The 57671-nt window shown below is 54.2% G+C and carries 55 protein-coding genes, 3 tRNA genes and 1 other annotated feature (2 of these 59 only partly in view); of the genes, 20 read left to right on the top strand and 38 right to left on the bottom strand.

Annotated elements, in window-relative coordinates:
- The 4 genes from nhaR to dnaK all read right to left on the bottom strand — a co-directional run.
- Positions 1–701, bottom strand: partial view of a transcriptional activator NhaR gene (gene nhaR, locus I6L74_RS11625; RefSeq protein WP_059180165.1) — the 5' portion only. Its footprint begins 202 nt before the window's first position; only the first 701 of its 903 coding nucleotides appear in the window; it begins with the start codon at positions 699–701; its stop codon lies beyond the left edge, outside the window.
- A 58-nt stretch (positions 702–759) separates the two neighbouring features.
- Positions 760–1935 (bottom strand): Na+/H+ antiporter NhaA, encoded by a 1176-nt coding sequence (gene nhaA, locus I6L74_RS11620; protein WP_059180166.1) that lies wholly within the window; start codon positions 1933–1935, stop codon positions 760–762.
- Between the two features lie 171 nt (positions 1936–2106).
- Complete coding sequence (gene dnaJ, locus I6L74_RS11615; protein ID WP_059180167.1) at positions 2107–3255, bottom strand: molecular chaperone DnaJ; 1149 nt, start codon at positions 3253–3255, stop codon at positions 2107–2109.
- An 86-nt stretch (positions 3256–3341) separates the two neighbouring features.
- Positions 3342–5264, bottom strand: coding sequence for a molecular chaperone DnaK (dnaK, locus tag I6L74_RS11610; RefSeq protein WP_059180168.1), 1923 nt, complete (start codon positions 5262–5264; stop codon positions 3342–3344).
- Positions 5265–5560: 296 nt separating this feature from the next.
- On the opposite strand from dnaK, the gene satP reads away from it, so the two are divergent.
- The 5 genes from satP to I6L74_RS11585 all read left to right on the top strand — a co-directional run bounded on the left by satP (position 5561) and on the right by I6L74_RS11585 (position 10673).
- Positions 5561–6127 (top strand): acetate uptake transporter, encoded by a 567-nt coding sequence (gene satP / locus I6L74_RS11605; protein ID WP_012015986.1) that lies wholly within the window; start codon positions 5561–5563, stop codon positions 6125–6127.
- 116 nt (positions 6128–6243) lie between these two features.
- Positions 6244–7494: a chloride channel protein gene (locus I6L74_RS11600; protein WP_059180169.1), complete on the top strand. Its 1251-nt coding sequence runs from the start codon at positions 6244–6246 to the stop codon at positions 7492–7494.
- 183 nt (positions 7495–7677) lie between these two features.
- Positions 7678–8751 (top strand): FecCD family ABC transporter permease, encoded by a 1074-nt coding sequence (locus tag I6L74_RS11595; RefSeq protein WP_059180170.1) that lies wholly within the window; start codon positions 7678–7680, stop codon positions 8749–8751.
- Positions 8748–9524 carry an ABC transporter ATP-binding protein gene (locus tag I6L74_RS11590; RefSeq protein WP_394373371.1) on the top strand — a complete coding sequence of 259 codons (777 nt, stop codon included), beginning with the start codon at positions 8748–8750 and terminating at the stop codon, positions 9522–9524. Before I6L74_RS11595 ends, I6L74_RS11590 begins: the two co-directional genes overlap by 4 nt.
- Positions 9525–9548: 24 nt before the next feature.
- Positions 9549–10673, top strand: coding sequence for an ABC transporter substrate-binding protein (locus I6L74_RS11585; RefSeq protein WP_059180172.1), 1125 nt, complete (start codon positions 9549–9551; stop codon positions 10671–10673).
- Here I6L74_RS11585 and I6L74_RS11580 read toward each other — a convergent pair.
- From I6L74_RS11580 to tal, 3 genes are all read right to left on the bottom strand, one after another.
- Positions 10660–11961: an MFS transporter gene (locus tag I6L74_RS11580; RefSeq protein WP_059180173.1), complete on the bottom strand. Its 1302-nt coding sequence runs from the start codon at positions 11959–11961 to the stop codon at positions 10660–10662. The genes I6L74_RS11585 and I6L74_RS11580 overlap by 14 nt on opposite strands.
- 119 nt (positions 11962–12080) lie before the next feature.
- Positions 12081–12668: a molybdopterin adenylyltransferase gene (gene mog / locus I6L74_RS11575; RefSeq protein ID WP_059180174.1), complete on the bottom strand. Its 588-nt coding sequence runs from the start codon at positions 12666–12668 to the stop codon at positions 12081–12083.
- Between the two features lie 111 nt (positions 12669–12779).
- Positions 12780–13733, bottom strand: a complete 954-nt coding sequence (gene tal, locus I6L74_RS11570; protein WP_059180175.1) for a transaldolase — start codon at positions 13731–13733, stop codon at positions 12780–12782.
- Between the two features lie 375 nt (positions 13734–14108).
- Here tal and I6L74_RS11565 point away from each other — a divergent pair, with 375 nt between their 5' ends.
- Together I6L74_RS11565 and yaaA are read left to right on the top strand one after the other, a co-directional pair.
- Positions 14109–15539 carry an alanine/glycine:cation symporter family protein gene (locus I6L74_RS11565; protein ID WP_059180176.1) on the top strand — a complete coding sequence of 477 codons (1431 nt, stop codon included), beginning with the start codon at positions 14109–14111 and terminating at the stop codon, positions 15537–15539.
- Between the two features lie 66 nt (positions 15540–15605).
- Positions 15606–16379: a peroxide stress protein YaaA gene (yaaA, locus tag I6L74_RS11560; RefSeq protein ID WP_059180177.1), complete on the top strand. Its 774-nt coding sequence runs from the start codon at positions 15606–15608 to the stop codon at positions 16377–16379.
- A 125-nt stretch (positions 16380–16504) separates the two neighbouring features.
- On the opposite strand, the gene I6L74_RS11555 is transcribed toward yaaA, so the two are convergent.
- The 7 genes from I6L74_RS11555 to yjjY form a co-directional block, all read right to left on the bottom strand.
- Positions 16505–16801 (bottom strand): DUF2502 domain-containing protein, encoded by a 297-nt coding sequence (locus tag I6L74_RS11555; RefSeq protein WP_059180178.1) that lies wholly within the window; start codon positions 16799–16801, stop codon positions 16505–16507.
- Positions 16802–17014: 213 nt separating this feature from the next.
- A complete protein-coding gene (gene thrC / locus I6L74_RS11550) occupies positions 17015–18301 on the bottom strand; it encodes a threonine synthase (RefSeq protein ID WP_059180179.1) in 1287 nt (428 codons plus the stop codon).
- A gap of 3 nt (positions 18302–18304) precedes the next feature.
- Complete coding sequence (gene thrB, locus I6L74_RS11545) at positions 18305–19234, bottom strand: homoserine kinase (protein ID WP_059180180.1); 930 nt, start codon at positions 19232–19234, stop codon at positions 18305–18307.
- A gap of 1 nt (position 19235) precedes the next feature.
- A complete protein-coding gene (gene thrA, locus I6L74_RS11540; RefSeq protein ID WP_059180181.1) occupies positions 19236–21698 on the bottom strand; it encodes a bifunctional aspartate kinase/homoserine dehydrogenase I in 2463 nt (820 codons plus the stop codon).
- A 24-nt stretch (positions 21699–21722) separates the two neighbouring features.
- Positions 21723–21841, bottom strand: a sequence feature (Thr leader region).
- Positions 21780–21848, bottom strand: coding sequence for a thr operon leader peptide (thrL, locus tag I6L74_RS11535; RefSeq protein ID WP_107704209.1), 69 nt, complete (start codon positions 21846–21848; stop codon positions 21780–21782). It overlaps the preceding feature by 62 nt.
- A 210-nt stretch (positions 21849–22058) precedes the next feature.
- Positions 22059–22745: a tRNA/rRNA methyltransferase gene (locus tag I6L74_RS11530; protein ID WP_059180182.1), complete on the bottom strand. Its 687-nt coding sequence runs from the start codon at positions 22743–22745 to the stop codon at positions 22059–22061.
- A 399-nt stretch (positions 22746–23144) separates the two neighbouring features.
- Positions 23145–23285: a YjjY family protein gene (gene yjjY, locus I6L74_RS11525; RefSeq protein ID WP_042998021.1), complete on the bottom strand. Its 141-nt coding sequence runs from the start codon at positions 23283–23285 to the stop codon at positions 23145–23147.
- A 95-nt stretch (positions 23286–23380) separates the two neighbouring features.
- On the opposite strand from yjjY, the gene arcA reads away from it, so the two are divergent.
- Positions 23381–24097 carry a two-component system response regulator ArcA gene (gene arcA / locus I6L74_RS11520; RefSeq protein WP_006174002.1) on the top strand — a complete coding sequence of 239 codons (717 nt, stop codon included), beginning with the start codon at positions 23381–23383 and terminating at the stop codon, positions 24095–24097.
- Positions 24098–24143: 46 nt separating this feature from the next.
- On the opposite strand, the gene creD is transcribed toward arcA, so the two are convergent.
- The 4 genes from creD to creA are packed head-to-tail and all read right to left on the bottom strand — an operon-like array spanning position 24144 to position 28164.
- A complete protein-coding gene (creD, locus tag I6L74_RS11515; protein ID WP_059180183.1) occupies positions 24144–25508 on the bottom strand; it encodes a cell envelope integrity protein CreD in 1365 nt (454 codons plus the stop codon).
- A 57-nt stretch (positions 25509–25565) separates the two neighbouring features.
- Positions 25566–26990: a two-component system sensor histidine kinase CreC gene (gene creC / locus I6L74_RS11510; protein ID WP_059180184.1), complete on the bottom strand. Its 1425-nt coding sequence runs from the start codon at positions 26988–26990 to the stop codon at positions 25566–25568.
- A complete protein-coding gene (creB, locus tag I6L74_RS11505; RefSeq protein ID WP_059180185.1) occupies positions 26990–27679 on the bottom strand; it encodes a two-component system response regulator CreB in 690 nt (229 codons plus the stop codon). The genes creC and creB overlap by 1 nt, the downstream gene beginning before the upstream one ends.
- A 14-nt stretch (positions 27680–27693) precedes the next feature.
- Positions 27694–28164, bottom strand: coding sequence for a protein CreA (gene creA, locus I6L74_RS11500; protein ID WP_059180186.1), 471 nt, complete (start codon positions 28162–28164; stop codon positions 27694–27696).
- 211 nt (positions 28165–28375) lie between these two features.
- Here creA and robA point away from each other — a divergent pair, with 211 nt between their 5' ends.
- Positions 28376–29245 (top strand): MDR efflux pump AcrAB transcriptional activator RobA, encoded by an 870-nt coding sequence (robA, locus tag I6L74_RS11495; RefSeq protein ID WP_059180187.1) that lies wholly within the window; start codon positions 28376–28378, stop codon positions 29243–29245.
- Here robA and gpmB read toward each other — a convergent pair.
- Entirely contained in the window at positions 29242–29889 is a 648-nt protein-coding gene (gene gpmB, locus I6L74_RS11490; RefSeq protein ID WP_012015966.1) for a 2,3-diphosphoglycerate-dependent phosphoglycerate mutase GpmB, read from the bottom strand. The genes robA and gpmB overlap by 4 nt on opposite strands.
- A gap of 50 nt (positions 29890–29939) precedes the next feature.
- Between gpmB and yjjX the strand changes: the two genes are divergently transcribed.
- Positions 29940–30455, top strand: coding sequence for an inosine/xanthosine triphosphatase (yjjX, locus tag I6L74_RS11485; RefSeq protein WP_059180188.1), 516 nt, complete (start codon positions 29940–29942; stop codon positions 30453–30455).
- Here yjjX and trpR read toward each other — a convergent pair.
- Both trpR and sltY read right to left on the bottom strand, forming a co-directional pair.
- The gene (gene trpR, locus I6L74_RS11480; RefSeq protein WP_059180189.1) at positions 30446–30775 is read right to left on the bottom strand and encodes a trp operon repressor; all 330 of its coding nucleotides are present in this window, start codon (positions 30773–30775) and stop codon (positions 30446–30448) included. The genes yjjX and trpR overlap by 10 nt on opposite strands.
- A 62-nt stretch (positions 30776–30837) precedes the next feature.
- The gene (sltY, locus tag I6L74_RS11475; protein WP_059180190.1) at positions 30838–32775 is read right to left on the bottom strand and encodes a murein transglycosylase; all 1938 of its coding nucleotides are present in this window, start codon (positions 32773–32775) and stop codon (positions 30838–30840) included.
- A 227-nt stretch (positions 32776–33002) separates the two neighbouring features.
- On the opposite strand from sltY, the gene ettA reads away from it, so the two are divergent.
- Positions 33003–34670, top strand: a complete 1668-nt coding sequence (gene ettA, locus I6L74_RS11470) for an energy-dependent translational throttle protein EttA (RefSeq protein ID WP_012015962.1) — start codon at positions 33003–33005, stop codon at positions 34668–34670.
- A 93-nt stretch (positions 34671–34763) separates the two neighbouring features.
- On the opposite strand, the gene I6L74_RS11465 is transcribed toward ettA, so the two are convergent.
- Entirely contained in the window at positions 34764–35663 is a 900-nt protein-coding gene (locus tag I6L74_RS11465) for a LysR family transcriptional regulator (protein ID WP_059180191.1), read from the bottom strand.
- Between the two features lie 106 nt (positions 35664–35769).
- Here I6L74_RS11465 and I6L74_RS11460 point away from each other — a divergent pair, with 106 nt between their 5' ends.
- The gene (locus I6L74_RS11460) at positions 35770–36771 is read left to right on the top strand and encodes a zinc-binding alcohol dehydrogenase family protein (protein ID WP_059180192.1); all 1002 of its coding nucleotides are present in this window, start codon (positions 35770–35772) and stop codon (positions 36769–36771) included.
- 103 nt (positions 36772–36874) lie between these two features.
- Here the strand turns inward: I6L74_RS11460 and nadR are convergent, their stop codons facing one another.
- The 3 genes from nadR to serB form a co-directional block, all read right to left on the bottom strand.
- Positions 36875–38107, bottom strand: a complete 1233-nt coding sequence (gene nadR, locus I6L74_RS11455; RefSeq protein WP_059180193.1) for a multifunctional transcriptional regulator/nicotinamide-nucleotide adenylyltransferase/ribosylnicotinamide kinase NadR — start codon at positions 38105–38107, stop codon at positions 36875–36877.
- Positions 38108–38174: 67 nt separating this feature from the next.
- Positions 38175–39560 (bottom strand): DNA repair protein RadA, encoded by a 1386-nt coding sequence (gene radA, locus I6L74_RS11450; RefSeq protein WP_059180194.1) that lies wholly within the window; start codon positions 39558–39560, stop codon positions 38175–38177.
- A gap of 11 nt (positions 39561–39571) precedes the next feature.
- On the bottom strand, positions 39572–40540 hold the full coding sequence (serB, locus tag I6L74_RS11445) for a phosphoserine phosphatase (protein ID WP_059180195.1): 969 nt from the start codon (positions 40538–40540) through the stop codon (positions 39572–39574).
- A 117-nt stretch (positions 40541–40657) separates the two neighbouring features.
- Here serB and I6L74_RS11440 point away from each other — a divergent pair, with 117 nt between their 5' ends.
- Together I6L74_RS11440 and lplA are read left to right on the top strand one after the other, a co-directional pair.
- A complete protein-coding gene (locus I6L74_RS11440) occupies positions 40658–41302 on the top strand; it encodes a YtjB family periplasmic protein (protein WP_059180196.1) in 645 nt (214 codons plus the stop codon).
- A gap of 39 nt (positions 41303–41341) precedes the next feature.
- The gene (gene lplA / locus I6L74_RS11435; RefSeq protein ID WP_059180197.1) at positions 41342–42358 is read left to right on the top strand and encodes a lipoate--protein ligase; all 1017 of its coding nucleotides are present in this window, start codon (positions 41342–41344) and stop codon (positions 42356–42358) included.
- Positions 42359–42585: 227 nt separating this feature from the next.
- Here the strand turns inward: lplA and deoD are convergent, their stop codons facing one another.
- Genes deoD through deoC form a run of 4 tightly spaced genes read right to left on the bottom strand, consistent with a single transcriptional unit; the run spans position 42586 to position 46799 of the window.
- Complete coding sequence (gene deoD, locus I6L74_RS11430) at positions 42586–43308, bottom strand: purine-nucleoside phosphorylase (RefSeq protein ID WP_012015954.1); 723 nt, start codon at positions 43306–43308, stop codon at positions 42586–42588.
- A gap of 55 nt (positions 43309–43363) precedes the next feature.
- A complete protein-coding gene (deoB, locus tag I6L74_RS11425; RefSeq protein WP_059180198.1) occupies positions 43364–44587 on the bottom strand; it encodes a phosphopentomutase in 1224 nt (407 codons plus the stop codon).
- 52 nt (positions 44588–44639) lie between these two features.
- Positions 44640–45962, bottom strand: coding sequence for a thymidine phosphorylase (deoA, locus tag I6L74_RS11420; RefSeq protein WP_072241944.1), 1323 nt, complete (start codon positions 45960–45962; stop codon positions 44640–44642).
- A gap of 57 nt (positions 45963–46019) precedes the next feature.
- Positions 46020–46799, bottom strand: a complete 780-nt coding sequence (deoC, locus tag I6L74_RS11415; RefSeq protein WP_072241949.1) for a deoxyribose-phosphate aldolase — start codon at positions 46797–46799, stop codon at positions 46020–46022.
- Positions 46800–47061: 262 nt separating this feature from the next.
- Between deoC and I6L74_RS11410 the strand changes: the two genes are divergently transcribed.
- On the top strand, positions 47062–48609 hold the full coding sequence (locus I6L74_RS11410; RefSeq protein ID WP_059180200.1) for a YjjI family glycine radical enzyme: 1548 nt from the start codon (positions 47062–47064) through the stop codon (positions 48607–48609).
- Complete coding sequence (locus I6L74_RS11405; RefSeq protein ID WP_059180201.1) at positions 48584–49444, top strand: YjjW family glycine radical enzyme activase; 861 nt, start codon at positions 48584–48586, stop codon at positions 49442–49444. Before I6L74_RS11410 ends, I6L74_RS11405 begins: the two co-directional genes overlap by 26 nt.
- Here the strand turns inward: I6L74_RS11405 and I6L74_RS11400 are convergent.
- The 8 genes from I6L74_RS11400 to I6L74_RS11365 all read right to left on the bottom strand — a co-directional run bounded on the left by I6L74_RS11400 (position 49439) and on the right by I6L74_RS11365 (position 55801).
- Positions 49439–50221 carry a TatD family hydrolase gene (locus I6L74_RS11400; RefSeq protein ID WP_059180202.1) on the bottom strand — a complete coding sequence of 261 codons (783 nt, stop codon included), beginning with the start codon at positions 50219–50221 and terminating at the stop codon, positions 49439–49441. The two genes, I6L74_RS11405 and I6L74_RS11400, sit on opposite strands and share 6 nt — an antisense overlap.
- Positions 50218–51288, bottom strand: a complete 1071-nt coding sequence (locus I6L74_RS11395; RefSeq protein WP_059180203.1) for a patatin-like phospholipase family protein — start codon at positions 51286–51288, stop codon at positions 50218–50220. Before I6L74_RS11395 ends, I6L74_RS11400 begins: the two co-directional genes overlap by 4 nt.
- A gap of 148 nt (positions 51289–51436) precedes the next feature.
- The gene (locus I6L74_RS11390; RefSeq protein ID WP_002887716.1) at positions 51437–51598 is read right to left on the bottom strand and encodes a DUF1328 domain-containing protein; all 162 of its coding nucleotides are present in this window, start codon (positions 51596–51598) and stop codon (positions 51437–51439) included.
- Between the two features lie 83 nt (positions 51599–51681).
- On the bottom strand, positions 51682–52299 hold the full coding sequence (gene osmY, locus I6L74_RS11385; protein WP_059180204.1) for a molecular chaperone OsmY: 618 nt from the start codon (positions 52297–52299) through the stop codon (positions 51682–51684).
- Positions 52300–52602: 303 nt separating this feature from the next.
- Complete coding sequence (prfC, locus tag I6L74_RS11380; protein WP_059180205.1) at positions 52603–54192, bottom strand: peptide chain release factor 3; 1590 nt, start codon at positions 54190–54192, stop codon at positions 52603–52605.
- Between the two features lie 91 nt (positions 54193–54283).
- Positions 54284–54961: a pyrimidine 5'-nucleotidase gene (gene yjjG / locus I6L74_RS11375; protein WP_059180206.1), complete on the bottom strand. Its 678-nt coding sequence runs from the start codon at positions 54959–54961 to the stop codon at positions 54284–54286.
- Between the two features lie 14 nt (positions 54962–54975).
- Entirely contained in the window at positions 54976–55419 is a 444-nt protein-coding gene (gene rimI / locus I6L74_RS11370; RefSeq protein WP_059180207.1) for a ribosomal protein S18-alanine N-acetyltransferase, read from the bottom strand.
- A complete protein-coding gene (locus tag I6L74_RS11365) occupies positions 55388–55801 on the bottom strand; it encodes a DNA polymerase III subunit psi (RefSeq protein ID WP_059180208.1) in 414 nt (137 codons plus the stop codon). Before I6L74_RS11365 ends, rimI begins: the two co-directional genes overlap by 32 nt.
- 102 nt (positions 55802–55903) lie before the next feature.
- On the opposite strand from I6L74_RS11365, the gene rsmC reads away from it, so the two are divergent.
- From rsmC to I6L74_RS11345, 4 genes are all read left to right on the top strand, one after another.
- Complete coding sequence (gene rsmC / locus I6L74_RS11360) at positions 55904–56932, top strand: 16S rRNA (guanine(1207)-N(2))-methyltransferase RsmC (protein WP_059180209.1); 1029 nt, start codon at positions 55904–55906, stop codon at positions 56930–56932.
- Positions 56933–57087: 155 nt separating this feature from the next.
- A tRNA-Leu gene (locus I6L74_RS11355) sits at positions 57088–57174 on the top strand.
- A 28-nt stretch (positions 57175–57202) separates the two neighbouring features.
- A tRNA-Leu gene (locus I6L74_RS11350) sits at positions 57203–57289 on the top strand.
- Positions 57290–57319: 30 nt separating this feature from the next.
- A tRNA-Leu gene (locus tag I6L74_RS11345) sits at positions 57320–57406 on the top strand.
- Between the two features lie 40 nt (positions 57407–57446).
- On the opposite strand, the gene I6L74_RS11340 is transcribed toward I6L74_RS11345, so the two are convergent.
- Positions 57447–57671: the 3' portion of a DUF1435 domain-containing protein gene (locus tag I6L74_RS11340; RefSeq protein WP_059180243.1), read on the bottom strand. It continues 45 nt past the right edge of the window; the window shows 225 of its 270 coding nt (coding positions 46–270); its start codon lies off the right edge, out of view — the gene reads right to left on this strand; it ends in the stop codon at positions 57447–57449.

The raw sequence follows: 57671 nt of genomic DNA, 5'->3' as shown, positions 1-57671 counted from the left end.
GCTTCGCCAAAGGCTTTCATCAGCGCGGCATCATCAAACTCCCCAAGGATCTCCACTTTCAACCCCTGCGAGTTAAACCAGTTGAGCAGCTTACGCCCCAGCATCGATCGCCGTCCCGGTACTAACAGCCGTCGCTCCTCGAGACAGGCTGGAAACGGTTTTTCCGGCGGCGGGTTAATGCACCAGAAGCTCACCCCGCATTCACCTATCTTCACCGAGAACAACCCCTCCTGCTGCGTAGAATCAATCGGACAATCGGAAATGATGATATCCAGCTTATGCTGGCTCAACTGCTCCAGCAGCATCTCGTGTGTGGATTCAAAGCAGCGCAGATGGATCTGTTCATCTTCTACCACCGCCGCGTCCAGCACACCGCTTACCAGGCGTTTTGAGAGCGCATCCGCGACGCCGACATCAAAGAGTAAATTCGACTCTTTGCGATAGTTGACGATATCGAGCATTTCCTGGCTCAGCGTGAACATCTTATCGGCATAGCGAAACACCAGTTCGCCAAGCTCGGTTGGCTCAATTCCGCGCCCTTTACGTTTAAACAGCTTCCCTTGCAGACGTTCTTCAAGTGCCTTTATCTGACCGGTAATGGTCTGCGGCGTCAGATATAACGCCTCTGCCGCCCCCACAACGGAACCCTCTTTGTAGACATTCCAGAAGTAGTAAAGATGGTTGTAATTGATATGAGACATCGTATCTTCGCTCCCTGATAGTGTCTTAGGGAAGGGACCCGTGCCCTTCCCCTGCCTGTTAAACCGGCTGGACCTGCCCCGACAATTTCACTTTCAATAATGCGTAGCCGACAAACGCCGCCAGCAACGATCCGGTCAGAATACCGAGCTTAGCCCACACGATGAGCTGCGGATCCATTGATGCAAACGCCAGCGTCGAGATGAAAATGGACATCGTGAAGCCAATTCCGCACAGCACGCCCACCGCCATAATCTGTCGGAAAGTCGTCCCCTCCGGTAATGACGCGAGTTTCAGCTTTAGTGCCAGCCAGCAGAACAGGCTGATGCCCAGCGGCTTACCAATAAACAGACCGGCAATAATGCCCATCGGCAGCATGGAGGTCAGCCCTGAAAGCGTCACGCCCTGCAGGGACACGCCCGCATTAGCAAAGGCGAAAAGCGGCAGAATCATAAACGCCACCCATGGATGCAGGACATGTTCCAGCTGACTGGCCGGCGAGTGACCGTTCTGTTCCTTGAGCGGTATAAAGAAGCCGATAATCACGCCAGCCAGCGTGGCATGGACACCCGATTTCAATACCGCGGTCCACAGCACCACGCCAACCAAAATGTAGATCCCCGTTCTGCGCACGTTAAAGATGTTCAGCAGCGCCAGCGCAGCGATAGCCCCTGCGGCAACGCTCAGCGACAGAATCGACAGATCGCTGGTGTAGAACAGCGCAATGATCACGATAGCGCCAAGGTCATCGATAATCGCCAGGGCCATCAGGAAAATCTTCAACGCCACCGGAACGCGGCTGCCCAATAGCGCCAGTACGCCAAGCGCAAACGCAATATCCGTTGCTGCGGGAATAGCCCATCCCTGGCGCGCAATAGGATCCTGATAGTTAAATGCCAGATAGAGCAACGCAGGCACGACCATACCGCCAATCGCTGCAATGACTGGAAACGCCGCGCGTTGGCGGCTGGCGAGCGATCCCTGAACCAGCTCGCGCTTCACTTCCAGACCCACAAGCAGGAAAAAGACCGCCATCAGCGCGTCGTTAATCCACAGCAGCATGTTCTTGTTGATTTCCAGAACACCCACGCGGATTTCAACGGGCGTTTCCAGAAATGCGTGATACAGACCCTGAGTCGCATCCAGGTTAGCGAATACCATCGCGGCCGCAGCGGCGATAATCAAAATAATGCCGCCGGACGCTTCATTACTGAAGAAACGGTGTAGTAATTTCACTTTGGTTCTCTCTTAAAGACGATACTTCGTTAAAACCATCATACCAAGGCCAACAGCTCGGGAAAAACAGATTAATATTGAGTATAAACTCAGTTTTACCGAGCAATATGCACAAAAACAAAAAGCCCGGAATCGCTTCCGGGCTTTGTGATTTACACACCAGCTAACGGTTTAGCGGGTCAAATCATCGAAGAACTTTTTCACGCCGTCGAAGAAGCTTTTGGAACGCGGACTGTTATTTGCACCCGTTGGGCCGCCGAAGCTTTCCTGTAACTCTTTTAACAGCTGTTTCTGTTTGTCGTTCAGACCGACTGGTGTTTCAACGACCACACGACACAGCAGGTCACCCTGCGCACCGCCGCGAACCGATTTAACGCCTCTTCCACGCATGCGGAACAGCTTGCCGGTTTGTGTCTCACCAGGGACTTTCAGATTCACACGACCGTCTAAAGTCGGGACTTCAATTTCGCCACCCAGTGCAGCCATCGCAAAGTTGATCGGCACTTCGCAGTACAGGTTATTCCCTTCACGCTCGAAAATCGCGTGCTGTTTTACCTGAACCTGAACGTACAGATCGCCTGCCTGCGCGCCGTGTTCACCCGCTTCACCTTCACCTGCCAGACGAATACGGTCACCGGTGTCAACGCCTGCCGGGATTTTCACAGACAGGGTTTTGGTTTTCTCGATGCGGCCATGACCGTGACACTTGTTGCACGGATCTTTAATCAACGTACCGCGACCATGACAGTGCGGACACGCTTGCTGCACCGCGAAGAAGCCCTGACGAATCTGGACCTGACCGGAACCATGACAGGTAGGACACGTCTGCGGTTTAGTGCCGACTTTCGCGCCGCTGCCGTGGCAGATATCACACTCTTCCAGCGTAGGAATGCGGATCTCTTTGGTCACACCACGTACTGCTTCTTCCAGCGTCAATTCCATGTTGTAGCGCAGATCTGCACCACGGGACGCGCGCTGGCGTCCACGGCCACCGCCGAAGATATCACCGAAAACATCGCCAAAGATATCGCCAAAATCAGCACCGCCGCCGCCAAAGCCGCCGCCACCGTAACCACCACCGCCCATGCCACCTTGTTCAAACGCGGCATGACCGTACTGATCGTACGCCGCACGCTTCTGCGCATCGGTCAGGATCTCGTAGGCTTCTTTGATCTCTTTAAATTTGGCTTCGGCCTCTTTATCACCCTGATTACGATCCGGGTGAAACTTCATGGCCAGGCGCTTGTACGCCTTCTTGATTTCACGCTCTTCCGCGGTTTTCGGAACGCCTAAAATCTCGTAAAAATCTTGCTTTGCCATTGGTTTTTTCAGCCCCTTAACATGCGAGCACGGGCGGAGAGGAAACCTCTACGCCCGTGCCGATTAATTACCCTGCATCAGGGCGATTACTTTTTGTCTTTAACTTCTTCGAACTCAGCGTCAACAACGTCGTCGTCTTTCGCATTGTTCTGAGAAGCATCAGCGCCTGCTGCACCCGCTTGCTGCTGTGCGTGCTGTTGCTGAGCAATTTCCATCAGCTTCTGGGACGCTTGCGCCAGTTCCTGCATTTTCGCTTCGATATCCGCTTTGTCTTCGCCTTTCAGGGAAGTTTCCAGCGCGCTCAATGCAGTCTCGATAGCGGTTTTATCGTCAGCTGGCAGTTGATCGCCTGCTTCTTCAACCTGCTTACGCGTACTGTGCAGCAAATGGTCACCCTGGTTACGGGTCTGAACCAGTTCTTCGAACTTACGGTCAGACTCGGCGTTAGCTTCCGCTTCACGCACCATTTTCTGGATCTCTTCTTCGTTCAGACCAGAAGACGCCTTGATGGTGATCTTCTGCTCTTTACCGCTGTTTTTGTCTTTCGCGGAAACGTGCAGGATACCATCAGCATCGATGTCAAAAGTCACTTCGATCTGAGGCATACCGCGCGGTGCCGGGCTGATACCGTCGAGGTTAAACTGGCCCAGATCTTTGTTATCCGCAGCACGTTTACGCTCACCCTGCAGCACATGGATGGTTACCGCAGACTGGTTGTCTTCAGCGGTAGAGAACACCTGGCTGTGCTTGGTCGGGATGGTGGTGTTTTTGCTGATCAGCGCCGTCATCACGCCGCCCATGGTTTCGATACCCAGAGACAGCGGGGTAACGTCCAGCAGCAGTACGTCTTTCACTTCACCGGTCAATACACCACCCTGAACAGCAGCACCGATTGCAACGGCTTCGTCCGGGTTAACGTCTTTACGCGGCTCTTTACCAAAGAATTCAGCCACTTTCTTCTGAACCATTGGCATACGTGTCTGACCACCAACAAGAATAACGTCCTGGATATCAGAGACAGACAGGCCCGCATCCTGCAGAGCAACTTTCAGTGGCTCGATAGAACGGTTCACCAGGTCTTCGACCAGGCTTTCCAGTTTCGCACGGGTCACTTTGATGTTCATGTGTTTTGGACCGCTCGCGTCTGCAGTGATGTACGGCAGGTTAACGTCGGTCTGCTGCGCAGAAGAGAGCTCAATTTTCGCTTTTTCTGCGGCTTCTTTCAGGCGCTGCATGGCCAGCGGATCGTTACGCAGGTCAATGCCCTGATCTTTCTTAAATTCGTCAACGAGGTAGTTGATCATACGGCTGTCGAAGTCTTCACCACCCAGGTGGGTATCACCGTTGGTTGCCAGAACTTCGAAGGTTTTTTCGCCGTCAACTTCGTCGATTTCGATAATAGAGATATCGAAAGTACCGCCACCGAGGTCATAAACCGCGATAGTACGGTTGCCAACTTCTTTGTCCAGGCCGTAAGCCAGAGCAGCAGCAGTTGGTTCGTTGATAATACGTTTTACTTCCAGACCCGCGATACGACCGGCATCTTTCGTTGCCTGACGCTGTGCATCGTTGAAGTATGCAGGTACGGTGATAACCGCTTCAGTTACCGGTTCGCCCAGGTAATCTTCAGCCGTTTTCTTCATTTTCTTCAGCACTTCAGCAGAGATCTGCGGTGGTGCCATTTTCTGGCCCTTCACGTCGATCCATGCATCACCGTTGTCTGCACCGATGATTTTGTACGGCATGATGGCTTCATCACGCTGCACTTCTTCGTCCTGGAAGCGGCGACCAATCAGGCGTTTAATCGCAAAAAGCGTGTTTTGCGGGTTTGTCACGGCCTGACGTTTAGCCGGCTGGCCAACCAGAGTTTCACCGTCCTGGGTATACGCAATAATAGAAGGCGTGGTGCGATCGCCTTCGGCGTTCTCCAGCACACGAGCAGTAGTACCATCCATAATCGCTACACAAGAGTTGGTAGTACCCAAGTCGATACCAATAATTTTACCCATCTAAACGTCTCCACTAAAAATTTGTTCATCATGTGGTTGTGAATCTGTAATAAGGGCGAAACGTGCGGTTTCAACTGCCCAGATTTGATTTTTTTCAGCTTCACTCACTGCGGTTGACTACAAGATGGGGTCGTAACCGCATCCATCAAGGGGTAAGCATAAAAAATATTTTAAATTCCCCCTGTTCAGATCATAGACGTCGAGTGTTGCGCCCTTTATGATGCCGCGCCCCGCCAGGGAGAGTTGGCGCGGGTTTAACCACTTCACCATTTAATGATGATTTCTTTTGAGGACTTATGGGCAACACTAAGTTGGCTAATCCGGCTCCGCTGGGCCTGATGGGTTTTGGCATGACCACAATTCTGCTGAACCTGCATAACATCGGTTTCTTCCCGATGGATAGCATTATCCTGGCGATGGGCATTTTTTACGGCGGTATCGCGCAAATCTTCGCGGGCCTGCTGGAATATAAAAAAGGCAATACCTTCGGTTTAACGGCATTCACCTCTTACGGTTCATTCTGGCTGACTCTGGTCGCTATTCTGATCATGCCGAAAATGGGTCTGGCTGACGCGGCCAACGCGCACTTTCTGGGCGTATACCTGGGCCTGTGGGGCGTCTTCACGCTGTTCATGTTCTTCGGCACTCTGGCGGGCAACCGCGCGCTGCAGTTCGTGTTCCTGAGCCTGACCGTTCTGTTCGCCCTGCTGGCGATTGGTCATCTGGCGGATAACGAAGGTATCGTTCACATTGCAGGCTGGATTGGTCTGGTGTGTGGCGCAAGCGCTATCTACCTGGCAATGGGTGAAGTGCTGAACGAACAGTTTGGCCGTACCGTTCTGCCGATTGGTGAAAAACACTGATCCCCCTTCGTGCCCGCCTCGCGGGCACGAAATCCCCCGCTTTATACTTCTGATTGATATCCTGTTAATGCGCTTTGTGGAACACTGGTTCTCACTCTTTTCTTAAAGATGCTCATATGACGGCGAATGTCCCCTCTCGTTCTTACTGGCTGCAACGCTGGATCGCCTTATTGCTCACCGGCATTTTGGCCGGGCTGGGTGGCATGCTGCTCGCCCTGCTTCTGCACGAGATCCAGCATCTCGTTTATGGCTACAGCCAGAAAGCGCTCATCAGCCCGCAATCTTTTTTAGAAGGCGTGACGGATGCCAGCGCGCAGCGGAGATTTCTCGCCCTGCTGGCTGCGGGCCTCATTGCGGGCTGCGGCTGGTGGCTCCTTGCGCGCTACGGTAAAAAACGCGTCAGTATTAGCGCCGCCGTCAACCAGCCCGATAAACCGATGCCTGGCATCACCACGCTTATTCACGCTCTGCTGCAAATTATCACCGTTGCGATGGGCTCACCGCTGGGCCGCGAAGTTGCACCGCGTGAAGTGGGCGCGTTGTTTGCCGGAGGAATTGCCCGGCGTTTGCACCTGACGCCAGCAGATATCCAACTGATGATTGCCTGCGGTGCAGGCGCGGGGCTGGCGGCGGTGTACAACGTTCCGCTGGCTGGCGCGATTTTCACCCTCGAAGTGCTATTAATCAGCTTTAGCTGGGAAGCGGCCATTGCCGCTCTGGTGACGTCAGCCCTTGCGGCGTGGGTCGCTACGCTGGGGCTGGGCGATGAACACCAATATCGCTTTACGACCGAAATGGCTGCCAGCTCGCTGGTCTTCTGGGCCGCATTTTCAGGCCCACTGTTTGGCGTTACCGCCTTTTGGTTTCGCCGCATTACCCAGCGCGCGCGCAGCAAAGTGCGCAGCAACTGGCAAATGCCGGTGTTCAGTCTGGTGGCATTCGCGGCACTGGGCGCGTTATCCATGTGGTTTCCGCAGTTGCCCGGCAACGGCAAAGGCCCGATTCAGCTCACGCTTGCGGGCGACGTCACGCTGAAACTTGCGGCCGCGATTCTGTGTCTCAAAATCTTCGTGATCTGGGCCGTTTTACGCGGCGGTGCGGAAGGGGGATTATTGACGCCCGGGCTCGCCGTTGGCGCACTGCTGGGTTCGCTGCTCTTTATGCTGCTTGGCCGCTTCTTTCCTGGGAGCGATATGGCCAGCTTTACGCTGACGGGCGCGGCAGGTTTTTTATCGGCATCCATGCAAATGCCCGTTACCGCTATCGCACTCATGATGGAATTCACCCGCATGGACCATAGCTTTCTGGTCCCTGTGACCCTGAGTGCAGCCGGTGCGTACATGACGTTTCGAAAACTCGAAGGTTAATTTTTGTGCGAAACTGCAACCGTAGCTAAACGGCATCTGTGATTCCTGTATTTTCAATTGATAAGCATTATCATCCGGAATATTGTCACCGGCAGCATCCCCGGATATTGGATATCAGGCAGCCTTTGTACAGGAACGTTTTGGGATAAAATACGGTTCTGATGTGTTGCATAAGGTAAGCCAATGAGTTCCATTTTAGCCACCAAGGCTAATCCTGACGGTGCCGCTGTCGCGTCGCATTACAAGAAAATCATCTTGCGGCGCTTTATCCTCGGCGGTGTTCTCCTGCTGCTGATCCTGCTCTCGCTGCTGCTTGATTTTACCCTCGGCCCGTCCGGAATTTCCGTCGCCACGCTTTGGCACACGCTGTTTGATGCCGCCTCCGCTGACGCGGGCACCCGCGTGATCGTCTGGGATTTACGGCTGCCTTTCGCGCTCATGGCGGTGGTCGTCGGTCTGGCGTTGGGTTTAGCCGGTGCCGAGATGCAAACCATCCTGAATAACCCCCTCGCCAGCCCATTTACGCTGGGCGTTTCCTCTGCCGCCTCGTTTGGTGCCGCACTGGCGATCATCCTTGGCGTAGGGATTCCTGGCATTCCCGACCAGTGGTTTATCTCCGTTAACGCTTTTGTTTTTGCACTGATGGCCTGCTTTATTCTCGACGGTATCAGCCGCTGGACACGCGTCGCCACATCCGGCGTGGTGCTGTTTGGTATCGCGTTGGTGTTCACGTTCAATGCATTAATTTCGATTCTGCAGTTTGTCGCCAGCGAAGACACCTTACAGGGGCTAGTGTTCTGGACGATGGGCAGCCTGGCACGCGCATCGTGGGAGAAACTGGCGATTCTGGTCGTGGTGCTGCTGATTGTCGTCCCGCTCTCGCTGAAAAACGCGTGGAAGCTTACCGCCCTGCGTCTGGGGGAAGATCGCGCCGTCAGCTTTGGCATCAACGTGCGCAAACTGCGGCTCACCACCCTGCTGCGCATCAGCATCATTTCGGCTCTGACGGTGGCCTTTGTCGGCCCGATCGGCTTTATCGGTCTTGTCGCCCCGCATATTTCCCGCATGATGTTTGGTGAAGATCACCGCTTTTACCTGCCGGGCAGTATGCTGATCGGCGCGCTGGTGCTTTCCCTGGCCTCCGTGCTGTCTAAAAATATCGTGCCTGGCGTCATCATTCCCGTCGGGATTGTCACGTCACTGGTCGGCGTGCCTTTCTTCCTGAGCATTATTATTCGCCACCGGGGAACGCTCTGATGGACGGTTTACTCGTTACCGATCTGCACACCGGTTATCGCAAAAAGAAAATCATCGACGGGCTTACCACCCCGCTGCTGCCGCGCGGCAAAATCACCGCCCTGCTAGGGCCCAACGGTTCGGGGAAATCAACGCTGCTGCGCGCGCTGGCTGATCTCAATCCGGCGCAAGGCAAAATCGCCCTCAACGGTGAGGATCTGATGACCCTGCCGCCCGCAAAGCGTGCGCAAAAAGTGGTGTATTTGCCGCAGTCGCTTCCGGCAGGAGTGCATTTGCACGCCCTGGAATCGGTGATCGTTGCGCGCCGCGCCAGCGGCGGCGACACCCACGGCAATGCCGAACAAGAAGCTTATGACATTTTGCATAAACTCGGCGTCTCGCATCTGGCGATGAGCTATCTCGACCAGCTCTCCGGCGGCCAAAAACAGCTGATCGGGTTGGCGCAATCGCTGATCCGTCAGCCTGATTTACTCCTACTGGATGAACCGCTTAGCGCGCTCGACCTCAACTATCAGTTTCACGTTATGGATATCGTTGCCCGTGAAACACGACAGCGCAATATCGTCACCGTCGTGGTGATTCACGACATCAACATTGCGCTGCGCCACGCGCAATATGCGGTGATGTTAAAAAACGGTGCGCTGATTGCCAGCGGTATTCCGGGAGAGGTCGTCACCCCCGCAAATCTGGCGACGGTGTATGGCGTGCAGGGGCGCGTGGAAACGTGTTCGCAAGGGCTACCGCATGTGGTGGTCGATGGGTTAACAACATAAAAATAAAGGAATGACGGGGAAATAATGACACTTAAGAAGGCATTACTCGGCGCAGCGCTGCTGCTCTCACCGCTGCTGGCGATGGCGCAAGACTGGCCGGTGACGGTGAACGATATTGATAACCGCACGGTGACGATCCCACAGGCGCCGCAGCGCATCATTTTACAGGATGGCCGCGATATCCTGACGCTGGCGATGCTTGAGCGCGACAACCCGTTTGCTAACGTCGTGGCGTGGAATAATCTGCCGAAAAAACAGGACACTGAAACCTGGAACGTGCTGAAGCGCAAATGGCCGGAAGCAGAAAAAATCCTCGATATGAAATTCTCCGATCAGGGGAATGTGGATCTTGAAACGGTGATCTCTCGCCAGCCGGACCTGATGATTGCCCAGCTCCGCGCCAAACCGTCGCTGGTGCAGAGCGGCGTATTAGCGAAGCTTGAGGCGCTACACGTCCCCGTGGTCTTTGTGGATTACGAATTGCACCCGGTTGAAAACACCGTTCCGAGCATTGCCCTGCTGGGTAAAGTGTTGGGGCAACGCGAGCGTGCGCAGGCGTATATTGATTTCTATCAGCAGCGTCTCGACAAGATTCACCAGCGCCTGGCTAAAGTTGCGAAAAAACCGCTGGTGTTCATCGAGCCGATCGCAGGCGTTGCCGGGCTGGATAACGGCTGCTGCTTTACCCATGCGCGCAACGGCTGGGGCGGTTTGGTTGAAGCGGCTGGCGGTGTGAATATCGGTTCACAGTTGCTGCCGGGTGCGAGCGGAAATGTCTCGGTTGAAAAGATTATCTCTCTGAACCCCGATTATTACCTGATGACCGGTTCAAAACGCCCGGCCAAAGGCACGGCGATTATTCCGTTTGGCTACAACGTGGCGGAAAGCGATGTTGCTGCGGCCTTTAACGCGCTGGTGTCACGCCAGGGAGTGAGCAGCATTCCGGCCGTGGCGCAAGGGCATACCGGCGCGCTGTATCATCACTTCTATAACAATCCGTACAACATTATTGCCATTGAAGCGTTGAGCAAAATTTTCTACCCAACGCTCTTCAATGACGTCGATCCGCTGGCGGATTATCACGAACTGATTAAAAACTTCACGCAAATCCCGGATGACAACATCATCCTGAGTTTTACCCCTCACTAACTGGTGTATGCGCCATCAGCTGATGGCGCTCACCGCGCAACCAAATCCCTAACGCCAGCCCCATCAGTGACAGCGCCAGCACATACCAGGCCGGAGCCATCGGCGACACGCCCATCAGCAGCGTGACGGCAATCGGTGTCAGACCGCCAAAGATGGCGTAGGAGACGTTGTACGAAAACGAAATGCCGGTGAATCGCACTTCTGCCGGGAACGCGCGTACCATAACGTACGGCACAGCGCCCACGACGCCCACGCAAAGCCCTACCACACCATACAGCAGGAAAAGCTGTTCCGGATGGCTCCCAGCAAGGTGATAGAACGCCCAGCTTGATCCCGCCAGTAACAGGCTGCCGACGATAAACGTCAGGCTCGCGCCAAAGCGATCCGCCGCCACACCGGCAATCAAACAGCCTAAGCACAGCATGATGGTCGCGATGCTGTTCGCCTGCAGCGTGACCGCGGGGGCAAAGCCGTACTGTTTTTGCAGCCAGACGGGCGACATAAGAATCACCACCACAATCCCGGCGGACAGCAGCCAGGTCAGCAGCATGGAAATCACCACGGCTTTCTTGTGATGCGCCACAACAGATTTCACCGGCAGTTCTTGCGCCAGGGCTTTACGCTGCTGCATTTCAAGGAAGATAGGGGTTTCCTGCAACCAGCGGCGGAGATACATCGCCACCAGACCAAACGCACCACCGAGCAGGAACGGGATACGCCAGCCCCACTCATGCACCGCTTGCGTCGTCATACTGGTGTTAATGAGCGTCGCGACGACGGAGCCGAGCAAAATCCCGACGGTCAGACCCGCGGTTAATGTTCCGCACGCGATCCCGATGCGACGCGCAGGCACATGTTCAGCCACAAAAACCCATGCGCCTGGGACTTCTCCGCCGATCGCCGCGCCCTGCAAAATACGCATCAGCAGCAGTAAAACAGGGGCAAGAATACCCATCGTGGCGTACGTCGGCAGCAGACCAATGGCCAGCGTTGGCACGGCCATCAGCAGGATGCTGAGGGTAAACATTTTTTTACGCCCGACCAGATCGCCAAAGTGGGCCATGATAATGCCGCCGAGCGGACGCGCCAGATAACCTGCCGCAAAAATGCCGAAGGTCTGAACCTGGCGCAGCCATTCCGGGATATCCGCCGGGAAGAACAGTTCCCCCACAACGGCAGCAAAAAAGACAAAAATGATGAAATCGTAGAACTCCAGCGCGCCGCCAAGGGCAGCGAGCGTAAGCGTTTTGTAGTCCTGACGATTCAGAGGCCGGGTGTAATGTGACATAGCAAACCTTTCCAGCGTTGTTGATTTAATTTTACAGTGATCGTAAAGAAAAAATTACTATACCGTAAATCTATCAACACGCTATTCCAGCTGTAGCTTATGTCACAGATGGGCTAATTTCAGGATATTGTTTCGCGCCTTGCGCTTTTAGGCCGAAATGCTGCTACCACTTGCGGATCGGTTTCGACGTAGGGCCCATCAAGCAGCTGTATACAATACGGTACACTGGCGAATATCCCCGCGACGACCACTTTGCCGTCTTCCGCTTTCACGCCTTCCAGCGTCTCTTTGATCGACTTCGGCTGGCCAGGCAAATTCAGAATCAACGCCTGCTTACGAATCACGCCAACCTGACGGGACAGGATCGCCGTCGGGACAAAGTGCAGGCTGATCTGGCGCATCTGTTCGCCAAACCCTGGCATCTCGCGATCGGCAATCGCCAGCGTTGCATCTGGGGTGACATCACGGCGCGCCGGGCCTGTTCCGCCCGTGGTCAGCACCAGGTGGCAGCTCATCTCATCCACCAGCTCGCAAAGCGTCTGCTCAATGATCGCCTGCTCATCCGGGATTAAGCGCGTCTGGATTTCAAAAGGCGTCGTGAGCGCTGTCGCCAGCCAGGCTTCCAGAGCCGGAATGCCTTTATCTTCGTAAATACCGCTGGAAGCGCGGTCAGAAATCGACACTAAGCCGATGCGTAATGTATTCATATCCATTTCCATTCAAACAATACTGATTAACGGGAATGATACACGCAGAGGGGGAATTCAGACAGGGTATGAAAGAAGTCGCGTGACCGGAGGCCCGGTCACGCAGAATGATTACAGCAGATCGCCGATCATTTTTTCCAGTTTTTCCTGGTCAACAGCAAACTTACGGATACCGTCCGCCAGTTTGTCTACAGCCATTGGATCCTGGTTGTGCTGCCACAGGAACTCGGATTCAGTGATGCGTTCTGGACGCGCTTTCACTTCACCGGTGTAAGACAGTTTACGCTCCAGCGCGCCTTCGCTCTCTGCCAGCTCTTTCAGCAGTGCAGGGGCAATGGTCAGGCGGTCACAGCCAGCCAGCTCAATGATTTCACCCACGTTACGGAAGCTTGCGCCCATAACGACGGTTTCATAGCCGTGCTGTTTGTAGTACTGGTAGATTTCGCTCACGGAAATCACGCCTGGATCTTCCGCTGGTGCGAACTCTTTCTTGTCGGTGTTGGCTTTGTACCAGTCCATGATACGGCCCACGAACGGAGAAATCAGGTACACGCCGGCTTCAGCACAAGCACGCGCCTGAGCGAAGGAGAACAGCAGCGTCAGGTTACAGTTGATACCTTCTTTTTCCAGCTGTTCTGCAGCGCGGATGCCCTGCCAGGTGGATGCCAGTTTGATCAGAATGCGATCGTTGCTGATGCCAGCATCGTTATACAGTTTGATCAGGTGTTTGGCTTTGGCGATTGACGCGTCGGTGTCGTAGGACAGACGTGCGTCAACTTCGGTAGAAATACGGCCCGGAACCAGTTTCAGGATCTCCAGACCGATGTTTACAGCCAGTTTGTCAGTCGCGTCCACAACCTGCTGCGCACGATCGTTGCTCTGGCCTTTCGCCCAGGTGACAGCTTCGTCGATCAGTTTGCGGTACTCAGGAATCTGTGCGGCGTTAAGAATCAGAGAAGGGTTAGTTGTGGCATCCTGCGGCTGGTACAACTTCATTGCCGCGATATCTCCGGTGTCAGCTACGACAGTGGTGAACTGACGAAGGGAGGTCAATTTATCCGTCATGATAGTCTTTCTCTTTTTACGTGCCCTGGATAATTCACGCCACCGACAGCATGCCAGCAACGGAAAAATGACAGGTTTACTTGTTAGGGGGATGTAACCGGTCTGCCCTGATGATAACACGACGGAATAGCAGCGCAACCGCAGACAGTGCGCTAACGGATAGTATGATAAACTCCGAATATTAACAGCCTGCTAATTAACAACAGGCTCTCGATTTGTACTTACCCAAAATAATTCGTGTTGCAGAAAGGCGGCAAGCGAGCGAATCCCCCAGGGGCTTACATTGAGTAAGTGACCAGGGTGAACGAGCGCAGCCAACGCACCTGCGGCTTGAAGTATGACGGGTAAGCAGTGGCATCAACAAGAGGGACGTTAATGCCTGATTTCTTTTCCTTTATCAATGAGGTCCTGTGGGGCTCAGTGATGATCTATTTGCTGCTGGGAGCCGGAATATGGTTCACGGTACGCAGCGGTTTTATTCAATTTCGCTATATTCGCCAGTTTGGTAAAAGTCTGAAAAATAGCGTCACCCCGCAACCCGATGGATTAACCTCTTTTCAGGCGCTCTGCACCAGCCTCGCCGCCCGCGTTGGCAGCGGGAATCTGGCGGGCGTGGCGTTAGCCATTGGCGCAGGCGGCCCGGGAGCCGTGTTCTGGATGTGGGTCACGGCGCTTATCGGAATGGCGACGTCGTTTGCCGAATGCTCGCTGGCGCAGCTCTACAAAGAGCGGGATCGGCACGGTCAGTTTCGCGGTGGCCCGGCCTGGTATATGTCGCGCGGCCTGGGTATGCGCTGGATGGGCGTGCTGTTTTCTGTTTTGCTACTCATCGCTTATGGTCTTATTTTCAACACGGTACAAGCCAACTCGGTGGCGCACGCTCTGCGCTACGCGTTTGATTTCCCGGAATGGATAACCGGCGCGATGCTGGCTGCCGCGACCCTGATGGTCATCGTGACAGGCATCAAAGGCGTTGCACGCCTGATGCAGTGGCTGGTGCCGGTGATAGCGCTGTTGTGGGTCAGCACCAGCCTGGTCGTTACCGCCATGCATCTTGACCAGCTTCCGGATGTGATCGCCACCATTTTCAAAGCCGCTTTCGGCTGGCGAGAAGCCGCAGCAGGGGCGCTGGGATATACCCTGAGCCAGGCGCTGACGGCGGGTTTTCAGCGCGGCATGTTCTCTAACGAAGCCGGAATGGGTTCCACACCGAATGCCGCTGCCGCAGCGGCCTCATGGCCCCCGCACCCTGCCGCGCAAGGTATCGTGCAGATGATTGGCGTATTCGTCGACACCATCATTATCTGCTCCGCCAGCGCCATGATTGTGCTGCTCGCGGGCCCTGTAACGCATACCCGCAGTCCAGAAGGTATTCAGATTGTTCAGCAGGCGCTGGTGAATCTTGCCGGTGGCTGGGGCGCAGGTTTTGTGTCGCTTATCGTGATCCTATTTTCGTTCAGCTCGATTGTCGCCAATTATATTTATGCTGAAACTAACCTGATTTTTCTGCGTTTTGATTCGCGCAAAGCGTTATGGCTGCTGCGGGTTGGGATCGCTGGAATGGTGCTGGTTGGGTCGATGCTTAGCCTACCGCTGGTCTGGCAACTGGCGGACGTGATTATGGCGCTGATGGCGATCACTAACCTGACGGCCATTTTGCTGCTGTCTCCAGTTGTCGCGCTTATCGCCAGCGACTATTTACGCCAGCGTAAGCTGGGGCTAAAACCGGTGTTTGACGCGGCTCGTTACCCCGACATCAAGTCACAAATTGCGCCGGGCACCTGGGATGATTTGCCACGGCAATAGCAGCCATCGATCAACTGAAGCGGATTTTTTGCTAAAGTCGCACTAAATTTCCTGCAAGGACTGGTTATGCTGATTCTGATTTCACCTGCAAAAACGCTCGATTACCAGAGCCCGCTCGCCACCGAGCGCTATACCCAGCCCGAACTGCTGGATCATTCACAACAGCTGATTCGCGAGGCGCGCAAACTCTCCGCCCCGCAAATTGGCAAGTTGATGAGCATCAGCGACAAACTCGCCGATCTCAACGCCACCCGTTTCCACGACTGGCAGCCGGATTTCACGCCGAAAAATGCCCGTCAGGCGATCCTCGCGTTCAAAGGTGACGTGTACACCGGCTTGCAGGCGGAAGAATTCAGCGAGGCCGATTTTGATTTCGCCCAGCAGCATCTGCGCATGTTATCGGGTCTGTACGGCGTGCTGCGCCCGCTGGATTTGATGCAGCCGTACCGTCTTGAGATGGGCATTCGCCTGGAAAATGCCAAAGGCAAAGATCTGTACCATTTCTGGGGCGATATCATCACAGAGAAGCTTAACGACGCGCTGAAAGCCCAGGGTGACACTATCGTCATCAACCTGGCATCCGATGAATATTACCGGTCCGTGAAGCCGAAAAAGCTGAATGCGGAGATTATCAAACCCGTCTTCCTCGACGAGAAAAATGGCAAATTCAAAGTCATCAGCTTCTACGCCAAAAAAGCACGCGGGCTGATGAGCCGTTACATCATTGAAAATCGTCTGACAAAACCTGAGCAACTCACCGCATTTAACAGTGAAGGCTATTTCTTTGACGGCGAAGCGTCCGAGAAAGGCGAGCTGGTGTTTAAGCGCCACGAGCAGTAATTCAGTTCCTCACCTTAACCCTCTCCCCACAGGGAGAGGGGCTTTTCGCCACGATGCAATACTGAGAAACGCTTCAGCGCCCGTTTTCCCTCACGCCCCTTTTAGGGAGAGAGGAAGCAGAACAATCAGCGATGCTTCCAGTCCGGACCGTGTCCACGATCGTCATGATGTTTATCACGGCGATTATCATGACGATCCCGGTGACCGTCATGCGGATGCCAGCGGTTATCTCGCCACTCGTAATGCGATTTCCACCAGTCATTGTCGCGCCAGCGGCCGCCATCCCAGTGGTGACCCCGATCGTCTCGATCGCCAATCTGTAATTTTACGGCGGGTACTAGCGTGATGTCGGCTGCCTGCACAACCGTGGGAGCCACCAGCATCAGTGAAAGTGCAAGCAAAGCAGGTTTCAGTTTAGACATCGGGTACTCCTTCTCATTCTTGCCCAACACGGGCCGATGAAAGGAGATTACGTGAGGAGTATGCGGGTTGTTATCCTCTGCAATCCTATTCTCTAAGTGGGCGCATTTATTGGGAATTCCTGCTTTTTTCCCACACGATCTCTCCTTATTTTCTCCGTATTTGGGCATAAAAAAGGCCGGATATCCTCCGGCCTGAATCATCGCGTGATAAAACTATCCGCGCGTCATCATCAGCTTACGCAACGCGGCAAAATCCGCAGGCAAAGAGTGAGACAGGAGCGGCAGATCGGCACGGTCCGCCAGCTCTTTTGGCAGCGGCAGCGATTCACCCAGAATCTCATCGACGCTCTCTTTAAATTTTGCCGGATGCGCAGTGCCGAGGAACAGGCCGTATTCACCTGGATTGAGCTGGTCACGCAGCGCGCGGTACGCAATCGCCGCATGCGGCTCAGAGATGTACCCCACCGCTTTCAGCTCGCGCATCGTCGCTTTGGTGGTTTCGTCGGTAACGGCGGCATAACCCAGATCGCTCAGACGCCAGATTTTGCGGCGGAACAGCTCTTCTACACGCGGCCAGTTGTTCGGCTGTGACACATCCATCGCGTTAGAGAGGGTCGCTTTGGTCGCGTTTGGCGTCCATTTGCCGTCTTTCAGGAAACGGGGAACCGTATCATTGGCGTTGGTGGCCGCGATAAAACGCTTGACTGGCAACCCGAGGGATTTCGCCAGCAGACCTGCAGTCAGGTCGCCAAAGTTACCGCTTGGGACGGAGATCACCAGCTGATTACGCGCTTCCTGCGGGAGTTGCGCGACCGCTTCGAAGTAGTAGCAAATCTGCGCCAGCAGGCGGCTGATGTTAATGGAGTTGGCGGAGTTTAAGCCCAGCGCCACTTTCAGCTCTTCGTCATCAAACGCCTGTTTCACCAGCGCCTGACAAGCATCAAAATCACCGTCGATAGCGACGGTTTCAATGTTGCCGCCCAGCGTACAGAACAGTTTTTCCTGCAGCGGGCTGATTTTGCCCTGCGGATAGAGGATCACCACGCGCACGTTTTTCAGACCGTAAAACGCGTGAGCCACAGCCGCGCCGGTGTCACCGGACGTCGCAGTCAGGATAGTGACCGGTTTATCGCCGCTGATGTGCGTCAGCATTTGCGCCATAAAGCGGCCGCCAAAGTCTTTAAACGCTAGCGTTGGGCCGTGGAACAGCTCCAGACAGCCGATATCCGGCTCAACCGATTTTACCGGAGCCGGGAACGCAAACGCCGCGCGAACACGCTCTTCCAGCTCAGCTTGCGGAATTTCATCGCCAATAAATGCGGAGACGATTTTGGCGCTGCGGCTGACAAAATCTTGCTTCAGCATTTCATCGATTTCAGTCAGGCTAAATTCCGGCAAGTCGTGCGGGAAGAACAGCCCCTGATTTTTGCCCAGGCCCTGAGTCACCGCCTGCGCGAAGCTGACCTGTTCGTTATGATCTTTCAGATTGTAGAGTTTCATCAATTATCCCAGTACTCGTGCGCCTGCCGTGTCCAGCCGGCAAATATGAACAAAGCCTTCCTGATTTTGCAGGTAGTTTTTCGCCAGCCAGTCCGCCACGCGCTGCGCGGTATCAGGCTTATCGCATAATGCGAACAGCGTCGGGCCGGAGCCGGAAATACCGCACGCCTGCGCGCCAATATCCAGCGATGCCTGACGCGCTTCAGTGAAGCCCGGCAGAAGTTTGGTGCGATACGGCTCGGCGATGACGTCTTTCATCAGCTTCGCCGCCAACGCAGGCTGACGGGTATAACAGGCGTGAATGAAGCCTGCCAGATGACGACCGTGCGCGATGCAATCCTGACGGCGGTACTGCGCGGGTAAAATCGCACGCGCTTCGGCGGTCGACACTTTAATACCCGGGTACGCCAGCACCCATAGCCACTCGTCAAAGCCAGGCACCTGTTGGCTGATAATGCCGTTCTCTTCGATCATCAGCTGCATACCGCCGAGGAAGCACGGTGCGACATTATCGTAATGAATGCTGCCGGAGATACGCCCTTCCAGCTCGCCCATCAGCGCCAGCAGGCGGTTGTTATTCAACGGCTTGCCGCAATATTCGTTCATCGCCACCAGTGCAGCAACGACTGAACAGGCGCTGGAACCGAGACCGGAACCAATTGGCATGCTTTTTTCAAGCGTCATCGCGACGGGCACGTTCTTGCCAATTTCCTGACAAAAACGCTCCCAGCACTGATAAACAATATTTTCGCGCGGTTCGGGCGGCAGCTTGCTGGCGAAACGGCCCACATTCGTGAGGCTAAAACTGTCGGCGGCGTCAACCGTTACCGTATCGCCCAGCGGCGACCCGTCGACCGGCGCAACCGCCGCACCCAGCACATCAAATCCGACGCTCATATTGGCGCTGGAAGCCGGGGCATAAACTTTGACCATGTTAAACTCCTAACTTCCATGACAGGGTACGGAGCAGATCGGCAAACACGCCCGCTGCAGTGACATCGTTCCCTGCGCCGTAACCGCGAAGCACAAGCGGCAATGGCTGATAATAGTGGCTGTAAAACGCGAGTGCGTTTTCGCCATTTTTGACTTTGAATAGCGGATCGTTACCGTCCACTTCAGCAATTTTTACGCGGCACACGCCGTCGTCTTCAATATTGCCAACATAGCGCAATACTTTGCCTTCATCACGGGCTTTCGCTACGCGAGCGGCAAAGTCATCGTCAAGCTGCGACAAACGGCCCATAAATGACGCGACATCGCCGCTGTCATCAAATCCTGCTGGCAGCACGGGTTCGATAACGATGTCAGAAAGCTCCAGCTCGCGCCCGGTTTCACGCGCGAGGATCAGCAGCTTGCGCGCCACGTCCATACCGGACAGATCGTCACGCGGGTCAGGTTCGGTATAACCTAACTCGCGCGCGGTGCGGGTCGCTTCTGACAGGCTCATGCCTTCATCCAGCTTGCCGAAGATAAACGACAGCGAGCCAGAGAGAATGCCGGAGAAACGCTGCAGTTCATCACCCGCATTCAGCAGGTTTTGCAGGTTCTCGATGACCGGTAAACCCGCACCCACGTTGGTATCATATAAGAACTTGCGGCGCGATTTGCTGGCAGCGGTGCGCAGCTGATGGTAATAATCCATCGACGAGGTGTTGGCCTTTTTGTTCGGCGTCACCACATGGAAGCCTTCGCGCAGGAAATCAGCGTATTGATCGGCCACCGCCTGATGAGAAGTACAATCGACAATCACTGGGTTAAGCAGGTGATACTCTTTCACCAGACGAATCAGACGACCCAGATTGAACGGCTCTTTGGCTTCTGCCAGCTCTGCCTGCCAGCTCTCCAGATTCAGCCCGTGAACGTTGGTGAGCAGCGCTTTTGAGTTCGCCAAGCCGCACACGCGCAGATCGATATGTTTTTTCTTCAGCCAACCCTGCTGGCGCTTAATTTGTTCCAGTAACGCACCACCCACGCCGCCCACACCGATCACAAACACTTCGATAACCTGATCGGTGTTGAACAACATCTGATGGGTAACGCGCACGCCAGTGGTAGCGTCGTCGTTACTCACCACCACCGAAATCGAACGCTCGGAAGAGCCCTGCGCAATGGCCACAATATTGATATTGGCGCGAGCCAGCGCAGCAAAGAACTTGGCGGAAATACCGCGCAGAGTGCGCATGCCGTCGCCTACCACGGAGATGATTGCCAGACGTTCCTGAATCGACAGCGGCTCCAGAAGTTCTTCTTTCAGTTCCAGATAGAACTCCTCTTCCAGGGCACGGCGGGCACGCAGGCAATCCGCCTGCGGCACGCAGAAGCTGATGCTGTATTCGGAAGAGGACTGGGTGATCAGCACCACCGAAATGCCGTTGCGTGACATCGCAGCAAATACGCGCGCCGCCATGCCGACCATGCCTTTCATGCCCGGTCCGGAAACGCTGAACATCGCCATGTTATTGAGGTTAGAGATGCCTTTGACGGGCAAATCGTCTTCGTCATGACTGGCGCCAATCAGCGTACCGGGCGCTTGCGGATTACCGGTATTTTTGATTAAGCACGGGATCTGGAATTGAGCGATGGGAGAAATGGTACGAGGATGGAGCACTTTAGCGCCGAAATACGACAGTTCCATCGCTTCCTGATACGACATTGATTTCAGCAGCCTTGCGTCCGGCACCTGACGCGGATCGCAGGTATAGACGCCGTCGACGTCAGTCCAGATCTCGCAACAATCGGCGCGCAGACAGGCAGCCAGCACGGCGGCTGAATAGTCAGAACCGTTACGGCCCAGTACCACCAGCTCGCCTTTCTCGTTACCGGCGGTAAAGCCCGCCATTAAAATCATGTGATCCGCAGGGATTTTGCTGGCGGCAATGCGGCGCGTGGATTCGGCAATGTCCACGGTAGATTCGAGGTAATGTCCAACGGCCAGCAATTTTTCGACCGGATCAATCACCGCCACCTTGTGACCGCGCGCTTCGAGGAGGCCAGCCATGATGGCGATAGAGAGCTTTTCGCCACGGCAAATCAGCGCAGCATTGATACTGTCCGGACACTGGCCGAGCAGGCTGATACCGTGCAGAACATGTTTAATTTGAGCGAATTCTTGCTCAACAAATGCTTTTAACGGTGCGAGTGGGAAACCTGGCTGCAAATCAGCAAGCCCCTGAAGCAGTTCGGTAAAAATTCGTTCGGCGTCGCTGATGTTCGGAAGGGCATCCTGACCACCGATGGTTTTTTCAATCATCGCCACCAGATGGTTGGTGATTTTCGCCGGGGCAGAAAGCACGGTTGCGACCTGCCCCTGCCTGGCGTTGCTTTCCAGGATATCGGCAACACGCAGAAAACGTTCTGCATTTGCCACTGATGTACCGCCGAACTTCAAGACTCGCATGGTATTACCTCATAATCTTTAGCCGAAAAAAAAGCCCGCACTGTTTAGGTGCGGGCTTTTTTCTGTTTTTCCTGTTACGCGTCAGCCCGCATCGTTACCTGTGGTAATGATGATGGTTGTTGTAATGGTGGTGGTGCTAACGCGATTCATGGATGTTGTGTTCTCTGTCGTTATTATCTGTCTGTCCTGTATCCCTAAGGGTTAAGGGATTCGGTATCCTAAGTCAATAAATTTCTAATTTGATCACAATTTACGCATCTTCTCAGTCACGCTGCTTGCCGTTTATTTTCATCCAGATAAGACCAGCTAAAACCCTTATAATCCGACTCATAAACCATATTAAATTAAAATGTTAGAATTTTACTCTGCCAATTTTTTTTCAATATCATGAAGCAATCGGTGCAGCATGGCGGTGTCTCGCTGCTCAAGACGCCCTAACCGCTGGTGTAACCACTCCACCATTTTTTGATCGTCCGCGACATTCAGTCGCGACAGAAGCGCGTCTGCGCGAACACGTAACGCACGCAGTTGGTTTTCGTCAACGCTGCTCGACGCAGGCGCGGCAATTTGCATTAAAGATGCTAATTGATAGCAATAGACCATCACCGCCTGGCCCAAATTGAGCGACGGGTAATCCGCCACCATCGGCACGCCGGTCAGAACATCGGCGAGCTCCAGTTCTTCGTTTGTGAGGCCCGAATCCTCACGGCCAAAAACCAGTGCCGCTTTCGATATCCATTCGCTTTTTTCCGTTAACATCGGCACCAGTTCAGCGGGCGTGGCGTAGTAATGAAATTTTGCCCGGCTGCGCGCGGTCGTCGCGACGGTGAATGAAATATCATGCAACGCGTCGGCAAGCGTCGCGTAAGTGGTTATATTATCGATAATTTCACCCGATCCGTGCGCCACCCAGCGCGTGGCAGGCTCAAGGTGTGCTTCGCTCGCCACGATCCGCAAATCGTTGAATCCCATCGTCTTCATCGCGCGCGCGGCGGCGCCAATATTCTCTGCTCTTGCTGGGGAAACCAGCACTATCGACAAGTGCATTTATGTTCTCTTATTAACCAGTTAGCGGGTGAAAGTGTGATCCACCTCAACATATTACGCGGCACGAATTTACAAAATTGCAACACAAATCACCGAAATAACGTTTCACTATAAATTAAAAACGTTAAACTGTTCAGTGGGTGAATTATTGGTAAAAATGTTAACAGATATTGCTTATCCGTATGTTTATTAATGATAATACCTGTATTGATAGCTTTTTCGAATTGGATTCGCGTTGTTTATTAATCAATACCTGCAACTAATTGGTTTATTGAAAATTTGTGACAAAGGCTAGCAATAGGATACGATGATTTCATCAAACTGTTAACGTGCTACAATTGAACTTGATATATGTCAACGAAGCGTAGTTTTATTGGGTGTCCGGTGTCACTTAGCCTGTTATGTTGCTGTTAAAATGGTTAGGATGACAGCCGTTTTTGACACTGTCGGGTCCAGAGGGAAACTACCCACGACCAAGCTAATGATGTTGTTGACGTTGATGGAAAGTGCATCAAGAACGCAATTACGTACTTTAGTCACGTTACGCCGGTCATGTTAATTTGTGACATGCATCAGGCAGGTCAGGGACTTTTGTACTTCCTGTTTCGATTTAGTTGGCAATTTAGGTAGCAAACATGCAGACCCCGCACATTCTTATCGTTGAAGACGAGTTGGTAACACGCAACACGTTAAAGAGCATTTTCGAAGCAGAAGGCTACGATGTCTTTGAAGCGACCGACGGCGCAGAGATGCATCAGATCCTGTCTGAAAATGACATCAATCTGGTCATCATGGACATCAACCTGCCAGGTAAAAACGGCCTTCTTCTGGCACGCGAACTGCGTGAACAGGCGAATGTGGCGTTAATGTTCCTGACGGGCCGTGACAATGAAGTTGATAAAATCCTCGGTCTGGAAATCGGCGCTGATGACTACATCACCAAGCCATTCAACCCGCGTGAGTTGACCATTCGTGCACGCAATCTGCTTTCCCGTACCATGAATCTGGGTACGGTGAGCGAAGAGCGCCGTAGCGTCGACAGCTACAAATTCAACGGCTGGGAACTTGATATTAATAGCCGTTCGCTGGTTAGCCCGAACGGTGAACAGTATAAGCTGCCGCGCAGTGAATTCCGCGCCATGCTGCACTTCTGCGAAAATCCGGGCAAGATTCAGTCCCGCGCAGAACTGCTGAAGAAAATGACCGGCCGTGAGCTGAAGCCGCACGACCGTACTGTTGATGTGACTATCCGTCGTATTCGTAAACATTTCGAATCCACGCCGGATACGCCAGAAATCATCGCCACGATCCATGGCGAAGGTTACCGTTTCTGCGGCGATCTGCAGGAATAATCCCGCAGTCAACGCAGTAAAAAACGGCGCTTAACGCGCCGTTTTTTTATTTCCAGATCCGTAAAGCCGCATCATCCGTGTCTTTAAGCGAGCCACCGTCTGGTGGATTACGTTTTGACTGTGAAAGCGAATACCAGTCAAAGTGACGCGTTAGATACATCACCGCAAACAATGCAATCGCCAGTACGGCCGACCCCAACAGCAGCGCACTGTCTTCCGAGCGCAGCAAGAACCACACCACCGCATCAAGCCCTAACAGTGCCAGGATAAACACCGCACTGCGCTTCCAGCCTTCAAGCACCGCTTGCAAATACACCCCATTCATCATTGCGCCGACCAGGCTTGCGATAATCCAGGCGGGCGTGAATCCAACGTGTTCTGACAGCGCCAGCAAAACCAGATAAAACAGCACCAGCGACAGCCCAACCAGCAGGTACTGCATTGGGTGAAGACGAAGATGGGTTAAGGTCTCGTAGATAAAGAACGCCATAAACGTCAGGGCGATCAGCAAAATGGCATACTTGATGGCGCGGTCGGTCAGTTGATACTGGTCGGCAGGCGTCGCCACGGTCACGCTAAAAGCTGGAACATGTCGCCACTCAGGCTGAATTTGATCGCCAAACAGGCTCTCAAGATTGTTAGCAAACCAGCTGCTTTTCCACTGCGCCTGGAAACCCGATGCGCTAATTTCGCGCTGAACCGGTAAGTAATCACCCATAAAACCGGGATGCGGCCAGTTACTGCGTAGCGTTAGCTCGCTGTTACGCCCGACCGGGACGACGGAAAAACTGCCCGTCCCGTTAAGGCTCAGCGACATGTCCAGCGCAAGGGTCTTCATCGCGAGGTGATTTTCATTCAGCGGAATATGAATGCCCGGCAATTCGCCCGAAACACCAGAACCGGGTTCAACAGTTAGCGCTTCGCCGTTGATTTTCGAGATACTTACCGCGCCGATCCCGCGCGCATCGCCCACACCGACCACAATAAATGGCTGTCCAAGGGTGATCGTTTCGCCTTTTAAGCGCGTCAGCTTTTCAGTATTAAATTGCGCTTTGAGTTTGAGATCGGTGGTCCAGATTTGTCCGTCATAGATACCGATGCTCCTGGATTGCACCTGCTGATTTCCGTCGATGACCAGGGATTCCGGCAGCACAAAATGCAGATAACTGCGCTTATGTTCGACCTCTTTTTTATCCTCAATTTTGTAGTAAATCTCGGTTACCGGGATGGCGATAAGCGGCCCGGTAAGCTGCTGCGGCCCGCTGGTGCTTTGCCGTAGCGTATCTTCCACGTCGTCGCGATAGCTGGCGCGCTCCGAAATCAGGTTACTCACCATAAACAACGGAACGAGTAATAGCAGGATGCACCCAATGAGGGTGCTGACTTTCCAGAACAGGGGGGATTTTTTCATGACCTTCTCCTTTGTGATAAAAGGAGAATAACGAGGCTATGTGCGGTCAGTTTGAAGTTATGTGAAGGGACGGTGAAGTGTCAGTAACGCCTCGACACCGCCTTCTTCGCGGTTACGAAGCTGAATATCGCCGTGGTGCAGACGGGCAACTTCCTGAACGAAGGCCAGACCCAGACCGCTGCTTTTCAGCCCATTTTCACGCGGGAGCGAATAAAAGCGCTCAAAGATGCGGGTATGTGCGTACTCAGGAATACCGCTGCCGCTATCGGTTACGCTCAGCTGCAATTTTTTGTGCACCTCACGGGCGGCAAGCTCAATGCGTCCCCCTTCGGGCGTAAAATCGAGCGCATTGTCCAGCAGATTACCGAGCGCCTGTTCGAGTAAATCCTCGTCGCCTTCGACTGCCGTTAAAGAATTTTTCACGGTCAGGGTGATATTTTTGGCGGCGAGTAACGCCGCGCGCGCCGCTCTCAAACGTGTAAACAGGGCATCGATATCCACATGGCTCGGCGTGATCTCCACGCGATTCTCCAGCCGCGCCTGCTCGAGAAGCTTCTCAACAAGCGACTGCATGCGTGCATTTTGCACCAGAATATTATCGACAAAACGCGCGGCCACCTGCGGCGGTGGCTGTTCTGCCAGGATTTCAGCCGAACCGCGAATGGCCGCCAGCGGGCTTTTCAGTTCGTGGGTCAGCGCGTGAACGTAGTGTTCAATATAATTTTTGCCTTCGAGGCGAATGCGCATGTTTTCCAGCGCCTGTGCGAGCTTACGCAATTCGCTACTACCCGGATCGGGCAACGGCAGTGGAGTATCCGTCGTCACCGAATCGGCATAGCGCGACAGCGAACTGATTGAGCGATTTATCCACCACGCTACCACCAGCCCAATCAGCAGAGCGATACTCAGTAGCGCCGCGCCAGCCCATAAAATGCGGCGCTCACTGCGATGAATAACCGGCGCCATCGCGCTGTTTGGCTTGCCCACCGACAACACGCCGATAATCTTTCCGTGGTCGATAATCGGTGCGGCGACGTACATCACGGTGCTTTGCGGATCGTCAGGGTCAATTTGCGTGCTACGCGCACCATAGTCGCCACGCAGCGTAAGCCAGACATCGTTCCAGCGCGAATAATCTTCGCCGAGCGCTTTGCCGGACGAATCGAACACCACCCTGCCCTGGGCGTCCGTCATGTAAACATGATATTCGTTGCGCACTTTATGGATGCCGCCAATGTTGGCGCGAAACGGACGCTGATGAAGCTGCGAGAAAGCCTGCGCCAGTCGGCCATTATGTGCAGAGCCTGACAGCAAATCGTCACGCCCGACCTGTGCCAGAAGAGTGGCAGTATCAATCAACGTGCCTTCCGTTGCCCTGCGCACGCCTGGCTTCACTTCCTGGACAAATATCGACAGCACAAACCATGCCGCAATCGCCACAATCAGGAAATAGCCCAATAACAACCGCATACCGATGCGCATCAGTATAATCCCAGGCTGTAGCCCATTCCGCGGTGGGTACTGATGGGTGAAAGTTCGGCATTGACGGCGCGCAGCTTGGCACGCAGGGTTTTGATATGGGTATCGACCGTACGATCAAAACTATCGCCCTCATCGCCCCACACTTTGTCCATCAACTGCTGGCGAGAAAAAACGCGGCCAGGCGCGTTCAGAAGGGTTTTCAGCAGTAAAAACTCATACCGTGTGAGCGGCAAAGCGTGACCGCACCAGCTGATGTGCGCCGCAGGCTCGTTAAGTTCAAATTGACCAATACGGACGATGTCAAAAGGCGCAGCGGACTTTTGCATTCGTCGTAGAATGGTTCTGACACGTGCGCACACTTCGCGGGGCGAAAAGGGTTTAGCGACGTAGTCATCCGCCCCCATTTCCAGGCCCAGCAGTTTATCCACTTCATCACTCCGGGCCGTGAGAAACAGCACCGGCAGCGAGGGATGCTGCGCCAGAAGCTGACGACACAGCTCAAAACCGCTGATATCCGGCAGCCCCACGTCAAGAATGGCCAGCGCCGGAGCCTGCCGGCGCGCTTCATCCAGCGCCGGAAGCCCACGCTCAAAGGCTTTCACGGCGAATCCTTCCTGAGAAAGCATGTAAATGAGCGTCTCGGCAATGCTACTTTCATCTTCAACCAGCCAAATCAACGGTTGCTGCATCGTGATTCCCTGCATTAACGCCACGGCATAATCGGTACTGCGCTCAGCGCGTTTTTCGGCGATCCTTCGACCACTTTATCCGAGTACGCCAGATAGGCTAACGTATTGCGCTTCGGATCGTAAAAACGCACGACCTGGAGTTTTTTGAACACCAGAGAGGTGCGTTTCTGGAACACGACATCGCCCTGCGCTTTACCGTTTTTGATTTTGTCGCTTAATTCCACCGGCCCCACCTGCTGGCAGGAAATCGCCGCATCAGCCGTATCTTCGGCCAGACCAAGCCCACCTTTAATGCCGCCCGTTTTGGCGCGACTGATGTAGCACGTGACGTTCTTGACGTCGGGATCGTCAAACGCTTCGACGACAATTTTATGGTCCGGGCCAAACACTTTAAATACGGTGTCAACGGAGCCAACTTCTTCTGCGAGCGCGGTGCGCCCGACTAATACCATCAGCGCGGTGAAGATCAATGTCTTGTATTTCATATTGTTACCATTCTTTAAAATTGCATTAAGCGATTATTCAATAATCCAGATAAAAACCTAGCAAGATCACAGGATTATAAAATTCATCCCGATAATGTGCGGCAAAAAGCATGAATGCGCAAAAAAAACACTGAATGCTAAAACATCAAAAAATGCTATTATCCGCTACCCTGTTATCAGGCACCTGCTGTTTTAAGGATGAGGATAGTATATGGATCAGGCTGGAATTATTCGCGATCTGCTTACCTGGCTGGAAGGTCATCTGGACCAGCCATTGTCACTGGATAATGTGGCGGCAAAAGCAGGCTATTCCAAGTGGCATCTGCAAAGGATGTTCAAAGATGTCACCGGTCATGCTATCGGTGCCTACATTCGCGCGCGTCGACTGTCAAAATCTGCCGTCGCTCTGCGCCTGACGGCACGTCCGATTCTGGATATTGCCCTGCAATACCGTTTTGACTCGCAGCAAACGTTCACCCGCGCCTTTAAAAAACAGTTCTCGTTGACGCCTGCGCTCTATCGCCGCTCGCCCGACTGGAGCTCGTTCGGCATGCGTCCGCCGCTGCGTCTGGGTGAATTCGCCATGCCGAAGCACGAGTTTATCACCCTGCCAGAAACGCACCTGATCGGCACAACGCAAAGCTACACCTGTTCGCTGGAGCAGATTTCCGAATTCCGTCATCAGATGCGAGTGCAGTTCTGGCGCGATTTCCTGAGTCATGCACCGGCCATTCCACCGCTGCTGTATGGTCTGAACCAGACGCATCCAAGCCTGGAAAAAGACGACGAACAGGAAGTGTTTTACACCACCGCACTCACCCCAGAAATGGCCAATGGCTATATTCAGGGATCGAAACCGGTAGTGATCGAAGGCGGTGACTACGTGATGTTCACCTATGAAGGACTGGGCACCGGCGTTCAGGAATTCATCCTGACCGTTTACGGAACCTGCATGCCAATGCTGAATCTGAACCGCCGTAAAGGTCAGGACATTGAGCGTTACTTTCCGGCCAGCGATGTGAAGCCGGAAGAACGCCCAATCGATCTGCGTATGGAATATCTGGTTCCGATTCGCCGCTAGCGCTGTAGCTCATCCAGCGCAGGGGCGTCCAGATGCGAGATGTCCCCTGCCATTTCCACCACCCAACCAGACGCAAGCCATGGGCTTTCCTGATAGTCGATGCGGGAAATAGAACAGTTGCGCAGACGCAAACGGCGCTCCGCATAGGCTGGCAATCCAAGAATCGTACTGACCAGGCAACCCAGCGCAATACCGTGACTCACCAGCAGCGGACGACTGCCTTCCGGCAACTTCAGGCAATCCGCCAGAGCCGCCTGCACGCGTACGCTCAGCTCCTGCATGGATTCACCATCAGGAATGCGGCCATCTTCCGTACCGTTCACCAGCGTACGACGCCAGCCCTCTTCCTCGTCAGTCAAAGAATCAACATGGCGCTTTTCCAGCACGCCCATGTCGAGTTCGCGCAGACGCGGGTCGAGAATGATGTCGCAGCCACAAGCGTCGGCAATAATGCGTGCCGTTTGCTGGGTACGACCGAGATCGCTGGCAATGATGTGCGTGATGCCCAGTGTTCTGGCACGTTCCGCCACTTGCCGCGCTTGTTGCTCACCTTTGGCGGTGAGAGGACTGTCTGACTGCCCTTGAATACGTCGCTCGGCGTTCCACTGCGTTTCACCGTGGCGAACAAGGTAAACCTGTAACATGCTATTTTTCCGTTATACTGCGATGAATTTTTTTTAAACTGAGCTTAATTATGCACCAGGTTGTCTCCGCTACCACCAATCCTGCCAAAATTCAGGCAATTCTAAGAGCATTTGAGGAGATCTTCGGCGAAGGATCCTGCCATATCGATGCTGTCGCCGTCGAGAGCGGTGTCCCTGAACAGCCGTTTGGCAGTGAGGAAACGCGGGCTGGCGCACGAAATCGCGTTATCAATGCAAAAGCGCTGCGCCCTGAAGCCGATTTTTGGGTGGCGATTGAAGCGGGAATTGACGAAGGCGCAACGTTTAGCTGGGTAGTGATTGAAAACCGCGAGCAGCGTGGAGAAGCCCGTTCCGCAACGCTGCCGTTGCCCGCCATCATTCTGGAAAAAGTACGGGCAGGAGAAGCCCTCGGCCCGGTGATGTCACGCTACACCGGCATTGATGAAATTGGCCGCAAAGAAGGAGCCATCGGCGTGTTTACCGCTGGCGCACTGACGCGTTCAAGCGTGTACCATCAGGCTGTTATTCTGGCGTTAAGTCCGTTTCACAACGCGATTTATCGCTGAACGCCCAGCAGTACTGATTCCAGCCATTGACGCAGTTCAACCGGTGCAGATTTCAGGCTGTTAGACCCGCGGGTGATTGTCGCAATGCCCGCGCCCAGCTCGGTTTTCAACTCGCGCTGGCTCATCTCACCGCGTAGTAATTCTTCAATAATGCGCACCCGCGTGCCCAACGCTTCACGTTCATCGGGCGTGAGCATCAGCTGCATCAGGGGTAAGTGCAGATCCTGTTCATAGGACTGGCGAAGCAGCTCCACAAAGCGAAGCCACTCCTGATTACGCTGTTCGGCCATCGCCGATGAATAAGGGGAATTCTGGGTCATGTTATGCCGCCGTTTTTCCATTGTACTCTTTGACGAGTACAGCATAACACAACCCACGCCAATCAGTAACGTCGCTGCCACTCCGCATCGCTCATCAGAGTATCTTTCTGCCCCATGAAGTAGCGGTAGTAGGCGTCATACGCCATCACATTTTTCACATAGCCGCGCGTTTCAGAGAACGGAATGCTCTCGACAAACGCCACGGCGTCAATGCGTCCGGCACTGTTACCCAGCCAGGTGCGCACGCGTCCAGGCCCAGCGTTATACGCTGCCGAGGCGAAAATGCGATTCTCACCAAACTGCTGATAAACGTACTGCAAATAGCTAGTACCGATATTGATGTTGGTCTCCGGCTCCAACAGCTGTGAAGGGCTGCTGTAGCCTGGAATGTTAAACATCTTCACCGTGTGTGTCGCGGTGCCGGGCATGATTTGCATCAGGCCGCTGGCCCCCACCGGAGAGCGTACTTTTGGATTCCAGGCGCTCTCCTGACGGGCAATCGCCATCGCATAACTCTTCGGAATGTCTTTTCCGCTGGTGTAACGATCGAACAGATCTTTATAGGCCAGCGGGAAACGCTCTTCAAGATGATCCCACAGCTTACCGGCGATCGTCGCCTGGACGCTCAGATCCCACCATCGATTATCAAAGGCATAGCGTGCGAGCTGGGCCTTTTCATCCGTCGTGCGGCTGGTGACCAGATTGGCCCATTCGCTGCGCGCGGTGTTATCCATATTCCAGTACATCAGCTCGCGCACACGCGCCATTTCCGGTCCTTGAACCAGTGCCGGGCTGGCGTTCGCAGGCGCTTTGTCGATTTTAAGCTGATACTCTTCGCCCAGTCGCTGCGCCGCTGCCATCGGATAGAAACCGCGCTGCTGCATCAGAGAATGGAGGATCTCCTTCGCTTCACCTTCGCGGCCGCGTTCCATCAGCAAATCAGCCTGCCAGTAGCGCCATTCGTCTTTCTCTTTCGCATCCATCGGCAGACGTGATAGCCAGGTATTTAAGCCGCGGCGATCGCCTGTGCCCAGTGCCATACGCACCCGACGTTCCACCAGCGAAGTGGAATTTGAGCGCATAATTGCGTCGTCACGCCAGCGCGCTTGCTCATCGGTGACGTCCGTCCCCATCAAACGCCACGCCACGATATCGCGCAGCTCCTGGGTTTGATCGTCATTTAGCTGCTGCACCTGCATCAGTTGCGGGATCATCAACCGGGCATTTTCAACGTCATTGCGCGCCACGCTGCCAAAGGCCACAGCGGCCATCTGACGGGTAAAATCGGTCGCTCCCGTTGAACGGGCAAACGTCATGACAGAATTGGGATCGTTCGCCAGCTGGATCACGGCGGTAGAAATGGTTTGATAGTCGGACGGCATTTGCCCCGCGAGCGTGGTGACCAGGCGCGTATTGCCCGCTTTCATCGCCAAACGGATGCGCTCAAGATAGGCCAGCGGATCCTGTTTACCGGACGCGCGCCATGCGCCAAACAGTGAATCACAGGCATTCGGCTGACTCTTACCCGACAGCCACAGCTCTTTCGCACCGTTCCACGCCTCTTCGGCCTGGCCGGTATTCCACTTGGCGTAGTAATAATTACACTGCGCTTCCGTCGTTCCCGGTTTATCCGGGCTGAACGCCAGCAAACCGCGCCAGTCTTCACGTCGCGCCAGCTCGTTCACAAAACGTGATTGCAGCGTGCGGGCGGGCGGCAGCGTTGGATTTGCCTGAATAAAATTCGCGACGGTGACCGTCGGCTGGTTCATCAGATCGTCAGTGATTTGACGATACTCAAGATACGGGTACAGAGGATAATCTTTCAGCGTGGGCATCAAGGCCTGCACGGTATCCATCTGTTTGCTGTCCCACGCCTGCTTGATTTGTGCATAGCGGTTACGTTGTTCATCCAGTGAATCAGCTCGCGCGGCGTTGCTTATCGTCAGCACGCACACGCTGGCAGCCAGCAGACGCCAGACCACCTGTTTGGCTTTTTCCACAAGCTCTCCTTCATATTGTTGATTTCAGTTGTAGCGTCTTGCCACGTCAAAAATGTCATTCACTTATGCTAACCAGGAGTACCACAACGCGCCACGCTGCGGACACTTTTTTACCTTTCTTGCGCGTTTTAACACTCCCGGAGTTCCTGGCTGGGATTAGCCACTGAAAAAGGCTACACTTCGCAGCTGAATTCTATTTTCTCTACTATAAAAGAGGCGAAGTCCACGTGGCTCAATTCGTTTATACCATGCATCGTGTCGGCAAAGTTGTTCCGCCGAAACGTCATATTCTGAAAAATATCTCGCTGAGCTTCTTCCCGGGCGCAAAAATCGGTGTTCTGGGTCTCAACGGTGCCGGTAAGTCCACCCTGCTGCGCATCATGGCGGGCATCGATACCGATATCGAAGGTGAAGCTCGCCCACAGCCTGGTCTTAAAATCGGTTATCTGCCGCAGGAACCGAAGCTAAACCCGGAACACACGGTACGTGAATCCATCGAAGAAGCCGTTTCTGAAGTGGTTAACGCGCTGAAAGGTCTGGATGAGGTGTACGCGAAGTACGCTGAGCCAGACGCTGATTTCGACAAGCTCGCGGCGCAACAGGGTAAATTTGAAGAAATTATCCAGGCGCACGACGGTCACAACCTGAACGTACAGCTGGAGCGTGCGGCCGATGCCCTGCGTCTGCCGGACTGGGACGCGAAAGTTGAAAAACTCTCCGGTGGTGAACGCCGCCGCGTCGCGCTGTGCCGTCTGCTGCTGGAAAAGCCAGACATGCTGCTGCTCGACGAACCAACCAACCACCTGGATGCGGAATCCGTGGCGTGGCTTGAGCGCTTCCTGCACGACTTCGAAGGCACCGTCGTGGCAATCACCCACGACCGTTACTTCCTCGATAACGTAGCAGGCTGGATTCTGGAGCTTGACCGCGGTGAAGGAATTCCGTGGGAAGGCAACTACTCCTCCTGGCTGGAGCAGAAAGATCAGCGCCTGGCGCAGGAAGCTTCTCAGGAAGCGGCTCGTCGTAAGTCGATTGAGAAAGAGCTGGAGTGGGTTCGTCAGGGTGCAAAAGGCCGTCAGTCTAAGGGTAAAGCCCGTCTGGCTCGCTTTGAAGAACTGAACAGTTCCGAATACCAGAAACGTAACGAAACCAACGAACTGTTTATCCCACCTGGAGCACGTCTGGGCGATAAAGTCGTTGAAGTGAACAACCTGCGTAAATCCTACGGCGATCGCCTGCTGATTGACGACCTGAGCTTCTCCGTGCCAAAAGGCGCAATTGTCGGGATCATCGGCCCGAACGGCGCGGGTAAATCAACGCTGTTCCGCATGATGTCCGGTCAGGAACAGCCTGACAGCGGCACGATTACGCTTGGCGAGACCGTGAAACTGGCCTCCGTTGATCAGTTCCGTGATTCAATGGATAACAGCAAAACCGTCTGGGAAGAAGTCTCCGGCGGGCAAGATATCATGCGTATCGGCAACACCGAGATGCCAAGCCGCGCCTACGTTGGCCGCTTCAACTTCAAGGGTGTGGATCAGGGTAAACGCGTCGGCGAACTGTCCGGTGGTGAGCGTGGTCGTCTGCATCTGGCGAAGCTGCTGCAGGTTGGCGGTAACGTGTTGCTGCTCGATGAACCGACCAACGACCTGGACATCGAAACCCTGCGTGCGTTGGAAAACGCCATGCTGGAGTTCCCGGGGTGTGCAATGGTTATCTCGCACGACCGTTGGTTCCTTGACCGCGTAGCGACCCACATTCTGGACTATCAGGATGAAGGTAAAGTGGAGTTCTTCGAAGGTAACTTCACCGAATACGAAGAGTACAAGAAACGCACGCTGGGCGCAGACGCGCTGGAGCCGAAGCGTATCAAGTACAAACGTATCTCCAAGTAAAAACAAAACGGCAACTTCGGTTGCCGTTTTTAGTCTGTTCTCCCTCTCCCCGTGGGAGAGGGCCGGGGTGAGGGCATCAGACCGCAACGACACTCACCCACTCACATAAAACCGTTTAACCTCGTCATACTGCATCGCAAAATCCACATAGCTCATCAGCGCGGGAGAGTTCAGCTTGCGGCTCGGATATGCCAGCCACAGCTCATTGCCCTCAACGTTCCAGTCCGGTAACACCTGCACCAGCGCGCCATTCTCGCGTTTATTTTCCAGCAAAAAAGCCGGTAACAGCGTAATCCCCGCCCCCGCGATGGCGCTTTCTCGGGCATACACCAGGTTATCGCTGATATGGGTATTATCCGGCAAATGGCGATAGTCTTCGCTTTCCCGGCGCAGCAGCCACTCCGGCCAGGCTTTGTGAGTGATGCAACGATGCTCAACAAGCTGGCGCGGGTGTTCCAGCGGCTCACAGCGTGCCAGATAGTCAGGTGACGCGAGCATATAGCGCGGACAGTGGCCAATCATGCGGCCAATCAATGACGAATCTTGCGGCTTACCGGTGCGCAGAGCTACGTCAAAACCTGACTCGACCAGATCAAGCAGATCGTCAGAAATACAGACTTCAAGCGACACATCAGGATAACGCCTCTGAAAATCAGCGTTCAGATGCGCCAGCAGCGTTGCTCCAATCCCCGCAGGACAGGTAATGCGCAGTCGCCCGCTGGGATTATCACGCAGGCGCTGAATGGCGTATTCCGCGCGTTCACTCGCCGCCAGCATCTCACGGCAATGCACCAGATAGTGCTCGCCCGCAAACGTCAGGTTGAGCTTGCGCGTGGTGCGATTAAGCAACCGAATTCCCACCTGCTGCTCAAGCTGGCTCACGCGCTGGCTGACGCTGGACTTCGGTAAACCCGCTTTACGCGCGGCGGCAGTAAAGCTGCCCATCTCCGCCACCAGCGCAAACAGGGCCATATCCTGAAGCTGTTTAAACATACTGTTCATCCTGAGCGAACACTTCGTTCTTGATTGTCCATCTTATCACGCGTCTGGTGGCTGAATAGACTAGCCTCAACATAACGTCATTCATGAGGAGCTCACCATGTCAGTTAAAGCCATCGCCGTGAATCCGAACGCACCTTCAACGTTCCTTGAAATCACGCAACCCATGCCACAACCGGGTGAACACGATCTTCTGGTTGAAGTGAAAGCTGTCTCCATCAACCCGGTTGATACAAAAGTCCATGCCGGTATCGCGAAAACCGGCCTGAAAGCGCCGCGTATACTGGGATGGGATGCCAGTGGGATCGTCAACGCCGTCGGTACGGGCGTCACTCAATTCAAGCCCGGCGACGAAGTGTGGTATGCGGGGGATATCACCCGTCCAGGCAGTAACTCAAGCCACCAGCTTATCGACGCACGAATTGTGGGGCATAAACCAACCCGTCTCGACTGGGCGTCAGCCGCCGCGTTGCCGTTAACCGCCCTGACCGCGTGGGAGGGCTTGTTTGAACGTCTGAACATTCAGGACGCCGGTGCGGACAAGACGCTCCTGATTATCGGCGGAGCGGGCGGTGTGGGATCGCTGGCGATCCCGTTTGCGAAGCACAACAGCAACGTTAAGGTGATCGCGACGGCATCTCGCGACGATTCCGCGCAGTGGTGCTACGATCGCGGTGCGGATCTGGTGGTGAATTACCGCGATCTCCAGGGTGAACTGGCGAAACACGACATCAAATTCGTGGATTACATTTTCATTCTCAATGATACCGACGGTCACTGGGCTGCCGTGAGCGATCTGATTGCACCGCAGGGACATATTTGCAGCATCGTGGAGAACGATCGTCCGCTGGATCAAAACGCGCTGAAGTCAAAATCCGCCGCGCTGCACTGGGAATTTATGTACACCCGCAGCATGTATCAGACCGCGGATATGGCGCGTCAGGGCGAGATTTTAAATGAGGTGGCAAAGCTGGTGGATAACGGCGTGGTGGAGAGTTCGCTCAGCGAAACGCTGCACGGTTTAAGCGTCGAGAGCATCACGGAAGCGCACCGCAAAGTGCTGGACGGGCATATGCGCGGGAAAGTGGTGGTGGCGTTCTGAGCGTGATTTTTCCCTCACTCTAACCCTCTCCCAACAGGAGAGGGAACGCACGGGGTATCTTTCTCCCTCACCCATTCGGAGAGGGCTGGGGTTAGCGGAAAATTTACCCCTGCTCGCCCATCAATCCTTTCACCAGCTCAACGCAGCGCAGGAAGCGGTTGTCATAATCTGACTCTTCCACATGCACAAACTCCACGTTATTTTCGTGCAGCATTTCTACCAGCATGGTCTGGAACTCTTTTCTGTCGACCGAACTGCCCAGGCTGCGCATCCCATCGGCCACCCACGGGGTGTTGTTTTCCAGCAGGATCACCAGGTCAAAGCGGTACTCATCAATCAGCGCTTGTACGAACGGATGCTCGCGCCCTTCGTACTTTTTACAAAACGCTTGAGTCGTCACAAAATCAGTGTCCACAAACGCGACTTTATTGGCGTATTTGACCGCAAAATCAATGTACTGCGCGTGTCCCAGCGCGATTTTATCGTAATCGGAATACTGGAGCGCCATCTCGTCGCCGCCAAGGTGCGAAAAAACGTAATCACGCCCATATTCCCACGCACTGGTGGTGTTAAAAATATTGGCGAGCTTGTTCACCAGCGTCGACTTACCGCTCGATTCCCCACCCAGAATCGCCACCGTGCGCACAAAGAACGGCTTCACTTCCGTCGGAATATAGTCCCAGTAGCGGAACGGGTTTTCGCGGATCTGTCCGCCGCTGATATTCATGAAGGTACGCTTAGGATCGATGAGCACCGTTTCAGTGCCCAAATGCTCGCGGAACTGCGGGGCATCAGACTCTTCAGAGGTGTAAATCCAGTTTGGCGTAATCCCCTTCTCTTCCATAAACGCTTTGATGCCGTTACTCCAGACATCCCAGCCGTGCGGATAGGGCTCCATGCCCTCTTCGTTAAAGGCATGAATGCGAATGTTTTTTTGGTATTTAAAGGTCTGGAGCAGCCAGCGCAGGCGATCGGAAACGGTCGGCTGTTGCGACATCGCGCTGTCTTCGAACAGAGCACGGTCGCGCGTGTCGTCGTAACCCATGATGATATGAAGCTCATCGACCTGGCTACAGGCGCGCTGAATCAAATAGATATGCCCGGTATGCAGCGGGTAAAACTTGCCGAACACCACGCCGATATTCTTTTGCATCCGCGGGAATTCAAGCCCGAGGAAACGGTGCAGCGCCTCCAGCTTTTGCGCGCTGGGGCTTTTTATTTTTGCATTGAGAAGCTGGCTCAAGTAGCCCTTGGTCATGCCGCTAGCTTCGGCCACCTGCTGCAACGTACAGCCTTTCTGGCGGATCGCGGTTTTGAGATAGTCAAATGATGACACAAGAGCCTCCTGCTAAATGGATTTGCCCGGCCGGACCCAGCCGGGAAATAAAGTATGACGGGGTTAATTATAAGTCGTCAAAGACGCTGAGTGCATCCGAGAGTTTTTTGACGGGGAAAACCTTCATCCCTTCCGGCACTTTTTTCGGCACATTGGCAGCGGGGACAATCGCACGACGGAAGCCGTGTTTAGCCGCTTCAGAAATACGCTCCTGCCCGCTCGGCACCGGGCGAATTTCCCCGGCCAGCCCGACTTCACCAAATACCACCAGATCCTGCGGCAAAGGTCGGTTGCGTAGACTGGACACCATTGCCAGCAGCAACGCCAGATCGGCACTGGTTTCAGTGACTTTCACACCGCCGACGACGTTCACGAAAACGTCTTGATCCGCCATTTGCAGACCGCCATGACGATGCAACACCGCCAGCAGAATCGCTAATCGGTTTTGCTCCAGACCCACCGCGACGCGGCGTGGATTGCCCATCATCGACTGATCCACCAACGCCTGGATCTCGACCAGCAGCGGACGCGTCCCTTCCCACAGCACCATTACCGAGCTGCCGGAGGTGACTTCTTCACCGCGGCTCAGGAAAATCGCCGACGGGTTGCTGACTTCACGCAGCCCCTGTTCGGTCATGGCAAATACCCCCAGCTCATTCACCGCACCGAAACGGTTTTTATGGCTGCGCAGCGTGCGGAATCGGGAATCGGCATCGCCGTCCAGCATCACGGAACAGTCAATACAGTGCTCAAGCACTTTCGGGCCAGCCAGCGAGCCGTCTTTGGTGACATGGCCGACCATCACAATCGCTACGCCGCGCGTTTTGGCAAAGCGCGTCAGATAGGCTGCGGTTTCACGCACCTGGGCCACGCTCCCCGGCGAGGACTGGATGTCCGCCATGTGCATCACCTGAATGGAGTCGATCACCATCAGCTTTGGATGCTCTTCTTCCGCAATCATGCAGATCTGCTCGATGCTGGTTTCCGAGAGCATATTGAGATTACCGGTCGGCAAGCCAAGCCGGTGCGCGCGCATCGCCACCTGCTGCAGGGACTCTTCGCCCGTGACGTACAGGGTTTTCATCTGCTCTGAGAGTCTGCACAGCGTTTGTAGCAGTAGCGTGGATTTACCCGCCCCCGGATTCCCGCCGATCAGAATCGCACTGCCCGGCACGACGCCGCCGCCCAGTACGCGATCAAACTCTTTGAATCCGGTAGAAAAGCGCGGCACTTCGTCCAGGCTAATGTCAGAAAGTTTCTGAACTTTAGAAATGCCTGCATTGCCCGCGTAGCCGCTCAGGCGTTCGTTGCGAGCGACCGTTGGCGAAGCGGCCACACCACGCACTTCAGTGATGGTATTCCACGCCTGGCAGGCGCTGCACTGCCCCTGCCAGCGCGGATAATCCGCACCACATTCATTACAGACAAATGCGCGTTTTGGAGCTTTCGCCATGGTTTACCTCTTTATTTGTGATTCACGCTGCCGGACAGGATGCAAAACACGCCCATCAGATCAGCATGACGGATAGTCACTTCCGTCTTTTCATTCACTTTAGGCTTGGCATGATAAGCGATGCCAAGTCCCGACACCTTGATCATTGGCAGATCGTTCGCCCCGTCGCCAATGGCCACGGTCTGCTCGACAGGAATTTCGTATTTTTCCGCCAGACGCATCAGCGTGTTGGCTTTGTACTGCGCATCCACGATATCGCCGATCACCTGGCCGGTCAGTTTCCCGTCCATGATCTCCAGTTCGTTGGCAACCACCGTCGTCAGGCGCAGCTTGTCGCGCAGATAATCCGCGAAGAACGTAAATCCACCCGATGCGATGGCCACTTTCCAGCCCAGCGTTTCGAGCTTGAGCACCAGTTGCGTCAGACCGGGCATCAGCGGCAGTTCGTCACGCACCTGGCGCAGAATATTCGCGTCAGCGCCTTTCAACGTGGCGACGCGCTGCTTCAGGCTGGCGGCAAAATCTAATTCGCCGCGCATCGCACGCTCGGTCACTTCCGCCACCAGTTCGCCACTACCGGCCAATTTAGCGAGCTCGTCAATACACTCGATCTGAATAGCGGTGGAATCCATGTCCATCACCAGTAGGCCAGGCGTTTTCAGATGTGGGATTTTCCCCAGCGGGGCGACGTCCAGCCCGGCGTCATGCGCCAGACGGGTTGCGCGCTGCGTCAAAGAACCGGCCAGCCGAAGCACCTGATAATCTTCGATACACCACGCCGCCACAATCACCATCGCGGCACCGAGTTTCGTTTGGTATTGGGTAAGGCGTTGCTTATCCAGCCCGCGTCCGTACAGCAGCCAGCCGCTACGGCCAGCATGGTAATCCAGTGGCATTACCTCATCGCCACTTAAAGAAAGCGGCAATCCTGGCCAGAAAGAGACATCGTCAGGCAGGTCGCACCAGGTAATGTTTGGCATTGAAGCTCCTGTAAATTGGTTCGCGCCGGAAGGTTCCAGGGGGAAAATAACGCATGAGGCTACCTTGTAACCATCACTTCTGGCAACATTAAGCGGTAAATTTTCAGCAGGTGGAATATGGCTCGCGCAAAACTGAAATTCCGGCTTCATCGTGCAGTGATTGTTCTTTCATGTCTCGCACTGCTGGTAGCACTGATGCAAGGGGCGTCCTGGTTTAGCCAGAATCACCAGCGACAGCGTAATCCGCAGCTCGAAGAGTTGGCCCGAACGCTGGCACGCCAGGTCACGATCACTATCGCGCCCGCGATGCGCACCGAAACGCCGGACGATAAACGCATCAGCCAGGTATTGCGCCAGATTACGGAAAATAGCCGAATTCTGGATGCAGGCGTGTACGACGAGCAAGGCGCGTTGATTGCGCGCACGGGCGAGCACGTTGATGTTCGCGACCGTCTGGCGCTCGACGGCAAAAAAGCGGGCGGCTATTTTAACCAACAAATTGTCGAACCCATTGAGGGCAAAAATGGTCCGCTCGGCTATTTACGCCTGACGCTGGATACTCACACGCTGGCGACCGAGGCCAAACAGGTCGATAACACCACCAATATATTGCGCCTGATGCTGCTGCTTTCGCTGGCAATCGGCGTGGTACTGACGCGCACGCTGTTGCAGGGCAAACGCACCCGCTGGCAGCAATCGCCGTTCCTGCTCACCGCCAGCAAATCGGTGCCGGAAGAGGAAGAGAGCGAGAAGAAAGATTAATGGTAAAGTAGGCAAACGATTCGGAAAAGGAAATCTGCCATGACGACGTTACGCCTGCTTATCTCTGACTCTTACGATCCCTGGTTTAATCTCGCGGTGGAAGAGTGCATTTTCCGCCAGATGCCTGCCACCCAACGCGTGTTATTCCTGTGGCGCAACGCCGACACGGTGGTGATTGGGCGGGCGCAGAACCCGTGGAAAGAGTGTAATACGCGACGTATGGAAGAGGATAACGTTCGCCTCGCCCGTCGTAGCAGCGGTGGCGGCGCGGTGTTCCACGATCTCGGCAACACCTGTTTTACCTTTATGGCCGGAAAACCGGAGTACGATAAAACCATCTCCACGGCCATTGTGTTGAAAGCCCTGAACTCACTCGGCGTCAATGCAGAAGCCTCCGGACGCAACGATCTGGTGGTGAAAACCCGCGAAGGCGATCGAAAAGTGTCTGGCTCGGCTTATCGCGAAACCAAAGATCGCGGATTTCATCACGGGACGCTGTTGCTCAGTGCTGACTTGAGCCGTCTGGCCAATTACCTTAATCCTGATAAGAAAAAGCTACAGGCTAAGGGGATTACGTCTGTGCGGGGTCGCGTGGCGAATCTGGTGGAGTTAATGCCGGGCATCACTCACGAACAGATCTGCGATGCCATACGCGAGGCGTTCTTTGAACACTACGGCGAGCGCGTGGAGGCCGAAATTATCTCCCCTGATAACACGCCCGATCTGCCGAATTTTGCCGAGACGTTTGCCCGTCAGAGCAGTTGGGAATGGAATTTTGGTCAGGCACCTGCTTTTTCGCATTTACTGGACGAGCGATTCACCTGGGGCGGCGTGGAGCTGCACTTCGACGTTGAGAGAGGCCATATCACGCGTACGCAGGTGTTTACCGATAGCCTGAATCCGGCACCGCTGGAGGCACTGGCGGCACGTTTGCAGGGCTGTCTGTATCGCGCAGATAGGCTGCAACAGGAGTGTGATGCGCTGTTGGTGGATTTCCCGGAGCAGGAAACGGAGCTGAGAGAACTGTCGGCATGGATTGCTAACGCGGTCAAATAACCGTGCGGTCTGATGCCCTCACCCCAACCCTCTCCCACAGGGAGAGGGAGGAAAGAGAGACTTACTTTTTATCCTCCCATACGGAGAAGGAGGAAAGAGAGGCTTACTCTTTATCCTCACACACGGAGAGGGAGGAAAGAGAGACTTACTTTTTATCCTCTCACACGGAGAGGAGGAAAGAGAGGCTTACTCTTTATCCTCACACACGGAGAGGAGGAAAGAGAGGTTTACTCTTTATCGCCCAGCAGAACGGATTCCAGCGCGATTTTGATCATGTCGTTGAAGGTGGTCTGACGCTCAGCAGCAGACGTCTGCTCATGCGTGCGGATGTGGTCAGATACGGTACAGATGGTCAGCGCTTTTGCACCAAACTCAGCCGCAACACCGTAGATGCCAGCCGCTTCCATTTCCACGCCCAGGATGCCGTACTTTTCCATCACGTCGAACATTTCGCCGCCGTCCGGGGAGTAGAACAGGTCAGCTGAGAAAATGTTACCGACGCGCGCGTCAACGCCCAGTGCTTTTGCTGCGTCTACCGCATTACGCACCATACCGAAGTCAGCAATAGCAGCAAAGTCGTGATCTTTAAAACGCATACGGTTCACTTTGGAATCGGTGCATGCACCCATGCCAATAACCACGTCACGCAGTTTCACGTCCATGCGCACAGCACCGCAAGAACCCACGCGAATGATTTTCTTCACGCCGAAATCGGTGATCAGCTCTTTGGTGTAAATGGAGCAAGACGGGATACCCATGCCGTGACCCATTACGGAGATTTTGCGGCCTTTGTACGTTCCGGTGAAGCCCAGCATGCCACGCACGTTATTCACTTCGCGTACGTCTTCGAGGAAAGTTTCAGCAATGTGCTTAGCGCGCAGCGGATCGCCAGGCATCAGCACTACATCCGCGAAATCGCCCATTTCTGCATTAATATGTGGGGTAGCCATCGTTTTATCCTTTTCAATAAAATGTACGAAGGGCGGGAATCTCCCGCCCAAATCATCACAGCATGTTTTTACCGTAGTCCATCGGTGACGTGCCGAAGTAGCTGGCAATGGTCTGTCCGATATCGGCGAAGGTTTCGCGGTGGCCGAGAGAACCGGGTTTCACTTTTGGGCCGTAAACCAGTACCGGAATGTGCTCGCGGGTATGGTCAGTGCCGGTCCAGCTTGGGTCGCAGCCGTGGTCAGCGGTCAGGATCAGAATGTCATCTTCTCCCACCAGCTCCATCAGCTCAGGCAGACGGCGGTCGAACAGCTCAAGCCCAGCAGCGTAACCGGCGATATCACGACGGTGGCCCCAGGAAGAGTCGAAGTCCACGAAGTTGGTGAAAACGATTGTCTTATCACCCGCTTCTTTCATCTCTTTAACGGTCGCGTCAAACAGCGCATCCAGACCGGTGGCTTTCACTTTTTTGGTGATACCACAGTTAGCGTAGATGTCCGCGATTTTACCCACGGAAACCACCTGGCCATCTTTCTCATCAACCAGTTTCTGCAGTACAGTCGCGGCTGGCGGTTCAACGGCCAGATCGTGACGATTACCAGTACGCTGGAATTCACCCGGCTTGTTGCCGATAAACGGACGTGCGATAACGCGGCCAATGTTGTAGCCGCCTTCGGTCAGCTCTTCACGCGCGATTTCGCACAGCTCATACAGGCGATCGAGACCGAAAGTCTCTTCGTGACAGGCAATCTGGAACACCGAGTCAGCAGAGGTATAGAAAATCGGCTTGCCGGTTTTCATATGTTCTTCGCCGAGCTGATCCAGAATCACCGTACCTGATGAGTGGCAGTTACCGAGGTAACCCGGCAGATTGCCGCGCTCAACCAGCTTATCCAGCAATTTCTGCGGGAAGCTGTTCTCGTGATCGGAGAAATAACCCCAATCAAACAGCACCGGCACGCCAGCGATTTCCCAGTGACCTGACGGGGTATCTTTCCCGGAAGAGAGCTCGTGAGCCCAGGCGTATGCGCCAACCACTTCCGCGTTCGCATCCATACCCGCGGCCACTTTACCGGTAGAACCTTCATGCGCTTTCACCAGACCCAGACGCGTCAGGTTCGGCAATTTCAACGGGCCTTGACGGCCGATATCCGCTTCACCTTTTGCACAGGCTTCTGCGATGTGACCCATGGTGTCAGAACCTACGTCACCAAAGCGATCCGCATCTTCTGTAGCGCCGATGCCGAATGAGTCCAGCACCATAATAAATGCACGTTTCATCATATTCTCCGTACTCAGTGCTTCATAAAAATTCGATCAGATCAGTATACGACTAATCGGTGATACGACGATAGACCGTTGGTGTGCTTTCTGGCGCTTTGTCATCAAGCGTAATGGCCGCTTTCACCGCTTTCGCCGATTCCTGCCAGCTGTTTTCGTCTTTCGCATGGATAACGGCTAGCGGACGCTGCCCGTCAACGCTGTCGCCCAGACGCGCCATATCAGTAAAGCCAACGCTGTAATCAATAGTGTCCGACGCCTGACGACGACCGCCGCCCATCGAGACCACTGCCATGCCGAGCGCACGGGTATCCATTGCGCTGACAAAGCCTTCTGTATCGGCATACACCGCTTTGCTGAGCATGGCGGTTGGCAGATACTTCGCATAGTTCTCAACGAAATCGTTCGGGCCTTTTTGCGCCGCCACCATACGGCCAAAGATCTCTGCCGCTTTACCGTTATCCAGCACGGCTTGCAATTTGGCACGCGCTTCGGTGTCGTCTTTGGCCAGCTTGCCGGAAATCAGCATTTCAACGCACAGCGCCATGGTGACGTCGAACAGACGCGGGTTACGGTATTCGCCCGTCAGGAACTGCACCGCCTCGCGGACTTCAACCGCGTTACCGGCACTCGACGCCAGCACCTGATTCATGTCCGTCAGCAATGCCGTGGTGCGCACACCCGCGCCGTTGGAAACGCCAACAATCGCTTCAGCCAGTGCCGCAGAGAGTTCAAATGTCGGCATAAATGCACCGCTGCCCACTTTCACGTCCATCACCAACGCATCCAGCCCTTCGGCCAGTTTTTTGGCCAGGATAGAAGCCGTAATCAGCGGGATGGAATCAACCGTCGCGGTGATGTCGCGGGTTGCGTAAAAACGCTTGTCCGCTGGAGCCAGAGAGCTGGTCTGGCCGATAATCGCCACACCAACGTCTTTAATAATTTCGCGAAAACGCGTGTCGTTCGGGAAGATATCGAAGCCCGGAATGGCTTCCAGTTTGTCGAGCGTACCGCCCGTGTGACCGAGGCCGCGCCCGGAGATCATTGGGATGTAGCCGCCGCATGCGGCGACCATTGGGCCAAGCATTAGAGAGGTGACATCGCCTACGCCCCCCGTGGAGTGCTTGTCCACGATCGGGCCGTTCAGATTGAGGCTTTTCCAGTCCAGAACGCTACCTGAATCCCGCATCGCCATGGTCAGCGATACACGTTCCGGCATCGACATATCGTGGAAAAAGATGGTCATCGCCAGGGCAGCAATTTGCCCTTCTGAGATGGTGTTGTCGCGAATACCGTTGATAAAGAAACGGATTTCTTCATCGCTTAATGCATGACCATCACGTTTTTTACGAATAATTTCTTGTGCGAGAAACAAAGTAGCCCCCAGGAATCAGGTTAAATGCGGCGAAACACTATCGCCGCAGGAGTGATATTAGTAGCCGCTTGCGCTCTTACCGTCGCCGTGACCCAGCGTTTTCAACAGGCTAGCCAGCAGGCTGGAAGCGCCAAAACGATAGTGGCGTGAATCGGCCCAGTCTGCGCCGAACAGATCGTCAGCGATCGCCAGGAACTGCTGCGCGTCTTCGGCAGTGCGAACGCCGCCCGCAGGTTTAAAGCCAACGGTTTTAGACACGCCCATATCGCGAATCACTTCCATCATGATGCGTGCGCTTTCTGGCGTGGCGTTGACCGGTACTTTACCGGTGGACGTTTTGATGAAATCTGCACCGGCTTTGATAGAAATTTCAGACGCTTTACGAATCAACGCTTCTTCTTTCAGTTCACCGGTTTCGATGATCACTTTCAGCAGAACATTTGCCGCCGCACAGGCGTCTTTACAGGCTTTCACCAGATCAAAACCGACCTGCTCGTTACCTGCGATCAGCGCACGGTAAGGGAACACTACGTCAACTTCATCCGCACCGTAAGCAATCGCTGCACGTGTTTCTGCCAGCGCGATATCGATATCGTCATTGCCATGTGGGAAGTTGGTTACGGTCGCGATGCGCACTTCAGGCGTGCCCTGCGCGTTCAGCGTTTTACGTGCAATGGGGATAAAACGTGGGTAAATGCAGACAGCGGCGGTGTTGCCCACTGGCGTTTTCGCCTGATGACACAGCGCGATCACTTTCTCATTCGTGTCGTCATCGTTCAGGGTAGTCAGGTCCATCAGTTTCAACGCGCGCAGGCTGCTTGCGGTTAAATCAGTCATAACAATCTCCAACGGCATCGCCGTATAATTTTTCACCTTGCGGGTATGTGAGTATTCTAACATTCACCCGCACTCACACTTCGACATTCATCACAGTTAATGAAAACTGCATACAAATTTGCATTACTGTAATGAGATCTACTTCAAATTTCAGTCCTGAATCTGCTGACTAAAGCAGCAATCACCCGCTTCTGATCAATAGCTTCAGCGTAATGACTTCCTACAATCGGCCCATCATCCGCAGAATAATAAGGAAGCGACTATGTCCACCTCTGGTCTCGATGCTATGCAACAACGTTGCCAGCAAATTGTGACAAGCCCGGTACTGACGCCTGAGCAAAAACGCCATTTTCTGGCGCTGGAAGCGGAAAACAATCTGCCCTATCCCGGTCTGCCACCCGCGGCGCGTTCAGCGCTGGACGACGGGTTTATCTGCGATATGTTTGAAGGCCATGCGCCTTTCAAACCGCGCTACGTTCTGCCTGATTACGCCAAATTTCTGGCGAACGGGTCAGAATGGCTGGAGCTCGAAGGCGCAAAAGATCTTGATGACGCGCTTTCGCTGCTGACCATTCTTTATCACCATGTTCCTTCCGTCACATCGATGCCGGTGTTTCTGGGCCATCTCGATGCGCTGCTACAACCTTATGTTAGAATTCTAACACAAGAGGAAATCGAAAGCAGAATAAAACGTTTCTGGCGTTACCTGGACAGAACGCTGCCTGACGCCTTTATGCATGCCAATATCGGCCCGGAAGATTCGCCTGTGGCACGCGCCATTTTATGCGCAGATGCAGAACTGAAGCAGGTCGCGCCGAATTTCACCTTTATTTATGACCCGAAAATTACGCCCGACGATCTGCTACTTGAAGTCGCTAAAAATATTTGTGAGTGCAGTAAACCGCATATTTCTAATGGCCCGATGAATGATAGAATTTTCACAAAAGGTCGTTTTGGCGTCGTGAGTTGCTACAACTCGCTGCCGTTGGCTGGCGGTGGCAGCACCCTGGTACGTCTGAATCTGAAGGCCATCGCCGAACACAGCGAGTCCGCAGAGGATTTCTTCGACCGCACGCTGCCGCATTACTGCCAGCAGCAGATCGCCATCATCGATACCCGCTGTGATTTCCTGTATCAGCAATCCGGCTTCTTTGAGAATAGCTTCCTGGTGAAAGAGGGGCTGATTGATGCCGATCGTTTTGTGCCGATGTTTGGCATGTACGGTCTGGCAGAAGCGGTAAATGTGCTGTGTGAGAAATCGGGCCACCCTGGCCGTTACGGGAAAGATGAGCAAGCCAATGCGCTGGGCTATCGCATCAGCGAACAGCTCGCCCACTTTGTTGAGAATACGCTGGTAAAACATGGCTGGAAGCAGCGCGCCATGCTGCACGCCCAGTCTGGCATCAGCTCTGATTCCGGCACCACGCCGGGGGCACGATTGCCGTACGGCGATGAGCCCGATCCGATCAGCCATTTGCTCGCCGTCGCGCCGCATCATAAACACTATCCTTCCGGGATCAGCGATATTTTGACGCTGGACGAAACCATCAAACGTAACCCGCAGGCGGTTGTTCAGCTGTGTCTCGGCGCGTTTAATGCCGGAATGCGCGAGTTCACCGCTAACGTTGCCGGAAACGATCTGGTGCGCGTCACGGGCTATATGGTGCGTCTGTCGGATCTGGAAAAATATCGCGCCGAAGGTTCACGCACCAATACCACCTGGCTTGGCGAAGAGGCTGCGCGCAATACCCGTATCCTTGAACGTCAGCCACGCGTGATAAGCCATGAACAGCAGATGCGCTTTAGTTAGTCAGGTTATTCCCTTCTCCTGCGTGGATGGGCCGGGCAGCCGCCTGGCTCTGTTCCTGCAGGGCTGCAACCTGCGCTGCAAAACCTGCCACAACCCGTGGACGATAGGCCGCTGCAATGACTGCGGTGACTGCGTCCTCCATTGCCCGCACGATGCGCTGAACATTCAGGCCGGACGGGTCTGGTGGCAGGAGAGCGACTGTCAGAAATGTGATACCTGTTTGCACGTGTGTCCGCAGCAGGCCACGCCCATGGCGCAGCGCTTAAGCGTTGAGGACGTGATGGGGCAAATCCGTAAAGTGGCGCCCTTTATCGAAGGGATCACCGTCAGCGGCGGGGAAGCGACGACTCAACTGCCGTTTTTGGTGGCGCTGTTTAGCGCCGTCAAAGCCGACGCCTCGCTGAAGCATCTCACCTGTCTGGTCGACAGCAACGGCTTACTGAGTGAAACCGGCTGGCAAAAACTGCTTCCGGTTTTTGATGGCGCGATGCTGGATCTGAAAGCCTGGAACAATGAGCATCATCGTTTTCTGACCGGGCGCGAGAATCCGCAGATCAAACACAGCCTCCGCTGGCTGGCTCAACACCAGCGATTAGCCGAGCTACGCCTGCTGGTAATCCCCGATCGTTGTGATTATCTGGAACATCTGGGTGCTTTGACGGCCTTTATCCGATCGCTGGGTTCTGTCCCGGTGCGAATCAACGCGTTTCATGCACACGGCGTGTATGGCGAAGCGGCATCGTGGCGTAGCGCCACGGCGGACGATGTGGAACCGCTGGCGCTGGCATTAGAAAAGCATCGGATCACGGTGATCCGCCCAGCGCTCTATTTATAGAGTGATCCCAAAGAGATCGTGAGTATTGCGTAACAGCGCATCAGCGATAACGTCTGCTGGCTCGTTGCGGAGCTCGCATAATGTCGTAAAGACGCGCGCGGCCTGCTCCGGACGGTTAGGTTCTCCCTGAAAACCATTGAGGGGCATATCCGGCGCGTCAGTTTCCAGAAGCAACGATGAAAGCGGCAATTGCGTCATCACATCGCGGGTTTTACTGGCGCGCGGATAGGTGATCGTCCCGCCCACACCGATTTTATAACCCAGCGCAATAAAACGCTGTGCCTGCTGAAGGCTTCCGGCAAACCCATGCACCACGCCGGTTCGCGGGAGATCGTGGCGTTTGAGGTGCATCGCCAGCTTATCGTGGGTGCGTCGCGAATGCAGAATCACCGGTAAATCATGCCGTTTGGCCAGTTTCAGCTGGGCATCCAGGATCGTCTGCTGGCGTTCGAACTGCGGATCCTCACGGTACAGATCCAGGCCGATCTCCCCTATCGCCACCAGTTTCTCGCTCCCGGATCGCAGTTTGTCGTCAAGCACATCAATGTGTGCGTCCAGATGCTTTTCGATCACAATCGGATGCAGACCCAACGCGGCGTACAGCGCTGTGTGCATTCTGGCCAGATCGAGTACCCGATCGAAATGTGCAGCTTCGATCGCCGGGACGATTATCGCCTGAACACCTGCGCCCGCTGCTTGCTGAATACTTTGCGCTTCATCACCGGTAAACGGTGGAAAATCAAAGTGGCAATGGGTATCAACAAAGCGGAAAGTCACGCCAGATCCTCGTTATCGAAAGTGGTGTCGTTAGCATGTGGAGCGTCAATCAGCGGCGTTGCCACAACATCATTCGCGACAGCAGCAGGCGGAACCACTAACGTTGGCGGCGTGATGATCCGTTTATGGCGCCGTATCGGGGATTGCTCAGCCAGCATTTTCCCGACCGTTGCCAGGAAATAGCGCCCGCAAAGTCGCCCTGTTTTGTAATCATCGCGAAGGGATGGCAGACGGCTTCCCAGCGCCATACTCAGGAGCGGTTTTGGCGGATAGATCTCAAAAATCCGCAGCTTGCCGGGCGGTTTCTCGATAAAACGCTGCATCGCGCTGTAACTGGATTCATGCTGATGCGCAATGTTCACCAGCGACTGCAGGCTGCTGTCGCCCAGCCAGCGCTCCATCCGTTTAAACCACTGCGGGGTGTAGTACATCTGCGACGGCACGGTGCGGATCACGACGATCGTTTTCGCGCCGCGACGAGCGGCTTCCTGAACCGGGACCGCATCGCTGATCCCGCCATCAAGATACTGAATACCATCCAGCGCCGCGGCAGTACGGTAAAAGCCGGGAATCGCGCTGGAGGCACGAATAATATCCAGCCAGTTCTCCTTTTGCGGCGAGAAATAGCCCGGCGTGTAGTCGTCGCCCCGGCTGGCGCACATCCAAAACTCTTTGCCCGTATCGAACAGGCGCGCAGCAGTATCCATCGCCAGCGGCATCTTGCTGGAAGTGGCATCTAACAGCCAGTCGAGATCGATAAGGTTGCCGCCGCGGACAAAGCGAATCGGATTAAAAAAATCGCGTGAAGTGGTGTAGCGCATGATCACTTTGCGGGCGTAACCAGGCTGGTTGCAGACGTAGGCGGAAAGATTCTGCGCGCCGGCGGACGTCCCGAAAAATTGATCGAACGGGTTAAATTGCGCGCGCATGAACTCATCCAGCACGCCAGCTGTGAAGATGCCCCGCTGCCCACCGCCTTCACACACTATCGCGAGCTGACCGGGACGAAAGGGTTTTAACGCTAACGGCGCAATATTGCCAAGCGTAACGGGAATTCTCTGCCCCACTGCTGCATTCCTGTTCTGATTTTTATCGTAAGGACACAGTAGCGCATTCTATACCCCTTACTCAAACCAGAAAAAGCCAGTCACAAGGACTGGCTTTGGATGTGAGTGTCGATGTCGCTTCGCGTATCGACGGGCTTGTTGCGCTCAGCTAGGGACGACGACGTCCAGTAAACAGGCTGACCAGGAACAGGATAATACCGACGACGAAGACAATTTTTGCCGCGCCAGCTGCTGTACCCGCCAAACCACCAAAGCCCAGAGCGGCGGCAATTAACGCGATAACCAGAAATATGATGCCCCAACGAAACATAGAACTCTCCTTTACCATAGTTAATATCGGCCGCTTAATGTGGGCGCTCAGGACGCCCACCAGCGTTCAGCCAAATGTCGTTTTTATTTCGCTTTCAGATCGTTTTTAACGCTTTTCACGCCATCAACGGCTTTAGCGATAGTTTCGGCACGCTCAACCTGCGCCTGTGAATCAACCGTACCGGAGAGCTGCACCACTCCATCGGTGGTTTCCACTTTCACTTTACGTGACGGCACGATGTCATCTGCTAATAGTTTAGCTTTGATTTCGCTAGTGGTTGCCGTATCGCCTGCATAGCCTTTCACTGACTGATCTTTGGCATCACGAACGTGCAGTTTATCGCTGACTGAGGTGACACCCTCAACGCCTTTCGCCACGGTGACCGCTTGTTCAGCTTGCGCCTGGCTTTCGACAAAGCCACTTAACGTGACCACTTTTTTATCCGTTTTCACGGAGATGTCGGTGCTCTTGATGTTTTCATCATCCACCAGAGCGGCTTTCACTTTTGCTGTGATAGAGCTGTCATCCATGAAATTACCGACTTTATTCATAGAGCTATCGATTTTTTGCCCTGCGGAATCAGCGGTGGATTGCGCTTTGTCCGTGGCGGTGGTTTCTGCCAGTGCAGAACCGCTTACCAGGATGCTACCCAAAGTGACTGCCAGCAAAGTTTTAGAAATCTTCAGTCTTGTCATATTCATCGATGTATTCCTGTAGTTTGCTCGTAATTTGAGCGTCAAACATCCCTTGAACTAGTTATTAATTTTGCGATTAAACACACGGTCGGGATGAGAGACTTATCAACACGCATTGAACAGAGCTTTCATCCGCGCCCGGTGCTAAACACTGAGTTAAATATAGATCACAATTTGAGGGCTGCTTTCAGAAACGGCGAAATAATGAGCGATAGAGATGAAAATGCGATGAATTAAGAAAATTCCGCAAGGGATTAATAAAGCAGGGAATTAAGAAGAGCGCGGCGATCGCCGCGCTCTGAGATGGGATTAGTGCTCGCGCGTTTTACGGAACTGAACGTCCGGGTAACGCTCCTGAGTGAGGTTCAGGTTAACCATGGTCGGCGCGATGTAGGTGAGGTTATCACCACCATCCAGTGCCAGCTGGATTTCATTCTTACGCTTAAATTCTTCGAATTTTTTCACGTCAGAACATTCAACCCAGCGTGCGGTGGCAACGTTCACCGATTCGTAAATCGCCTCAACGTTGTACTCGCTTTTCAGACGTGCAACGACCACGTCAAACTGAAGCACACCCACAGCGCCCACGATGAGATCGTTGTTCGAAATAGGACGGAAGACTTGCACCGCACCCTCTTCGGAGAGCTGAACCAGACCTTTCAGCAGCTGTTTTTGCTTGAGCGGATCGCGCAGGCGAATACGGCGGAACAGTTCCGGGGCGAAGTTCGGGATACCCGTAAACTTCATCATTTCGCCCTGGGTGAACGTATCGCCGATCTGGATGGTGCCGTGGTTATGCAGACCAATGATGTCGCCCGGATAGGCCTCTTCAACATGAGAACGGTCACCGGCCATGAAGGTCAACGCGTCGGAGATAACCACGTCTTTGCCGATACGCACCTGGCGCAGCTTCATGCCTTTTTCGTACTTGCCTGAGACCACACGCAGGAACGCCACGCGGTCGCGGTGTTTCGGGTCCATGTTGGCCTGAATCTTAAAGACAAAACCGGTGAACTTCTCTTCAGCAGCTTCAACCAGACGGGTGTCGGTTTTACGCGGCATCGGCTGCGGTGCCCACTCGATCAAACCGTCGAGCATATGGTCAACGCCGAAGTTACCCAGCGCAGTACCAAAGAAGACAGGCGTGATTTCACCGGCCAGGAATAGCTCGTGGTCAAATTCGTGCGACGCGCCTTTCACTAGCTCCAGCTCATCGCGCAGCTGCACCGCCAGCTCTTCGCCGACGGCCGTTTCCAGTTCAGGATTATCCAAACCTTTTACGATGCGGACTTCCTGAATGGTGTGACCTTTACCGGTCTGGTAGAGATACACTTCGTCTTTATAGAGGTGGTAAACGCCCTTAAACAGCTTGCCGCAGCCAATCGGCCAGGTGATAGGTGCGCAGGCGATTTTCAGCTCACGCTCTACTTCGTCCATCACTTCCATCGGGTCACGGATGTCACGGTCAAGTTTGTTCATAAACGTGAGGATCGGCGTGTCGCGCAGACGGGTGACTTCCATCAGCTTACGGGTACGATCTTCTACACCTTTTGCGGCGTCGATCACCATCAAACAGCAGTCAACCGCCGTCAAGGTACGGTAGGTATCTTCAGAGAAGTCTTCGTGGCCCGGGGTGTCCAGCAGGTTCACCAGGCAGTCGTGATACGGAAACTGCATCACGGACGTGGTGATCGAAATACCACGCTGCTTTTCCATCTCCATCCAGTCCGATTTCGCGTGCTGGCTTGAACCACGGCCTTTTACCGTACCGGCAGTTTGAATCGCCTGTCCGAATAAAAGCACCTTTTCGGTGATGGTCGTTTTACCGGCATCCGGGTGAGAGATAATGGCAAAAGTACGGCGCTTCGCCACCTCTTGCAGATAAGGGGACAACGTCATAATTGAATCTTCTTATTTAAGCGCGGCAGCTGGCCACGCATCATGGAATACGAAATTGCGGCTATTTTACCCATCAACGGGGGGCAGGCAATCATTGTTTACACAGGAGTTGCTCCAGTTCGTTCAATGATGTGACGGTCCAGGTCGGATGAATGCCGTCTGGTAGGGCGCGGCTGTGCGCATTAAGCCAGACAGTCGCAAGACCAGACTTCATGCCGCCCAGAATATCTGACTCAGCGGTATCGCCCACCATCAGCACGCGTTCACGATCGGGATGACCCGCTTGTTCCAGCGCATAATCAAAAATGCGCGGATCCGGTTTGGGTACGCCTACCTGCTCGGAAATAACTAATGCATCAAAATGATCGCGCAGACCGGTGCGCTCAAGGCGGATCTGCTGCAAGGCCGTAAAACCGTTGGTGATGATCCCCAGCTTCGCTTTGCCTTTCAGCGCATTCAGCAACGACACGGCACCCGGCAGCGGCGCACAGATCTCTGCCATTGCATTAAGAAAGGCCTCATTGAGCGAGCCGGGATCGACGTTCAAACGTTCCGACCAGCTTTGAAAACGCTGATGTTGAAGCTGCAACGCGGTGATGGTTCCGTTCTGGTAATCCACCCACAGCGGCTTATTCACCGCCTGATAGTCCTGAAAATCCTCAGCGGTAAAGGTAACGCTATAATCCAAAAACATCCGCTGTAGACCACCAAACGAATCAAACGTAAACAGCGTTTCGTCGGCGTCAAAGAAAATCCAGTCCCATTTCATCGTTACAACCTTTTTTATCCAATCGGCAGAGCCATGATGATGGCGTCTTCGCGCCCGTCTGCAGTGGGGTAATAATTACGGCGAATCGTCGCCTCGTTAAAGCCTAAACTTTCGTAGAGCGCAATGGCGGCGGCGTTAGACGCGCGCACCTCAAGCCAAAGCGTGAAAACGTCTCGCGCTTCCAGCTCGCGAATCAAAAATTCAAGCAGCTCTCTGCCCAAACCTCGGCGCTGAAATGCCGGATCGACAGCGATATTAAACAGCGTTGCCTCATCCAGAACGACCTGCGTAATGGCAAACGCAGCCATCTCGCCGTCAACATCCAGGCGGAAATTGAGATAACGCTCGCCCTGATTGCTGGCAAAGGTTTTTTCGCTCCACGGGAAAGCGTGGGCGCGTGTTTCAATCGCGAACGCCGATGCGAGATCAGTCGTCGTGAGGGAAGAAATCGTGTTCATATTCGCAGATTTGTTGCCATAGAGCGCTTCGCGCTGCTGGGTTTGCTTTTAGTTCTTCCAGGGCTGGCGAAGAGAGTCTGCCGCCACGAAGCGTAAGGACATCTTCAACGCCTAACTGCCAGAAATTACAGTGGCTTTCGGCGGGTAACATGGCGACACGATCGGGCGTGAGCTGCAACACCTGATCATGGCTCACCTTCAGGGTGCGCAGCACATCATTGATCAGCGTTTCATTCAATGCAGGCAACGCCTCTGCCACCATAACCAGACGAACATGTGCAGGAATTGAGATAGCAATTTCGCCCTGCAACGCCGTCGGGCGACGCAGGGCCCACTGGGTAATACCCAGTTGCTGTAACTGCCAGTCTCGTCGGGATGTCATAGAGAAAACTCCTGTCTGTCAGGCGCGCAAATATAGCAAATATGTCGTATCTGCGCCATCAACCAACTATACTCGCCGCCATAGTTTATTGAGGAACAATTCATGTCTGCATTTACCCCGGCAAGTGAAGTCTTGCTGCGCCACAGTGATGATTTCGAACAAAGCCGTATTCTTTTTGCCGGAGATATGCAGGATGACCTGCCTGGCCGTTTTGAGTGTGCCGCGAGCCGCGCCCATACTCAGCAATTCCACCACTGGCAGCTTTTGAGCCGTCAGATGGAAGACCGCGTACGCTTCAGCCTGGTGGCAGAGCAAAGCGATGTCGCCGACTGTGACACCCTGATTTACTACTGGCCGAAGAACAAGCCAGAAGCTCAGTTCCAGCTGATGAACCTGCTTTCTATGCTGCCGGTGGGCTGCGATATTTTTGTCGTGGGTGAAAACCGCAGCGGCGTGCGTAGCGCAGAGCCTATGCTGGCGGAATACGCGACGCTGAACAAAATTGACAGCGCGCGTCGCTGTGGTCTGTACCACGGTCGCCTGGATAAACAGCCGACCTTTGATGCGGAAAAATACTGGGGCGAGTATCAGCTCGATGGTCTGACGATCAAAACCCTCCCAGGCGTATTCAGCCGTGACGGTCTGGACGTGGGCAGTCAACTGCTGCTTTCCACTTTCACGCCACACACCAAAGGGAAAGTGCTGGATGTGGGCTGTGGCGCTGGTGTGCTCTCCGCCGTGCTGGCAAGTCATTCACCGAAAGTCCGCTTAACCTTAAGCGATGTAAGTGCCCCTGCTGTTGAAGCGAGCCGCGCGACCCTCGCCGCTAACGGGCTGGAAGGTGACGTTTTCGCCAGCAACGTATTCTCTGAAGTCACTGGCCGCTTTGATATCATCATCTCTAACCCACCGTTCCACGATGGTATGGAGACTAGCCTTGAAGCCGCACAGACGTTGATTCGTGGTGCCGTCCGCCACCTTGGCAGCGGCGGTGAACTGCGTATCGTTGCAAACGCCTTCCTGCCTTATCCTAAGCTTCTGGATGAGATTTTCGGCTTCCACGAAGTGTTGGCGCAGACCGGTCGGTTTAAGGTTTACCGTACCGTCATGACGCGTCAGGCGAAAAAGTAATCGCCATCAGCCCGGTAGCGTAACGTCTGCCGGGCGACGTAAATGTCCATTTTTGCAGCAAATAAAACACCCTACACAATTTTCTATTGACGAAAAGCTGAAAACATCTAGAATGCGCCTCCGTGGTTGCAATACTTTTTAAGTATTGATGGTATGCGACGGTGGCGGAATTGGTAGACGCGCTAGCTTCAGGTGTTAGTGTCTTTACGGACGTGGGGGTTCAAGTCCCCCCCCTCGCACCAAAAACCATGTAGATATTGTTCTCACCGGGCGACGGTGGCGGAATTGGTAGACGCGCTAGCTTCAGGTGTTAGTGTTCTTACGGACGTGGGGGTTCAAGTCCCCCCCCTCGCACCAACGAGGCAATATCAAAAATAAGATAACAGTGCGAAGGTGGCGGAATTGGTAGACGCGCTAGCTTCAGGTGTTAGTGTTCTTACGGACGTGGGGGTTCAAGTCCCCCTCTTCGCACCACTTATCTTATCTCCTTCCTGATTTCTCTCTGCTTTCTCAATCATTTTAAACTCATCGTTATTACCAGCATTGCACCAATCAGCGCGACACATGACGGCAACAGCACAAAGTGGCGTAATTGCTTATGCCAAATCATTGCTGACGTGATCAGTAAGCCCGAGACAATAATCATTTTCCAGACGTCCAGTGAGAGATCGGCAAAGGTCAGTCCAGCAATCAGTAGACCCGGCAGCAACACACCCCATCCACTTCCCAGCGCTTTACT

The sequence above is a fragment of the Lelliottia amnigena genome (assembly GCF_019047465.1).
GTDB classification, from domain to species: Bacteria; Pseudomonadota; Gammaproteobacteria; order Enterobacterales; family Enterobacteriaceae; genus Enterobacter; species Enterobacter amnigenus.
Note: the sequence above shows the minus strand (reverse complement) of the source record. Positions and strands in the feature narration are given on the sequence as shown.

Coding starts and splice junctions, on each gene's coding strand:
- dnaK (WP_059180168.1), bottom strand. CDS start 5,264: ATGGGTAAAATTATTGGTATCGACTTGGGTACTACCAACTCTTGTGTA.
- radA (WP_059180194.1), bottom strand. CDS start 39,560: ATGGCGAAAGCTCCAAAACGCGCATTTGTCTGTAATGAATGTGGTGCG.
- robA (WP_059180187.1), top strand. CDS start 28,376: ATGGATCAGGCTGGAATTATTCGCGATCTGCTTACCTGGCTGGAAGGT.
- yjjG (WP_059180206.1), bottom strand. CDS start 54,961: ATGAAATGGGACTGGATTTTCTTTGACGCCGACGAAACGCTGTTTACG.
- I6L74_RS11555 (WP_059180178.1), bottom strand. CDS start 16,801: ATGTCTAAACTGAAACCTGCTTTGCTTGCACTTTCACTGATGCTGGTG.
- prfC (WP_059180205.1), bottom strand. CDS start 54,192: ATGACGTTGTCCCCTTATCTGCAAGAGGTGGCGAAGCGCCGTACTTTT.
- satP (WP_012015986.1), top strand. CDS start 5,561: ATGGGCAACACTAAGTTGGCTAATCCGGCTCCGCTGGGCCTGATGGGT.
- trpR (WP_059180189.1), bottom strand. CDS start 30,775: ATGACCCAGAATTCCCCTTATTCATCGGCGATGGCCGAACAGCGTAAT.
- dnaJ (WP_059180167.1), bottom strand. CDS start 3,255: ATGGCAAAGCAAGATTTTTACGAGATTTTAGGCGTTCCGAAAACCGCG.
- rimI (WP_059180207.1), bottom strand. CDS start 55,419: ATGAACACGATTTCTTCCCTCACGACGACTGATCTCGCATCGGCGTTC.
- I6L74_RS11410 (WP_059180200.1), top strand. CDS start 47,062: ATGTCCACCTCTGGTCTCGATGCTATGCAACAACGTTGCCAGCAAATT.
- lplA (WP_059180197.1), top strand. CDS start 41,342: ATGACGACGTTACGCCTGCTTATCTCTGACTCTTACGATCCCTGGTTT.
- I6L74_RS11460 (WP_059180192.1), top strand. CDS start 35,770: ATGTCAGTTAAAGCCATCGCCGTGAATCCGAACGCACCTTCAACGTTC.
- deoD (WP_012015954.1), bottom strand. CDS start 43,308: ATGGCTACCCCACATATTAATGCAGAAATGGGCGATTTCGCGGATGTA.
- osmY (WP_059180204.1), bottom strand. CDS start 52,299: ATGAATATGACAAGACTGAAGATTTCTAAAACTTTGCTGGCAGTCACT.
- yaaA (WP_059180177.1), top strand. CDS start 15,606: ATGCTGATTCTGATTTCACCTGCAAAAACGCTCGATTACCAGAGCCCG.
- I6L74_RS11365 (WP_059180208.1), bottom strand. CDS start 55,801: ATGACATCCCGACGAGACTGGCAGTTACAGCAACTGGGTATTACCCAG.
- rsmC (WP_059180209.1), top strand. CDS start 55,904: ATGTCTGCATTTACCCCGGCAAGTGAAGTCTTGCTGCGCCACAGTGAT.
- I6L74_RS11465 (WP_059180191.1), bottom strand. CDS start 35,663: ATGTTTAAACAGCTTCAGGATATGGCCCTGTTTGCGCTGGTGGCGGAG.
- creB (WP_059180185.1), bottom strand. CDS start 27,679: ATGCAGCAACCGTTGATTTGGCTGGTTGAAGATGAAAGTAGCATTGCC.
- deoB (WP_059180198.1), bottom strand. CDS start 44,587: ATGAAACGTGCATTTATTATGGTGCTGGACTCATTCGGCATCGGCGCT.
- tal (WP_059180175.1), bottom strand. CDS start 13,733: ATGACGGATAAATTGACCTCCCTTCGTCAGTTCACCACTGTCGTAGCT.
- creC (WP_059180184.1), bottom strand. CDS start 26,990: ATGCGCATCGGTATGCGGTTGTTATTGGGCTATTTCCTGATTGTGGCG.
- I6L74_RS11565 (WP_059180176.1), top strand. CDS start 14,109: ATGCCTGATTTCTTTTCCTTTATCAATGAGGTCCTGTGGGGCTCAGTG.
- deoC (WP_072241949.1), bottom strand. CDS start 46,799: ATGACTGATTTAACCGCAAGCAGCCTGCGCGCGTTGAAACTGATGGAC.
- I6L74_RS11595 (WP_059180170.1), top strand. CDS start 7,678: ATGAGTTCCATTTTAGCCACCAAGGCTAATCCTGACGGTGCCGCTGTC.
- creD (WP_059180183.1), bottom strand. CDS start 25,508: ATGAAAAAATCCCCCCTGTTCTGGAAAGTCAGCACCCTCATTGGGTGC.
- I6L74_RS11580 (WP_059180173.1), bottom strand. CDS start 11,961: ATGTCACATTACACCCGGCCTCTGAATCGTCAGGACTACAAAACGCTT.
- I6L74_RS11390 (WP_002887716.1), bottom strand. CDS start 51,598: ATGTTTCGTTGGGGCATCATATTTCTGGTTATCGCGTTAATTGCCGCC.
- I6L74_RS11600 (WP_059180169.1), top strand. CDS start 6,244: ATGACGGCGAATGTCCCCTCTCGTTCTTACTGGCTGCAACGCTGGATC.
- thrA (WP_059180181.1), bottom strand. CDS start 21,698: ATGCGAGTCTTGAAGTTCGGCGGTACATCAGTGGCAAATGCAGAACGT.
- gpmB (WP_012015966.1), bottom strand. CDS start 29,889: ATGTTACAGGTTTACCTTGTTCGCCACGGTGAAACGCAGTGGAACGCC.
- mog (WP_059180174.1), bottom strand. CDS start 12,668: ATGAATACATTACGCATCGGCTTAGTGTCGATTTCTGACCGCGCTTCC.
- serB (WP_059180195.1), bottom strand. CDS start 40,540: ATGCCAAACATTACCTGGTGCGACCTGCCTGACGATGTCTCTTTCTGG.
- thrB (WP_059180180.1), bottom strand. CDS start 19,234: ATGGTCAAAGTTTATGCCCCGGCTTCCAGCGCCAATATGAGCGTCGGA.
- thrC (WP_059180179.1), bottom strand. CDS start 18,301: ATGAAACTCTACAATCTGAAAGATCATAACGAACAGGTCAGCTTCGCG.
- creA (WP_059180186.1), bottom strand. CDS start 28,164: ATGAAATACAAGACATTGATCTTCACCGCGCTGATGGTATTAGTCGGG.
- I6L74_RS11585 (WP_059180172.1), top strand. CDS start 9,549: ATGACACTTAAGAAGGCATTACTCGGCGCAGCGCTGCTGCTCTCACCG.
- arcA (WP_006174002.1), top strand. CDS start 23,381: ATGCAGACCCCGCACATTCTTATCGTTGAAGACGAGTTGGTAACACGC.
- I6L74_RS11440 (WP_059180196.1), top strand. CDS start 40,658: ATGGCTCGCGCAAAACTGAAATTCCGGCTTCATCGTGCAGTGATTGTT.
- I6L74_RS11405 (WP_059180201.1), top strand. CDS start 48,584: ATGAACAGCAGATGCGCTTTAGTTAGTCAGGTTATTCCCTTCTCCTGC.
- yjjX (WP_059180188.1), top strand. CDS start 29,940: ATGCACCAGGTTGTCTCCGCTACCACCAATCCTGCCAAAATTCAGGCA.
- I6L74_RS11530 (WP_059180182.1), bottom strand. CDS start 22,745: ATGCACTTGTCGATAGTGCTGGTTTCCCCAGCAAGAGCAGAGAATATT.